This is a genomic window from Frondihabitans sucicola (genome assembly GCF_030296615.1).
In the GTDB taxonomy this organism is placed as follows: Bacteria; Actinomycetota; Actinomycetes; order Actinomycetales; family Microbacteriaceae; genus Frondihabitans; species Frondihabitans sucicola.
The window spans coordinates 48,959-102,031 of record NZ_AP027733.1; the positions used below are offsets into that span (position 1 = coordinate 48,959).

At 67.7% G+C, this 53,073-nt stretch carries 68 protein-coding genes and 1 pseudogene (2 of these 69 only partly in view); 28 read left to right on the plus strand and 41 right to left on the minus strand.

Annotated features, from left to right (window positions below; translation table 11 throughout):
- Both QUE79_RS25975 and QUE79_RS22130 read right to left on the minus strand, forming a co-directional pair.
- Window positions 1-61 (minus strand): annotated as a pseudogene (locus QUE79_RS25975) (RNase H family protein); its annotated part reaches 356 nt to the left of the window's first position; the annotation flags it as partial.
- Window positions 62-232: 171 nt separating this feature from the next.
- Window positions 233-418 (minus strand): hypothetical protein, encoded by a 186-nt coding sequence (locus tag QUE79_RS22130; RefSeq protein ID WP_286347224.1) that lies wholly within the window; start codon window positions 416-418, stop codon window positions 233-235.
- A 231-nt stretch (window positions 419-649) separates the two neighbouring features.
- Between QUE79_RS22130 and QUE79_RS22135 the strand changes: the two genes are divergently transcribed.
- Both QUE79_RS22135 and QUE79_RS22140 read left to right on the plus strand, forming a co-directional pair.
- Window positions 650-841 (plus strand): antitoxin Phd, encoded by a 192-nt coding sequence (locus QUE79_RS22135; RefSeq protein WP_286347225.1) that lies wholly within the window; start codon window positions 650-652, stop codon window positions 839-841.
- A 29-nt stretch (window positions 842-870) separates the two neighbouring features.
- Window positions 871-1,218: a type II toxin-antitoxin system death-on-curing family toxin gene (locus tag QUE79_RS22140; RefSeq protein WP_286347420.1), complete on the plus strand. Its 348-nt coding sequence runs from the start codon at window positions 871-873 to the stop codon at window positions 1,216-1,218.
- A gap of 108 nt (window positions 1,219-1,326) precedes the next feature.
- Here the strand turns inward: QUE79_RS22140 and QUE79_RS22145 are convergent, their stop codons facing one another.
- The 9 genes from QUE79_RS22145 to QUE79_RS22185 form a co-directional block, all read right to left on the minus strand.
- Window positions 1,327-1,869, minus strand: a complete 543-nt coding sequence (locus tag QUE79_RS22145) for a hypothetical protein (protein ID WP_286347226.1) — start codon at window positions 1,867-1,869, stop codon at window positions 1,327-1,329.
- Window positions 1,866-2,153, minus strand: coding sequence for a hypothetical protein (locus tag QUE79_RS22150; protein WP_286347227.1), 288 nt, complete (start codon window positions 2,151-2,153; stop codon window positions 1,866-1,868). The genes QUE79_RS22145 and QUE79_RS22150 overlap by 4 nt, the downstream gene beginning before the upstream one ends.
- Window positions 2,150-2,527, minus strand: coding sequence for a hypothetical protein (locus tag QUE79_RS22155; protein WP_286347228.1), 378 nt, complete (start codon window positions 2,525-2,527; stop codon window positions 2,150-2,152). The genes QUE79_RS22150 and QUE79_RS22155 overlap by 4 nt, the downstream gene beginning before the upstream one ends.
- 117 nt (window positions 2,528-2,644) lie before the next feature.
- Window positions 2,645-3,463, minus strand: coding sequence for a hypothetical protein (locus tag QUE79_RS22160; protein WP_286347229.1), 819 nt, complete (start codon window positions 3,461-3,463; stop codon window positions 2,645-2,647).
- A gap of 38 nt (window positions 3,464-3,501) precedes the next feature.
- Complete coding sequence (locus QUE79_RS22165) at window positions 3,502-3,648, minus strand: hypothetical protein (RefSeq protein WP_286347230.1); 147 nt, start codon at window positions 3,646-3,648, stop codon at window positions 3,502-3,504.
- Window positions 3,649-3,973: 325 nt separating this feature from the next.
- Complete coding sequence (locus tag QUE79_RS22170) at window positions 3,974-4,705, minus strand: hypothetical protein (protein ID WP_286347231.1); 732 nt, start codon at window positions 4,703-4,705, stop codon at window positions 3,974-3,976.
- Window positions 4,702-5,112: a hypothetical protein gene (locus QUE79_RS22175; RefSeq protein ID WP_286347232.1), complete on the minus strand. Its 411-nt coding sequence runs from the start codon at window positions 5,110-5,112 to the stop codon at window positions 4,702-4,704. Before QUE79_RS22175 ends, QUE79_RS22170 begins: the two co-directional genes overlap by 4 nt.
- Window positions 5,105-5,800: an aminoacyl-tRNA hydrolase gene (locus tag QUE79_RS22180; protein ID WP_286347233.1), complete on the minus strand. Its 696-nt coding sequence runs from the start codon at window positions 5,798-5,800 to the stop codon at window positions 5,105-5,107. Before QUE79_RS22180 ends, QUE79_RS22175 begins: the two co-directional genes overlap by 8 nt.
- Entirely contained in the window at window positions 5,797-6,066 is a 270-nt protein-coding gene (locus QUE79_RS22185; RefSeq protein WP_286347234.1) for a hypothetical protein, read from the minus strand. The genes QUE79_RS22180 and QUE79_RS22185 overlap by 4 nt, the downstream gene beginning before the upstream one ends.
- Before the next feature lie 148 nt (window positions 6,067-6,214).
- On the opposite strand from QUE79_RS22185, the gene QUE79_RS22190 reads away from it, so the two are divergent.
- Together QUE79_RS22190 and QUE79_RS22195 are read left to right on the plus strand one after the other, a co-directional pair.
- Entirely contained in the window at window positions 6,215-6,457 is a 243-nt protein-coding gene (locus QUE79_RS22190) for a hypothetical protein (protein WP_286347235.1), read from the plus strand.
- A gap of 107 nt (window positions 6,458-6,564) precedes the next feature.
- Window positions 6,565-6,966: a helix-turn-helix domain-containing protein gene (locus tag QUE79_RS22195; RefSeq protein ID WP_286347236.1), complete on the plus strand. Its 402-nt coding sequence runs from the start codon at window positions 6,565-6,567 to the stop codon at window positions 6,964-6,966.
- A gap of 18 nt (window positions 6,967-6,984) precedes the next feature.
- Here QUE79_RS22195 and QUE79_RS22200 read toward each other — a convergent pair whose 3' ends face one another.
- Window positions 6,985-7,191, minus strand: a complete 207-nt coding sequence (locus QUE79_RS22200; RefSeq protein WP_286347237.1) for a hypothetical protein — start codon at window positions 7,189-7,191, stop codon at window positions 6,985-6,987.
- Between the two features lie 189 nt (window positions 7,192-7,380).
- Between QUE79_RS22200 and QUE79_RS22205 the strand changes: the two genes are divergently transcribed.
- On the plus strand, window positions 7,381-8,547 hold the full coding sequence (locus QUE79_RS22205; RefSeq protein WP_286347238.1) for an ATP-binding protein: 1,167 nt from the start codon (window positions 7,381-7,383) through the stop codon (window positions 8,545-8,547).
- 160 nt (window positions 8,548-8,707) lie between these two features.
- Here the strand turns inward: QUE79_RS22205 and QUE79_RS22210 are convergent, their stop codons facing one another.
- From QUE79_RS22210 to QUE79_RS22230, 5 genes are all read right to left on the minus strand, one after another.
- Window positions 8,708-9,001, minus strand: a complete 294-nt coding sequence (locus QUE79_RS22210) for a hypothetical protein (protein ID WP_286347239.1) — start codon at window positions 8,999-9,001, stop codon at window positions 8,708-8,710.
- A 213-nt stretch (window positions 9,002-9,214) separates the two neighbouring features.
- Window positions 9,215-9,532: a hypothetical protein gene (locus QUE79_RS22215; RefSeq protein WP_286347240.1), complete on the minus strand. Its 318-nt coding sequence runs from the start codon at window positions 9,530-9,532 to the stop codon at window positions 9,215-9,217.
- Window positions 9,533-9,655: 123 nt separating this feature from the next.
- On the minus strand, window positions 9,656-10,579 hold the full coding sequence (locus QUE79_RS22220; RefSeq protein ID WP_286347241.1) for a septum formation family protein: 924 nt from the start codon (window positions 10,577-10,579) through the stop codon (window positions 9,656-9,658).
- 267 nt (window positions 10,580-10,846) lie between these two features.
- Window positions 10,847-11,470 carry a hypothetical protein gene (locus tag QUE79_RS22225; RefSeq protein WP_286347242.1) on the minus strand — a complete coding sequence of 208 codons (624 nt, stop codon included), beginning with the start codon at window positions 11,468-11,470 and terminating at the stop codon, window positions 10,847-10,849.
- On the minus strand, window positions 11,467-12,459 hold the full coding sequence (locus tag QUE79_RS22230; protein ID WP_286347243.1) for a hypothetical protein: 993 nt from the start codon (window positions 12,457-12,459) through the stop codon (window positions 11,467-11,469). Before QUE79_RS22230 ends, QUE79_RS22225 begins: the two co-directional genes overlap by 4 nt.
- Before the next feature lie 162 nt (window positions 12,460-12,621).
- On the opposite strand from QUE79_RS22230, the gene QUE79_RS22235 reads away from it, so the two are divergent.
- From QUE79_RS22235 to QUE79_RS22245, 3 genes are read left to right on the plus strand one after another with little or no spacing between them, the layout of a single operon-like run.
- On the plus strand, window positions 12,622-13,047 hold the full coding sequence (locus tag QUE79_RS22235) for a hypothetical protein (RefSeq protein ID WP_286347244.1): 426 nt from the start codon (window positions 12,622-12,624) through the stop codon (window positions 13,045-13,047).
- 3 nt (window positions 13,048-13,050) lie between these two features.
- Window positions 13,051-13,212 (plus strand): hypothetical protein, encoded by a 162-nt coding sequence (locus QUE79_RS22240; protein ID WP_286347245.1) that lies wholly within the window; start codon window positions 13,051-13,053, stop codon window positions 13,210-13,212.
- A complete protein-coding gene (locus QUE79_RS22245) occupies window positions 13,209-13,523 on the plus strand; it encodes a hypothetical protein (protein ID WP_286347246.1) in 315 nt (104 codons plus the stop codon). The genes QUE79_RS22240 and QUE79_RS22245 overlap by 4 nt, the downstream gene beginning before the upstream one ends.
- Window positions 13,524-13,768: 245 nt before the next feature.
- Here the strand turns inward: QUE79_RS22245 and QUE79_RS22250 are convergent, their stop codons facing one another.
- Entirely contained in the window at window positions 13,769-13,966 is a 198-nt protein-coding gene (locus QUE79_RS22250) for a hypothetical protein (protein ID WP_286347247.1), read from the minus strand.
- Between the two features lie 120 nt (window positions 13,967-14,086).
- Window positions 14,087-14,419, minus strand: coding sequence for a hypothetical protein (locus tag QUE79_RS22255; RefSeq protein WP_286347248.1), 333 nt, complete (start codon window positions 14,417-14,419; stop codon window positions 14,087-14,089).
- A 325-nt stretch (window positions 14,420-14,744) separates the two neighbouring features.
- Here QUE79_RS22255 and QUE79_RS22260 point away from each other — a divergent pair, with 325 nt between their 5' ends.
- The 3 genes from QUE79_RS22260 (at window position 14,745) to QUE79_RS22270 (ending at window position 16,862) form a co-directional block, all read left to right on the plus strand.
- Window positions 14,745-15,830 (plus strand): hypothetical protein, encoded by a 1,086-nt coding sequence (locus QUE79_RS22260; protein ID WP_286347249.1) that lies wholly within the window; start codon window positions 14,745-14,747, stop codon window positions 15,828-15,830.
- 82 nt (window positions 15,831-15,912) lie between these two features.
- A complete protein-coding gene (locus tag QUE79_RS22265) occupies window positions 15,913-16,494 on the plus strand; it encodes a hypothetical protein (RefSeq protein WP_286347250.1) in 582 nt (193 codons plus the stop codon).
- Between the two features lie 68 nt (window positions 16,495-16,562).
- Entirely contained in the window at window positions 16,563-16,862 is a 300-nt protein-coding gene (locus QUE79_RS22270; RefSeq protein WP_286347251.1) for a hypothetical protein, read from the plus strand.
- Between the two features lie 121 nt (window positions 16,863-16,983).
- Here QUE79_RS22270 and QUE79_RS22275 read toward each other — a convergent pair whose 3' ends face one another.
- Window positions 16,984-17,202, minus strand: coding sequence for a hypothetical protein (locus QUE79_RS22275; protein ID WP_286347252.1), 219 nt, complete (start codon window positions 17,200-17,202; stop codon window positions 16,984-16,986).
- Between the two features lie 175 nt (window positions 17,203-17,377).
- Between QUE79_RS22275 and QUE79_RS22280 the strand changes: the two genes are divergently transcribed.
- Window positions 17,378-17,974, plus strand: a complete 597-nt coding sequence (locus tag QUE79_RS22280; RefSeq protein ID WP_286347253.1) for a hypothetical protein — start codon at window positions 17,378-17,380, stop codon at window positions 17,972-17,974.
- 150 nt (window positions 17,975-18,124) lie between these two features.
- Here QUE79_RS22280 and QUE79_RS22285 read toward each other — a convergent pair whose 3' ends face one another.
- The 9 genes from QUE79_RS22285 to QUE79_RS22325 all read right to left on the minus strand — a co-directional run bounded on the left by QUE79_RS22285 (window position 18,125) and on the right by QUE79_RS22325 (window position 22,317).
- Window positions 18,125-18,460 (minus strand): hypothetical protein, encoded by a 336-nt coding sequence (locus QUE79_RS22285; protein ID WP_286347254.1) that lies wholly within the window; start codon window positions 18,458-18,460, stop codon window positions 18,125-18,127.
- Window positions 18,461-18,622: 162 nt separating this feature from the next.
- Window positions 18,623-19,090: a hypothetical protein gene (locus tag QUE79_RS22290; protein ID WP_286347255.1), complete on the minus strand. Its 468-nt coding sequence runs from the start codon at window positions 19,088-19,090 to the stop codon at window positions 18,623-18,625.
- A 107-nt stretch (window positions 19,091-19,197) separates the two neighbouring features.
- Window positions 19,198-19,665 (minus strand): hypothetical protein, encoded by a 468-nt coding sequence (locus tag QUE79_RS22295; RefSeq protein ID WP_286347256.1) that lies wholly within the window; start codon window positions 19,663-19,665, stop codon window positions 19,198-19,200.
- Between the two features lie 174 nt (window positions 19,666-19,839).
- Window positions 19,840-20,055 (minus strand): hypothetical protein, encoded by a 216-nt coding sequence (locus tag QUE79_RS22300; protein WP_286347257.1) that lies wholly within the window; start codon window positions 20,053-20,055, stop codon window positions 19,840-19,842.
- Between the two features lie 104 nt (window positions 20,056-20,159).
- Window positions 20,160-20,498 carry a hypothetical protein gene (locus tag QUE79_RS22305; protein ID WP_286347258.1) on the minus strand — a complete coding sequence of 113 codons (339 nt, stop codon included), beginning with the start codon at window positions 20,496-20,498 and terminating at the stop codon, window positions 20,160-20,162.
- The gene (locus QUE79_RS22310; protein WP_286347259.1) at window positions 20,495-20,890 is read right to left on the minus strand and encodes a hypothetical protein; all 396 of its coding nucleotides are present in this window, start codon (window positions 20,888-20,890) and stop codon (window positions 20,495-20,497) included. Before QUE79_RS22310 ends, QUE79_RS22305 begins: the two co-directional genes overlap by 4 nt.
- The gene (locus QUE79_RS22315; protein WP_286347260.1) at window positions 20,860-21,372 is read right to left on the minus strand and encodes a hypothetical protein; all 513 of its coding nucleotides are present in this window, start codon (window positions 21,370-21,372) and stop codon (window positions 20,860-20,862) included. The genes QUE79_RS22310 and QUE79_RS22315 overlap by 31 nt, the downstream gene beginning before the upstream one ends.
- Complete coding sequence (locus tag QUE79_RS22320; protein ID WP_286347261.1) at window positions 21,369-21,575, minus strand: hypothetical protein; 207 nt, start codon at window positions 21,573-21,575, stop codon at window positions 21,369-21,371. The genes QUE79_RS22315 and QUE79_RS22320 overlap by 4 nt, the downstream gene beginning before the upstream one ends.
- A 61-nt stretch (window positions 21,576-21,636) precedes the next feature.
- Window positions 21,637-22,317, minus strand: a complete 681-nt coding sequence (locus QUE79_RS22325) for a hypothetical protein (protein WP_286347262.1) — start codon at window positions 22,315-22,317, stop codon at window positions 21,637-21,639.
- Window positions 22,318-22,557: 240 nt separating this feature from the next.
- On the opposite strand from QUE79_RS22325, the gene QUE79_RS22330 reads away from it, so the two are divergent.
- Complete coding sequence (locus QUE79_RS22330) at window positions 22,558-23,607, plus strand: hypothetical protein (protein ID WP_286347263.1); 1,050 nt, start codon at window positions 22,558-22,560, stop codon at window positions 23,605-23,607.
- Window positions 23,608-23,802: 195 nt separating this feature from the next.
- Here the strand turns inward: QUE79_RS22330 and QUE79_RS22335 are convergent, their stop codons facing one another.
- The 3 genes from QUE79_RS22335 to QUE79_RS22345 form a co-directional block, all read right to left on the minus strand.
- Window positions 23,803-24,006 carry a hypothetical protein gene (locus QUE79_RS22335; protein ID WP_286347264.1) on the minus strand — a complete coding sequence of 68 codons (204 nt, stop codon included), beginning with the start codon at window positions 24,004-24,006 and terminating at the stop codon, window positions 23,803-23,805.
- A gap of 402 nt (window positions 24,007-24,408) precedes the next feature.
- Entirely contained in the window at window positions 24,409-24,810 is a 402-nt protein-coding gene (locus QUE79_RS22340; RefSeq protein ID WP_286347265.1) for a hypothetical protein, read from the minus strand.
- A gap of 145 nt (window positions 24,811-24,955) precedes the next feature.
- Complete coding sequence (locus tag QUE79_RS22345) at window positions 24,956-25,657, minus strand: helix-turn-helix domain-containing protein (RefSeq protein WP_286347266.1); 702 nt, start codon at window positions 25,655-25,657, stop codon at window positions 24,956-24,958.
- Window positions 25,658-25,817: 160 nt separating this feature from the next.
- On the opposite strand from QUE79_RS22345, the gene QUE79_RS22350 reads away from it, so the two are divergent.
- Window positions 25,818-26,393 (plus strand): hypothetical protein, encoded by a 576-nt coding sequence (locus QUE79_RS22350; RefSeq protein WP_286347267.1) that lies wholly within the window; start codon window positions 25,818-25,820, stop codon window positions 26,391-26,393.
- A gap of 57 nt (window positions 26,394-26,450) precedes the next feature.
- Here QUE79_RS22350 and QUE79_RS22355 read toward each other — a convergent pair whose 3' ends face one another.
- The 9 genes from QUE79_RS22355 to QUE79_RS22395 form a co-directional block, all read right to left on the minus strand.
- Complete coding sequence (locus tag QUE79_RS22355; RefSeq protein ID WP_286347268.1) at window positions 26,451-27,002, minus strand: hypothetical protein; 552 nt, start codon at window positions 27,000-27,002, stop codon at window positions 26,451-26,453.
- 4 nt (window positions 27,003-27,006) lie between these two features.
- A complete protein-coding gene (locus QUE79_RS22360; RefSeq protein ID WP_286347269.1) occupies window positions 27,007-27,513 on the minus strand; it encodes a hypothetical protein in 507 nt (168 codons plus the stop codon).
- 474 nt (window positions 27,514-27,987) lie between these two features.
- The gene (locus QUE79_RS22365) at window positions 27,988-28,563 is read right to left on the minus strand and encodes a hypothetical protein (protein ID WP_286347270.1); all 576 of its coding nucleotides are present in this window, start codon (window positions 28,561-28,563) and stop codon (window positions 27,988-27,990) included.
- Between the two features lie 217 nt (window positions 28,564-28,780).
- Window positions 28,781-29,035, minus strand: coding sequence for a hypothetical protein (locus tag QUE79_RS22370; protein WP_286347271.1), 255 nt, complete (start codon window positions 29,033-29,035; stop codon window positions 28,781-28,783).
- Between the two features lie 44 nt (window positions 29,036-29,079).
- On the minus strand, window positions 29,080-30,159 hold the full coding sequence (locus tag QUE79_RS22375) for a hypothetical protein (protein WP_286347272.1): 1,080 nt from the start codon (window positions 30,157-30,159) through the stop codon (window positions 29,080-29,082).
- Window positions 30,120-30,734 carry a hypothetical protein gene (locus QUE79_RS22380; protein WP_286347273.1) on the minus strand — a complete coding sequence of 205 codons (615 nt, stop codon included), beginning with the start codon at window positions 30,732-30,734 and terminating at the stop codon, window positions 30,120-30,122. Before QUE79_RS22380 ends, QUE79_RS22375 begins: the two co-directional genes overlap by 40 nt.
- A gap of 325 nt (window positions 30,735-31,059) precedes the next feature.
- Window positions 31,060-31,419 (minus strand): hypothetical protein, encoded by a 360-nt coding sequence (locus QUE79_RS22385; protein WP_286347274.1) that lies wholly within the window; start codon window positions 31,417-31,419, stop codon window positions 31,060-31,062.
- Window positions 31,416-31,709: a hypothetical protein gene (locus QUE79_RS22390; protein ID WP_286347275.1), complete on the minus strand. Its 294-nt coding sequence runs from the start codon at window positions 31,707-31,709 to the stop codon at window positions 31,416-31,418. Before QUE79_RS22390 ends, QUE79_RS22385 begins: the two co-directional genes overlap by 4 nt.
- 459 nt (window positions 31,710-32,168) lie before the next feature.
- Entirely contained in the window at window positions 32,169-32,966 is a 798-nt protein-coding gene (locus tag QUE79_RS22395; protein WP_286347276.1) for a hypothetical protein, read from the minus strand.
- Window positions 32,967-34,080: 1,114 nt separating this feature from the next.
- Here QUE79_RS22395 and QUE79_RS22400 point away from each other — a divergent pair.
- From QUE79_RS22400 to QUE79_RS22465, 14 genes are all read left to right on the plus strand, one after another.
- Window positions 34,081-35,943: a hypothetical protein gene (locus QUE79_RS22400; RefSeq protein ID WP_286347277.1), complete on the plus strand. Its 1,863-nt coding sequence runs from the start codon at window positions 34,081-34,083 to the stop codon at window positions 35,941-35,943.
- Between the two features lie 3,055 nt (window positions 35,944-38,998).
- Window positions 38,999-39,946: a hypothetical protein gene (locus QUE79_RS22405; protein WP_286347278.1), complete on the plus strand. Its 948-nt coding sequence runs from the start codon at window positions 38,999-39,001 to the stop codon at window positions 39,944-39,946.
- Complete coding sequence (locus tag QUE79_RS22410; protein ID WP_286347279.1) at window positions 39,946-41,241, plus strand: type IV secretory system conjugative DNA transfer family protein; 1,296 nt, start codon at window positions 39,946-39,948, stop codon at window positions 41,239-41,241. The genes QUE79_RS22405 and QUE79_RS22410 overlap by 1 nt, the downstream gene beginning before the upstream one ends.
- A complete protein-coding gene (locus QUE79_RS22415) occupies window positions 41,157-42,641 on the plus strand; it encodes a type IV secretory system conjugative DNA transfer family protein (RefSeq protein ID WP_286347280.1) in 1,485 nt (494 codons plus the stop codon). The genes QUE79_RS22410 and QUE79_RS22415 overlap by 85 nt, the downstream gene beginning before the upstream one ends.
- A 112-nt stretch (window positions 42,642-42,753) precedes the next feature.
- Window positions 42,754-44,169 carry a conjugal transfer protein gene (locus QUE79_RS22420; RefSeq protein WP_286347281.1) on the plus strand — a complete coding sequence of 472 codons (1,416 nt, stop codon included), beginning with the start codon at window positions 42,754-42,756 and terminating at the stop codon, window positions 44,167-44,169.
- 194 nt (window positions 44,170-44,363) lie between these two features.
- Window positions 44,364-44,582, plus strand: a complete 219-nt coding sequence (locus QUE79_RS22425) for a hypothetical protein (RefSeq protein ID WP_286347282.1) — start codon at window positions 44,364-44,366, stop codon at window positions 44,580-44,582.
- A 79-nt stretch (window positions 44,583-44,661) separates the two neighbouring features.
- On the plus strand, window positions 44,662-45,315 hold the full coding sequence (locus tag QUE79_RS22430; RefSeq protein WP_286347283.1) for a hypothetical protein: 654 nt from the start codon (window positions 44,662-44,664) through the stop codon (window positions 45,313-45,315).
- A gap of 14 nt (window positions 45,316-45,329) precedes the next feature.
- Window positions 45,330-46,205 carry a hypothetical protein gene (locus QUE79_RS22435; RefSeq protein WP_286347284.1) on the plus strand — a complete coding sequence of 292 codons (876 nt, stop codon included), beginning with the start codon at window positions 45,330-45,332 and terminating at the stop codon, window positions 46,203-46,205.
- 451 nt (window positions 46,206-46,656) lie between these two features.
- Window positions 46,657-46,926 carry a hypothetical protein gene (locus tag QUE79_RS22440; RefSeq protein ID WP_286347285.1) on the plus strand — a complete coding sequence of 90 codons (270 nt, stop codon included), beginning with the start codon at window positions 46,657-46,659 and terminating at the stop codon, window positions 46,924-46,926.
- A gap of 17 nt (window positions 46,927-46,943) precedes the next feature.
- Window positions 46,944-47,993: an ATP-binding protein gene (locus QUE79_RS22445; protein ID WP_286347286.1), complete on the plus strand. Its 1,050-nt coding sequence runs from the start codon at window positions 46,944-46,946 to the stop codon at window positions 47,991-47,993.
- Window positions 47,994-48,016: 23 nt separating this feature from the next.
- Window positions 48,017-51,991: a type IV secretion system protein gene (locus tag QUE79_RS22450; RefSeq protein ID WP_286347287.1), complete on the plus strand. Its 3,975-nt coding sequence runs from the start codon at window positions 48,017-48,019 to the stop codon at window positions 51,989-51,991.
- Window positions 51,991-52,269 (plus strand): hypothetical protein, encoded by a 279-nt coding sequence (locus QUE79_RS22455; RefSeq protein WP_286347288.1) that lies wholly within the window; start codon window positions 51,991-51,993, stop codon window positions 52,267-52,269. The genes QUE79_RS22450 and QUE79_RS22455 overlap by 1 nt, the downstream gene beginning before the upstream one ends.
- Complete coding sequence (locus QUE79_RS22460) at window positions 52,266-52,751, plus strand: hypothetical protein (RefSeq protein ID WP_286347289.1); 486 nt, start codon at window positions 52,266-52,268, stop codon at window positions 52,749-52,751. The genes QUE79_RS22455 and QUE79_RS22460 overlap by 4 nt, the downstream gene beginning before the upstream one ends.
- 23 nt (window positions 52,752-52,774) lie before the next feature.
- On the plus strand, window positions 52,775-53,073 hold the 5' portion of the coding sequence (locus QUE79_RS22465; RefSeq protein ID WP_286347290.1) for a hypothetical protein. The gene runs 142 nt beyond the window's last position; only the first 299 of its 441 coding nucleotides appear in the window; its start codon is at window positions 52,775-52,777; its stop codon lies off the right edge, out of view.

Here is a 53,073-nt window from a genome sequence, read left to right on the forward strand (position 1 = left end):
TGCTGGGAGGTGAGCTGATGGATCGCGGCTTCGGCGCGTCGACGCTCGGCGGAAGTGCCATGAGCGGATGGAGTGGGCGCGGGGAGCTGCTAGCGGCACCCTGGAGTGCGGCCGCGGCTTGACGGTTCCACTCGCTCACTCCCTTAGGGTAGCAGGTTGCGGCTTTGCGGCGCCACGAGCCAGCGGGTCAGGAATGGGAGAACCTGCGGAGCGACGACGGGCCCGCCCCGCCCTAGGCGGCCCAGGCGGTGAGTTCGGGCTCGTAGGCCTGGATGACCACGCGCGACCCGAGCGGGGCCTGCGGGATCGACCAGGGCGACGAGAACGGAGCCCGGGGAGCCGGAGTACTGAGGGCCTGAACTTCCGCGAGAAGGGCACTGGCGGCCGCGTCGAACCGGGACTTCATGAGAGACGTCACGTTGTGACGGTCCCCCTCTGAGTCTCCGTGAGACGTAACCACGCGAGCCCCCAAAAGCCGTGCTGGTCGATGACTTCAGCCCGGCGTCCGTCGAACTCGGAAGTGGGCTGGAACCTTCCGGATCGGAAGGTGATTGCTACAGTACACGTGACTACCGACACTGTCTACAAATGCATCCGGGAATGCGAAAAACAGCACCAGAATGGGTGCCGGAATTGGTACCGTGAATGCATGCCCTCACTGAATGTGACCTTCACCGACGACGAACTCGAAGAGATTCGCCAGGCCGCCACGGACACCTCGCTCAAGACGTACGTGCACGACAGCGCCCTCAACGCCGCCCGCACCCGCAAAGCCCTCGTCGCCCAGCTCGCACGGCAGGTCGCCGAGAAGTCCGCTGTGCTCAACGAGCGCCTCGCGTGAGCGTCTACTTCCTCGACCGCGACGACGTCATGACCGCAGGCTCCATCGCCTACGGACAACCCGTCGCGGTCCGCGACTTCGGCCTCCTCGATGCCGCCGTCGCGCGCCCGCAAAGCGTCGTGTTCGGCTACGACGCCTACCCGGACCTCTGGCAGAAGGCGGCAGCCCTCCTGCATTCCGTCGCGCGGAACCATTCCCTCGTGGACGGCAACAAGCGCACGGCATGGGCGGCCGCGTGGGTGTTCCTCGGGTGCAATGGCGTCACCCTCGCCGCCGAATTCGACGTGGATGCCGCCTATGACTTCATGATCGCGGCCGCCACCGGTGACCTCGACGTTCCGGAGATCGCGACAGCCCTTGAGGCGTTCGCGGAGTAGGGGTGGGTCGGGGATGGGAGTGCCAACGCTCGCTGGCGCCGAGCGCAGCTCTTCATTCAGAAATGAAGCGACACTCGTTCATCAGTGACGTGGCATTCACGCCCGGCCTCAGACCGCGCTTTCTCGCAGCCGCACGATGAACTCGGCCAGTTCCTGCTCCATGGTCGCGTGCCGCCGCTCGGTGTAGCGAGAGAAGCCACCGAAGAGGGTCAGGGTTCCGTTCCACAGGTGGAAGTTGGGGTCTCTGCGGTCGTCCACGTCCTCCCAGGCGCTCAGCCCCTGGTCCTCGTAGGACTCGATGGCGGCGCGGTTCCGCCCGAACAGCTCATCGCCGGAAGCGCGTGGGTGGGCGTTGACGAGCGCGCCCGCCTCCGTCAGAACGAGCCACCGAACGACGTGCCATCCACGCTCGATCGGCTGGGGCGCGCGCCAAGGGGTTAGTAGGCCGGGCTTGGATCGACAGAGGACGACATTCGGAGACGCCACGTCCGACGCGAGCCGTGCTGCGTCGACGAGCAGCGCTGCGCCCCTGTCCATCTCGACACCCTCGATCCGGGCCGCCTCGGCCTTCTCGGCCTCGGCCTGCCTCTCCGTCTCGATCGCCTTCAGTCGCTCGGCCTCGGCTTCTTCGATGGCCCTCTCCAGGCTCATGTGGTCTCCCCTCGTGGGCGGATCGTGATCTGCGTGCCGTCGTCGAGGTCGCGGAGCGACATCAGGACCTCGCGGGCGAGCGGGATGGACACGCCCCCTCGAAGAACGGCTTCGTCGACGATGAGGTACCAGTGCAGGACGTCCCGCTCGACGGTGTTCGCGCGCCACTGGAGAACACCTCGGCGGCGGCGGCCGTCAGGCTCGGTGAAGGTGACGTAGGCGCCGTCCGCCTCGGGCGTGAGGTCCCGGAATGAGTGAGTCGTGGCGGCGGCCGTCAGACTCACGAAGCACCCTCGACGGTGGCCTCACGCAGCTCGCGCCGGTATCGCGCAGCCTGGCGGGCCATCGAGGCCCGCTGGGACCAGTAGGCGCCGTGGAAGCTGACCACCAGGACGCCGAAGAAAGCGCCGACGCCGCCGCCCAGGGTGATGTAGGCGAGGGACATGACGCTCGCGGAGCCGAGCGCGCCGCCGATCGCGAGGATCGCGATGGTGCTGTGGCACATCAGGGCGATCGTGCCGCGCAGCAGCGCGTCCATCTCGCGGGCGACCTTGCCGCCAGAGCGATGCCCCGCGGCGCGGAGGTCGAGCAGGGTGAAGGGCGTGGTCGCGATGGCCACGAGGGCGATGACGATGCAGGCGGTGATCGTGGGGTGCATGGGAGTGCTCCGATCGGGAGGGGCGGACCGAGACCTCGGCCACGCTATCTGGGTAGCGTTAGTGTAGCAGGTTGCTGTCTTGCGCTCCACGCTCGCCCATGCCGGTCCCCGGACTGCTCAGGCTCGCTCCAGCCGCTCCGCTTCCCGCCGCACGGCATCCACCAGCTTCAGGGGCGCGCCGTACCCGTCGGAGAGGGCTCGGAGGACGTTGGTCACGACCTCGGTCCGGGCGGGCTTGGTGTACGCGTCGATCCAGTGCTCGTCGGTCCGCACGGCAGCCACGGTGGCGGCGAGGTCACCCTCCAGGTCGGCGAACGCGTTGAACGAGTTCTCGCGAACCATCGCCACCGCGCCGCGCACGGCATAGAAGAGCACGTGCGGCTCGTCGGAGTCTCGCTTGAGGCCGTCGACCAGGCGCTCCGCGAGCATCTTGCGCCCCTGGAGGGAGGAGGCGCGAAGCTCCGGCAGGGCTTCGAGTTCGAGGGCGAGTTCGCGGATGCGGGCCAGCTCGATCTGACGCTTCTCCTCGTACGCGACCTCGACGCCCGAGCGCCAGGCGGCGGCTCGCCGATTGAGGTCCGTCCGCCAATCGGGCGTCGCGACGAAGGCGTACTTGATCGATCCGCCGATCCAGTGGGCGAAGAGCGTGTCGGGCTGTCCCGCGTGGGCCTCAGCGTCACGGCGGATGTCGATGGGCAGCTTCTCGTCGTCGTCCTCCTCTTCGAGGGAGTTGGGGTCGAACCGCTGCTCCTGGAGGATCGCGAAGGGTGCCGCAGTGGCCTTGGCGAGATCGAAGGCCTCCTCGACGCTGACCTGTGGGTAGGGGACGAACACGTCGGTGTCGTAGTCCATGACGACGTCGAGGTCCGGGATGCCACGGGCCGCGAGGGCCGCGCGTACCTCGGCAGCGAGTGCGGTGATGTCGATGTCGGTCATGCTTCCCCCATGTCGTGGTGTTTCCGTGTCCCCTGCCATCAGAGGAGGGTGACGTGCAGCTCCTGGCCGTCGAGTCGCCGCGCTTCCGCATGGCCGCCCATCTCCTGGTTCCGGGCGACTTCAACGTAGAGCGCGAGGGCGCGGCGGAGCGTCTCGCCGAGCGGCGTGCCGTCGTCCTGGTGCATCTGTTCCAGGGTCTCGGCGGTCTCGGTGTTGAGGTTGCAGGAGATGCGTCCGGTCTGTTCGTCGACCTCCGGGCTGACGTTGGGAGTCCGCAGCTCGCGCCGCTCCCCGTCGCCTCCCAGAGACTGAGGCGGGCTCCTTCTCGGGCGAAGCCGTCGACAGCGTGACGGACGCTGATGGTGCGCCGAACGATCTCGGTGAGGCTGGTGCCCTGCGTCTCCATGACAGCCTTGTAGGCGGGGAGCATGCTGGCGAGCACCTCGGCGTCGAGCCGGTGCAGCCCGCGCTCGTCCGCGGGTCCGATGGTGCCTTCGCGCATATGTCGTCCTACTCGTAGCCGGGGCTGGGGGCGAGGTCGGCGGATTCGGCCGATCGCACGGCTGCGGCGTCGCCGCTGGTGCAGGTGAACTTCTCCGTGAGCGGCTCGCCATAGGCCAGGTGGCCCTTCGGCATGGCGCAGGTCAGGGAGTCGCCGTCAGCGAGAGAGATGGTCGCGGTCATGTTCGGGGTGCGGTCCCCCGTGGCCGTGAAGCGGACGTCGAGGTAGGTCTCGTCGTACGGGGCGTCGTAGATGAGCTGCCCAGCCACGCCCACCTCGGTTTCCGTGTCCCCCTGGGGGAACGTGGCGCCGGAGATGGGAATCATTCGAGACTCGGAGGTCGAGGCCACCCGGTCGACATGCGCAGCGTGCAGCAGGCCGGACCCAACGAGCACGACCGCCAACGAGAGGGTGATGGCGACAGCCGCGTGCCACGGACTCGCGTGGGCGCCGCGGCGGCGGAGGATCGCCCAGACGGTCCCCGGCGCGCCGAAGAGCAGCAGGAGCGTGCCGATGGCGAGCAGCGCCGTTCCGGCAGGGGTCGTGGGGATCAGGCTGAGCAGCGCCAGGAGGACTCCCGCTGCCGCGCACGTGATGGGCGCGGCGTAGAGCAGCCAGCCGAAGCTCCGGATCGGCACGACGATCGGCGTGCCGTCCTCGTCGCGCTCGGTCGGCCAGCCCTTGCGGCGCGCTTCCCTCTTGCGACTCGCCAGGGACTTCTCGCGGTACGTGGGGCTCACTGACTTCCCGCCGTCTCGGCGGCAGCGGTTTCCGTGTCCCCGAATCGCTCCCACCAGGCCTGCCAGTCCCACGGCTCCCATCGGTCGAGGTCACCGTGGAAGGCTCCACAGAAGCAGAAGCCGGTGGACTCGTGGCTCATGATCGTCAGCTCGCCCGTGGGTGTCACGCGCGGCGGCGGCGAGGTCAAAGTCCGAGCCCAGCGGACGATCGCGGCGTGGAGCGGGTTCGAGCAGGGCTCCGTGGTCTCCCGGCCGTCGAAGTACATGGTGCTGATGTGGCCGATCCCACCGCAGTCGTCGCAGCGGGAGTGCGCGTCGATGGCTCGCTGCTCATCGGGGGTCGGTGGCGCCGGTTCGTGCCGGTCCCCGGCTGGCTCGATGTCGAAGTCCATGCTCGGCTCAGCCATCAGCGTCCGTGCTTCCGCAGAAGAAGCAGGCCATCCCGTTGTTGTTCGAGCTGCCGCACGTGCCGCAGGGCTCCGTGGCGACGAGATCGCTGGTGGGGACGTCGCGTGCGTCCATCCCGTGGTTGAAGTTGACCAGGGTGAAGCGGTCGTTGCCGGGGCATGCGGCCGCGAGCTTGAAGCCCTGGAAGGTCTGGCGCATGGAGGGGTCGGTGCCCACGTAGCGGACGGGCTGCCCCTCGGTGAAGGGCGACGGGCCGACCTCGTACTCGCTCGACAGAAGCGGGCTGGCGGTCATGGAGGGAGGCGTCGCGGCGCCGAGTGCCTTGAGGGCGTCGAGGATGACGCCGCGGGTCACAGGAGACCCCGTGGCGGCGGCCCACTGCTCCAGCTCCGTGAGCGCGGCGATGACGTTCGACGGCGTCGCTTGCGGGACCTCGGGGGCCCAGTTGGTCCCCGCCGTGAGGGTGCCGGGCTCGACCTCGGTGCGTCCGGCGTCGCGGACCTGCGTCGGGAGTGCCTCGATCTGCTCGCGACTACCACCCAGGACGACGACGGGCGTCCCTGGGTGCGCGCCGACGGCGATGAGGGCAGCGTGGACGGCCTGCGCGGCGTACTTGCCGCGGCTCATCTTGGCGCCGGTGTTGACGAGGATGCGCATCTTCAGCTCGTCGGTGGGGGCGTCCGTCATCGGCGGACCTCCTTCAGTGGCTTCTTGGCGGACACGGCCATCAGCAGGGCCGCGGAGGCGCCGAACGCGGGGACAACGGGGCCGAGGAGCAGGAGCACCTGCGCAGCGGCGTCGCTGACGTATTCGGAGAGCGCGATCAGGCTCAGGGCGAGCGGGATGCTGGCCAGGAACGTGACGACGGCGGCGAGGAGGAGACGTGTTGCGCGGCGCGTGTGCGCCAACTCGGCAGCGCGTCGTTCGTAGTACCTCGGAGCCATCTTGATCACGGCGTCACCTCTCTTCCATGCTTCACTCTACAGTACACGCATATGCACGTCTTGTCTAAGACGGGTGGGTCGCGGCTCCTTGGGGGTTCCCGTGTCCCTAAACTCGACGCATGCCCCTGGCCGCCCCACTCGCTTCCGGCGACCGCTGATGCCTCGCGGAACCCCGAAGCGCTCCCCCAGCGACCAGGCGGCAGCCGACAGCGCCGGGCTCCGACGATATCGCCTCGCGCTCCGGCAGAACGACGCCGCCCAATCCCTCCGCCGCGCCGCCGAGCAGCTCTCCCGCGAGACCGCCGCCGACGTCCGACGAGCAGCCGCAGGCGCCGGACTGACGGTGGATGATTCCGCGCGAGCGATCGCCGAGGCCGGGCAGCGGAGTGACGGCCCCTAGCGGCCGCGGCTCTTCGCGCAGCAACGACCTTCACTCGCCAGCAGCGCCACAATCTCAAGGCCACCCGCTCCGACGAGCGAAGCCTTCCCGCAGACGACATCCAGCGCTTGGTCGAGACTCTCGATGACGCCACGGATGCCCACGACATCACGGAGCACCTGCGCGAGCAGCTCGCCCGCCGCCTGGCAGACCAGGGTCAATCCGCCCGAATGATCTCGCGCCACGTCAAGGCCAGCTACAACACGGTCGGCATCTGGATCGAGCGGCAGCGCGCAGCGGGGCCTGACGAGATCGGGACTGGCGACATCCCCACGCTCCTCGCCCAGATCGCCCAGGTGGATGCCGACGCGCAGGGGCAGCAGCGAGCCCGGCGGTCCCTCGTGCTCCAGCTCCTCGAAGCGGGCGTCACGGGGAAGCAACTGGCAGCCCAGCTCGCCGTGTCGAATCACACCGTCGCGAAGTGGGCCGACAAGGCGAGGGCCGAGCGGTTCGAGATGGACGACCTGTAGTTTCCGTGTCCCCAGGGGTCAGTCTTCGTCCGAGAGGCCCATCTCATCGGCCAGCGCCTGGAGCCGGTCCGACTCGATGCTCATGAGGCGCATCTTCTCGCGGTAGGCCTCGGCCTCTTCGCGGGTGCCCCTCATGTGGCCATGCCAGGCGTAGACGGTCTTGCCATCCAGGACGTGCTCGGTGATGGCGTCGCGATCCTCGACAGCGTCTTCTTCGGCGGCCATGGACTTCTCCCCTCGGCCCCCGTCCCTCGAAGGCGATTCACTACAGTACACCCGCAGGTGTCACGCCAGAGGTGCTGACGCTGACACTCCCATCCCCGACCCTCCGGCAGCGCGGGAGGCTGGCGCCCGACTTTATAGATCGCGGCGTATTATAGAGATTATAGATTTGCCGGTATCCAGGAGGCCGCCATGCCCGACAACCCATTCATCCCGAGCTTCGGAGTCTCCCCGCTCTATCTCGCCGGGCGCGACGCGGCGCTCGACGAGGTGCGGCAAGTGTCCCTCAATCTGGCGCGCGTCGACTACTCCCGTGCGAGCCTCATCATCGGCCAGCGCGGCATCGGCAAGACTGTCCTCTTGAATGCCGTCGAGGACGCCGCCCGCGAGGACGACTGGCTCATGGTCCAGGCGACCGCCGCCAAGGGATTCCTGGGGCGTCTAGTCGTGGAGCAGCTCCTGCCGCTCCTCGCGGAGCTGAAGCCTGACCACGCGAAGGTCACCGGGGAGCTGTCCGTCGGCATCGGCGTCGCCACGGCGGGCATCACCATCGAGGGCGCCGAGCAGTCCCCCACCGTGGCGAGTTTCCGCAACACCGTCTTCGCCATCTGCGAGGCGGCGCCGGAGCGGGGCCTGCTGTTCACCATCGACGAGATCAACACCCGCGCCCGCGACGAGCTGGAGGAGTTCGCGACGGTCTACCAGCACGCCATCCGCGAGGGACTGAACGTCGCCCTGGTCATGTGCGGCATCCCGGCATCCCTGAGCCCCATGCTGTCGAAGGACGCCGCCGCCCTGACGTTCCTCAACCGGGCGAACAGGGTCGACATCGACCTGCTGCCGCTCCACGTCGCCAAGACCGCGTTCCGGGAGACGATCGCCATCCGGGGAACCCGCACGGCCACCGAGGAGACCATCGACTTCATGGCCCGCACCGCGAAGGGCTACCCGTTCGCGATCCAGGAGGTCGGGAACCGCGCGTGGGACGTGAACCCGGAAGCCAGAGAGATCACGCTGGCGGACGCCGAGGCGGTCCGTGACGCGGCGATCCAGGCCATGTACGACTCCGTGCTGCGTCCCATCTGGCGGGCGCTGCCGGACCGCATGCGCGACATCCTCCGCGTGCTGGCCCGAGACCCGGAGATCAGGACGAGCGCTATGGCGAAGGAGATCGGCGCGACGGCGACGGCGATGGGCGGCCTCTACCAGCGCCTCATCGAGACGGGCGTGGCTGTCCGTGCCGAGCGCGGCCGCGTCGCCATCACGATCCCCTACCTCGCCGCCTACGTGCGGAGCCTCGACGTCGCCGACGACGAGGGCCGTGACCGCCTGGCGATCCTTGACGAGTACGACGACTGACGGTCCCCCTCCGGCATAGAGGAGAGCCCCGCGCCGGGGGATGGCGCGGGGCTCTCGATGGCGACCGAATGGGGGGACGGTCGCCCGGACGCCGACTCGGGGGAATCGGCGTGACGTCACCGTATACCGCGACCGGTTCGAACGGTCGCGCGGTGACGAGCTAGGTGGTCGCCGGGACACCCTCCCGTGCGACGGCGAGGCAGGCATCGCCCCACTCGCGGATGCGCTCGATGTTGGCGGGAAGCCAGGCGTCGTGAGCGTCGCCCTGGCCGAAGTCATCGGCGGCAATGAAGCCGAAGGTGATGCCGCCCGTGCTCTCGCGGAAGGTGGCAGTGCCCATCTCGAAGTAGATCGAGAGGACGAAGGTGTCGGCAGGCATGGTGAGGCTGGCGCTCTGGAAGCCCAGGCCCGTGAATGCGGTCTCGGGGTGCTCGATCGTTGCCGTCGTGACCACTGGTCCCTCTCTCGGCGCTGTCCCTCAGCGCCTCACTGAGGCTTACAGTACACGGTCTGTCGGGTGTGTCAACTCCGCGTCGGCACCGTGCCATGGGAACTCCCATCCCCGACCCCCGCGCACGCGAAGAGGGCGACCGCCCCGAAGCGATCGCCCTCTCCATGACCACCCCGAAGTGGTCAGAGGCCGCCCCGAAGCGGCCTGGTCTGCGGGTCAGCCGATGGCGACTTCGCCCGAGGTCAGCTCGAAGACACCCTTGGCCTCGAACCAGCGATCCAGGCGCATCGAGCCGACGAGTACGCGGGGCTCGGCCGAGGCGAAGTCGGGGGCCATCTGGCCGAGGCGGAGGAGTGAGACGACGTTGATCCACCTGCCGTCGAGGCGCTGCGCCTGGAACTCCATCTCGGCGATGACGAAGTTGCCCTCGTGCTCGACGAGGGTGGACTGGGTGATGACGGCGTTGCGGAGGGCGCCGACGATGACGGTGGTGTCCGTGGAGGTGAGGCTGACTGCGGTGGTGGTAGCGCTCATGATCTGGTGTCCTCTCGGCTCCGTCCCTCGAAGCCTTACGAGTCCTACAGTACACGCAAAACGCCTCCCGTCAAGTCGACCTGCAAAGTCGGCTTGAGAGAGGCGTTCCGCGAGAGCGTTCGGCTAGGAGTTGAAGACCCAGCAGGCGCCGTACTTGTACGACGGGTAGGTCGACTCCGCGACCCCGTACTCCCACCAGGCCTCGCCCGATGTCGCGACGCTCGGGCAGATGGTCTTCATCTTCGCGTCGAGGGCGGCCTCGCCGGGGTAGGTGGCGAACGTCTTGCCCAGGTCCACGAGGAGCGCGTCCCGCCAGTAGGCGGCGCTCGTGCCGGTGCAGGGCACGATCTTCGCGGCAGTCGGGTCGGCCAGCGGGCCAGTGGTGGACGGGTCACCCGTGGCGACGACGCAGAGCGCGTACTTCTTGGGGTCCGCCTTGGCCGCCGTCTTGATGGCCGCGAGCGAGGCGGGCATGCTCCCGAGGACAGGGGCAGCGAGAGTCCCTTCGGCGATGAGGCCGAGGTCACAGCGGAGGATACGATGCCCCGCCTTCCACATGGCCTCCGAGGGCGCCGACGCGTACGCGGTCAGGAGGGCCATCGACGCGACCTGCGAGCCGCCCTGTGCCGCCACGTTCGGAGCGACGCAGGTGGCGTTGGCCCAGGTGGCGAGAGCGGCACTCCACTTCGACGTGCGAGGGCCCGGATAGGTCGACGCGAGCGAGGTGGGAATGGTGGCGACCGCCGTGGTCACGAGCTGATGAGTGCCGGAGCAGGACACGGGCGCGGTCCCCTCCCATCCGTCCCATGTCGTCCAGACGGCCTGGTCGGCCTTCGACAGCGACCAGCAGTCGCCCGTCTTCGGCACCACCTTGTCGCCGGAGACGGTGACAGTGGGCGCGGCAGATGGCGTCGACACAGTGCCGGGGCCGGGAGTGGCCGACACGGTGGGCGATGAACACCCGGCCAGCGCGGCCGTCAGAGCGAGAGTCGCCGCAAGCGCAGCGACGATGGACTTCTTCATGAATCCCCCGGATTGCAGCAGCATGCTGCGTCATGCGCACGGTGATCGCGTGCGACTGGCTCCCTCAAGGGTAGAGGCCGGGGCCTTGCCGCCGCGCGTCCCAGAAGGGGGCCGACGGCCCGAGGGTCGGGGATGGGAGGCTCGCGGGACGCGGCTACGGCGAGGTCACGTACTCCCGCACGAGGGCGGTGAAGGTCGACGGCGGGACCTCAGCCTCCGTGAAGAGACGGTTGCGCCTCGCCCCGTCCGCGAGCCCGTGGAGCGTGCGGGCGGCATCCAGTCGGCTGCCGATCAGCGGTGTCTTGTCGAGCTGCCAGCCGCCCGTTTCCGTGTCCCCGTGCGCGTTGCGGATCGAGAGCAGGTGATAGAGGTCCGTGATGTCCTTCGCCGCCGACCGCGTGCTGGATGCGCTCGCCTTGAGGACCAGGGCGACCTCGACCGGGGGACGGGAACGTCGAACCGATCCTCGCTGCCGTCGAGGGACGCCACGGTGAGGTCGATCACGATCGGCTCGCTCGTCAGCGCGAGGGCGAGCCCCGGCGTCGCGTCGTAGGCGCGCCCCTCGATGATGAGCGGGCGGAAGCGCCCGTCGAGGCTTGGCACCAGGAGGTCGATGGCGCGGTCCCCTCGCGTCAGCCGGTTGCCCCCTTCGGGCTCGTAGTCGGCCGCGATCAGCCGGTCATGGATGATCTGCGTCCCCGCAACCTCGGTGCTAATGCCCGCGTCCGCATCGTTCGTGCGGCGCGGCGCGAGGTCGGCCACCGGGAAGGCGGCCAGGAGCAGCCCGACCATGTGGCCGCCGACGATCCGCACCTCGGCCAAGTCGGCCATGGCCCGGACCACGTCTGCCAGGGACTCGAACGCGGCGTCGTCAGCGGCCGAGACGCTCGGGATGACGCACTCGCGGCGGATCACGCCTCCACCCGGCGCTTCAGGACAGCCTCCTTGAGGTGCTGCGCGGCATCCCTGGAGTCAGGGCCGGGCGAGCGGAGCACCTCCCAGGCGGTAATGAGTGGGTCGGTCATGGGTTCGCCGCCCTGCGGGTAGGCGCTGGCGGTGGCGAAGATCGTGAGGTCCCTCGGGACGACGATCTCCAGGGTCGCCTCGTCCCCATCGTCGGCGGGTGCGAAGCGCTCCGACAGCTCGATGTCGCGGCTGGCGTAGAAGACGGCGCGACGGCCGCGCCGCCACGGCGCCAACCGGTCTGCGGCCTCGTCCCCGGAGAGCAGTTTCCGTGCCCCCGAGTCCAGCGCGAGCACGCGCTCCACCTGGTCTCGGAGCGGGGCCACGCTCACCCATCCGCGCCGGGAGCCCTGCGGTCCCGGGTATGCGGTGAGGGCGTAGTCCCAAAGCGCGGCGGGGTCGGTCGTGAACCAGCCGCGCGACGATCGAACACCGTAGTCGGCGAGAGCATGGAGGGCGGCATGCGTGGACTGCTGCGTGATGCCCGCCTCCGCGGCCAGCTCGATTTGCGGGCGCGGCTTGGTGGTCCTCAGGAGCGCACGGGCGACGGCGAGCTTGCCCCAGGGAAGGCGGCCGCGCGCGCGCGGCTTCAGGGCGTCATTGCTGGGCTCGCCGGGGAGGATGTGATCAATGCCATCGAGGATCACGAGGCGGTCGGCGATGGAGGCGACGATGACCCTATGATCGGCCCTCGCTCGGCTGAGGAGGGAGGAGGTCGCCTGTGGCACGAGGTAGAGCAGGCTGTCCCTTTTGCCATCGTGCGCGAGCGCTTCGAGGTGCAGATCGACGCGGCTGGGCGTGGGGCCGGTGCTCGGGACGAAGGGGCGCGCTCGACGCCTACCTGTCGGCGTGTGAATGTCGACGGTCTCGTCGGCCGTGATGGTCGGCGGAAGGTCGAGGCGCGCCAGGAGGTCCAGGCCGCTGTTCAGGGTGGTTGTCACTCGTTCAGAATACAGTTTTTGTTGTTGTGGAGCGCATAAAACTGTTGGGAACGGTTGTGAGATGCGGATTCGTGTTGACGACCTGCATATGCACGTGTACTGTAGCAATCACAACGACGGCGCTAGCCGAATAGCACCCCACCGACACTCCAGGAGCACGACATGCCTCAGTTCGACCTCTTCATCGAGAACGACGCGATCCGCTCCCACTTCGCGAACATCGGCGCGGGTGACGCCTCCCCCAAGGTCATCGGTCGATTCGCCACCGTCGAAGAATTTGCTGCCGCCGTCCAGAAACTCCACGTCACTAAGGGCACCAAGAAGCAGATCGCCGAAGAAGCTGCCCGCCGCGAGTCACCCGACCGCATGAAGAGCCCCACAGAAGACACTGACGAAGCCGTCCGCGCTTTCTACATCAACCTCCAGATGCAGCCCAAGCGCCACCAGGCCGCCCCCGAGGCGGGCGTCCTGTATGTCGTCAACGGCCAGGGGAAGAGGTTCTACCCCCTCGTTCCGGGCGAGAAGCCCCGCATGCTCCACCCCGTCGTCCTCACCGAACTCCTCGACACCCTCGCCCAGAAAGCCTGACCTGTGAAGATCAAGATCGAACTCACCATCAACGTCGACCCCGAGGACTGGAGCCGGTCCTACGGCACCGGCACCGACGCCAAGGCCGTCCGCAACGACGTCAAGTCCTGGGTGCGCGGCTGGGTAAGCGAACACCCCGAGAACCTCATCGAGGTCGTCGCGTGAGCGCCGCCAATGCCGAGGCGCTCACCGACCACGCCTCCCTCGACCTCCTCGAACGCGGCTACAAGCCCATCGATGAGTTCGGCGGCATCACCGTCGGCACCCGCGTTCGCAACACGGGCCACCAGTACCCCGCCGCTTACCAGCACGGCACCGCGACCGTGGTTGCCGTCATGGAAAAGTCGCCATCCTCGTGGTCGCAGTACTACGGCGCCCGCGACATTGAGATCGTCGTGGACGTCGACGACAAGACCTGGGGCACCAAGACCCACGCGTGGGCCAGCTACGGCACCGCCCTCGTGACCCCGATCTGACCCATCGCTTGCGCGGCCCTCACCCGTCGCTTGGGTGGGGGCTTCGCCGTCCCCGAGGGGCGACGGGCGCCCGCGCGGCGGCATCCCGTCGCTTGTGTGACGGGGACCCATTGCCTGCGTAGCGGACTATGCAATCTCTGGTGATCTCCGTGACACTGCACCACGACGCGGAGCGCGGGGGTCGGGGATGGGAGAAACCGCGGGGCGGCTTGCCGGACGGCATCACCCGGCAAGCCAACGGCGCGCTACACCCGCCCGTGCCGGATGAGCGCCAGGCGCATCGCCTTGTCGTCGTCCTGCATGGCCTCCCACTCCATGGCCAGCCGCTCCCGCTCCAGCGCCTTGTCAGCCCGGTCCTTCAGGAGGAGCCGGACCTCCCTCACAATGACCCCGATGCCCGCGCTGCCGATAAGCCCGCCGAGGGTGGTCCAGATGGCGTCCATGTGTTGCTCCGCTCTGGAGCCGCACCCAGTGCGCGGCCTCCAGCACGTGGACATGCGGCGGAAATGACGAACGCCCCGCCACTCAGAGGTGACGGGGCGTCTCGACGACGATCGGGGCGATCAGGCGACAGCGATGCTCTCCCCGGTGAGCGCCGCGCGGTTCGCCGTGGCTGCCCACTCCAGGGCGGCGAAGACCTCTTCGCGAGAAGGGATGCCGGAGACGTAGCTGGTCTCCGCCAGGAGAATCTGCCACAGGGTCGAGTTGATGCCGGGAACCGTGGCGTCGGCGACGATGATGCTGCGAGCGTCGGCCCACGTCTGCTCCGTGGGCGTCTCGGCCAGGGCGCGGAGGCGGACGGCGACATCGACGCCGATCCACTGTCCGATCGCGTTGCGGCACTCGGAGAGCAGGGGGAAGAGGTGGCGCTTCTCGATCTCGGTCAGGTTGCTCATGATGGTCCTCTCGTGGTCGCCGTCCCTCGGCTCGCACTTGCTACAGTACACGCTATGCCAAGGATGTCAACACCCCATTGAGAAGCATTGGAGCCCGGCGTTCGAGCGGCATTCGACGGTCTGATGTGACACCGCATATGTACTGTAGACAGCCGCTCCTCGCGCCGCTATCCTGGTAGCGGGCAGCACAAGCCCCGCTTTCCTAGACCCAGCCCCGCGCGGCACACGGTCGAAGACGGACAAGTCCCCAGGGGGCAGTGCACGAGACACCCCACTTCATGTCGAGCTACCCGCTCGGCTGCGCGGAGCCCAGCAGGAGAACTCCATGTCCAAGAACACCGCCCGCACCCGCCGCGCCCGCGCCATCATGGCCGCCCACCCCGGCATGCGCCTCGCCGAAGCCACCCGCCTCGCCGATCAGGAGCATGGGGCCACCCGAGGTGGGTCCTTCACACTCCGAGTCGGCGGCATCGACGGCCGCCCCAGCCTGGCGCCGATCGCCCACCTCCTCGACAAGCCGAGCCTCACGTCGATCTCCGGGGATCGCTGGAGCTTCACGCCGTCAAACGAGTGGCCCGTGATCTACGACCACACCGGGACGGCGGTAGAAGGCGACTACCCACCGGTCATGTTCTCCGCGAAGCTCGGTCACTCCCAGGCGGAGATGAACATGGAAGGGCACCTGGCCCTCGTGCGCTGGTTCGCCGACACGGTCGCGTGGGCCATGAAGTCTGACCTCGCGGCCACGGAGTCGGACATCCTCATCGCCGTCGCCGACGCCCTCATGGCGGGCAGCACCCGCGCCGACGTTGCTCCGTCACTGACGGGAGGCGGGTTCGAGATCACCCTGCCACTCCCCGAGGGCACCGAGCCCCCACCGATGCCCGAGGGGTTCACGATCTTCTTCTCCGGGCCGGGATGGACCTGGTCTCGTGCGGATGGCACTTCAGGGCTCTCGTCCTACATGGCCGGGGATGCTGGCGACGACTTCCCCGACACGCCCGACGAGGTGAGTCAGTACGTCGACGACGGATGGGCGCGCGCCTCCCGAGTCAAGGACTTCACCGCGCGCTTGCTCACCTCTTGGCGTCAGCACGCATTCGGACTAAACGAGGCCGCCAGGACGGAAATCCAGGCGTCGACCCGGCCAACCCGACTGTCGGCGGAATTGCCGCCCCGCCGCCCCGGCAAGGTCCGCACCCACGAGCTGCGCTCCAAGCTCACCACGGCCGAGATCGAGGGCCGCGAGGATCGCGACGACTACCTCGACTTCCGCACCAACCACCCCGAGAAGTACGAGATTGGCGACGGCATCGTCTTCCAGTCGGCCGACGGCGACACGTTCCTCGGCGAGATTGGCGACATCACCGACTGGCCGCACCAGCCTGCGATCCACGTCACCGTCACGTGACGGGTCTCATTTCCGTGTCCCCTCAGTGGCGACTCCACGGGCGGCCCCGATACCGTGGCACTACCCGATCCCAGGAGGCTCCATGTCCGCGCTCGACGACGCTCTCCACCTCGCCCGCCAGGTCCCTCCCGCGCCAGCGAAGCCGCAGGTGCGTGAGCAGCACGATCCGCGCAACGAGGCCGCCTTCCAGCAGCTCTTGCGCGAGACGGTGGCGGCCTTGACGTCCATGGGCATCGCGCCGACGCCGACATGGCTCCGGCTGACGGGAGGCTGGGATGAGACGACTGGACTCCAGCCCGTGGCGCCCTCGTGGCCCCTGCGCATCTTCGCGCTCAACACCGATGGCGAAGCATGGCCCTACCTGCACGCGGAGTACCAGCCGGACATGCTCGACAAGCGCGGCGACTACCCAGGATTTGGCCCGGGCAGCAAGGGTCTCTGGGTCGAGCACCCCGGCTACGGCCACCCGCAGGGCATCACCTTCCGAGACTTCTTCTGGTACGCGGAAGACGGCGTCCCCCTGTATCGGCCGCCGACGAGTGGATGGGAATCGTACGGCCTGTCCGATGGGTTCCTGGAGCGCCTGAAGAGCCATCCGCACTGGGATGGTCAGCGCCTACCCCTGGTGGACGCGATCGCGCTCGGCATCTCCGAACTGGCGTAATTTGACACTCGACTGTACGGGTGTACTGTAGAGCCAGGCGTGAGGGACGCGCCTTCGAGAGGAACCCCATGGCGAAGCCGATGCTCGCATTCACCGCGCCCGTACTGAGCACCAAGCTCTCCGCAGCTCTCGGGCAGCGAAGCCACGTCCAGCAGGTCTACCTGACGGGTATCTTCCCGTCGCGGACGGCCTACATCCGTGCCATCCGCGAGACCCTCGCTGGGATCGTCGAGCCTCCCCTTCGCGACCGCGTCGACGACGGCTGCGACTCCGACGAGCCCGAGGGCACCTTCTACGTCACGGCGAAGGATGTCGTCACTGTCGGCGGCGCTCGGGTGGAGCTGGTGGAACTGCTCGCGAAGCTCTGAGGTTCGGGGGCGGCGCCTGCCGCTCCGCTCGCCCTCCCATCCTCGACCCTCAGGCACTTCGTGCGCGCATGCAGCAGAGCCCCCACCGAATGATCGGCGGGGGCTCTGTCGCACTGACGAGTCAGGCGTCGAAGACGGGGTTGAAGATCAAGCGCTCCTTGCGGTCGCCCTTGAACTTGCCGCAGATCATCTCGCCGTCGACGAAGGTGACGCGGAGCGGCTGGAGAACGCTGACTGTCTCGCCGTTGACGATGGTGAGGCAGCGCTCGTGGATAGTGTCGCCGGGGGCGACGTTGTCGCGGGTGATGACCTTGGTCGCGGGGGTGGTGGCGGCAGGCATGTGGACCTCTCTCGACCGTGTCCCTCACGGCCTCAAGCCTTACAGTACATGCACGGCGCAAATGTGTCTACATCTGCTAGCCGACTAGCGCCGTCCCTCTCTGACGAATGTCGGTGGCCTCATGTACTGTAAGACCAGAAGGCATCGAGGGACGGTGCCGAGAGGACACAAGACCATGACCGACATCAAGGCCACCATCGCCACCATCACCGCGATCACCGAGCTGCGCGGGCAGCTCGCCGACGTCAAAGCCGCCGCCGAGGGCGACAGCAACGACGCCCACATCAGCAGCCTCCGCGACGCGTGCGAGACCGCCCTCTCGCTCCAGGGCCTCAGCTTCGACGACGAGAGCACCGACATCGGGAGCTTCATCACCGCCGCGAAGGAGGCCGCCGAGGGCGACAGCAACGACGACGAGATTGACGCCTACCAGGACCTCCTGTCCGAGGCGCTCGACGTCCTCGACCTCGATGACGACGGCAACGTCATCCCCGCAGCGCCCGAGACCGAGAGCGCGCCCACCCCGCGACTCGGTGACTTCACCGTCCTCGGCGTCTGGGACGAGAGCGAACCCATCGCCGTCGGCGTCGTCCCCGGCGACCTCCCCGTCACCGGCGGCGACGAAGACCACTTCAACGGCATCTGGGCGATCAGCGTCCAGGCTGAGAACGCCGAGGACGCCGAGATCATCGCCATCAACGAGATGAGCGCCGAGGGTGACGATCCCCAGGAGGAGCCCGAAGAAGAGGAGGAGGAAGAGGAGGAGAACTAGCCCCCTTCCGCCACGCTCGAACCGCCCTGTCACTTCGGTGGCGGGGCGGCTTCTTGTTCGCGGGGCGAGAGGGTCCGGGATGGGAGAACCGCGCGAAGCGGCGAAACGACCCGGCCCCCTCCGGCGCCGGGCCGCCTCGCCGAAGCGGGGCTAGCGGGCGATGGCCCAGATGTCGTCGACGGACAGCCCGGTGATCTCGGCGGCCGTGCGCGGGTGCAGCGCGCCGGTCTGGATCGCGCGGCGCAGCAGGTGCTCCTCCGCCTCGGCGGCGGCCTTGCGGATGGCGACCATGTCGCGGAGCATCTCGATGGTCCAGGCGGCCTCGTCGCCGTCGAGCTGAGCGTCCATGCGCTTCGCGCGGCGCTGCGCCTTGCCCATGGCCTCGATCGCCTCGCGGGCGACGCGGTGCGCCTCGGTCTCGGCGGCCTTCACGGACGCGTACAGCTCTTCGATGGTGGGCAGGTTCTCGGCGATGTCGATGCGCATGGTGTGTGTCCTCTCGTGCTGGCCCTGTCCCTCAAGGCCTTCGATTGCTACAGTACACGCGCATGGCGGGTCTGTCCACTTCTGCTAGCGAGTTGGCACAGTCCCCGCCTCGACCCCAGGCATGACGAAGCCCGCCCCGTGGGGCGGGCTGGTCGCTCGCGGCTACTGGAAGAAGCTGCCGTCGTAGAGGTCGTAGGCGGCCGCGCTCTCCATGCGCGCCTGCGCCTGCGCAAGCGCCCACGCGCGGTCCACGTTGTCGAGAGCCATGTCGAGCGGGTACTCGTACTTGTAGTTGCTGTTGATCTCCGTGCTGCCGGGGTCCTCGCGATCCGTGCACCAGAGGTACTCGGTCATGTTCTCGATGTCGACGAAGCGCTCGGCGCTGTCGAACGACTCGGCGTCGTCGGACTCGCTGCCGGTGCGGTTGCCCTCGGCGTCCAGCTCGTAGTACTTCTGCGTCGCGTAGTAGTAGCTCGTGATGACGCAGAACGTCCCGTCGGGGAGCTGGCGCCAGAAGCGGCGGGAGGCGGCAGCGCTCGCCTGGTAGTCACCGCCGACGTCACCGGAGTCGAGGTCCAGGCCGCTCTCGTGCTCGGTCCAGTCGTAGTGCGGAAGGGCGGTGGTGGTCATGATGGTCCTCTCGGGCCGTGTCCCTCACGACCTCTTGGTCTTACAGTACACGCCGCCTCAGACACTCGTCGCATCTGGAGCGATTTCCGTGTCCCCTCAGGGGCTCGTCAGCCGTTCGAAATGGAGTCCCCGCTGAGGTAGGCCGTCACCTCGAACGCGTCGCCATCCTTGACCTTCACCGTGATGCTCGTCGGCTTCTTGGCGGCATCGACCTCCGTGCCGTAGGCGGAGAGGTTCACGCCGGAGCAGTCGCCCCCGCTGCCCTTCTGGACGCTCGTCTTCCCGGAGAAGACCTCGAAGGAGTACGCGCTCGGGAACGCGCACGAGATGAAGTAGCTGATGCTCTTCGTCCCCGTCGCCGGAGTGAAGGCGATCGACTCGGCCCCCGTGCCGTCGCCGATGAACGGCCTCTGCGAGGTGTCGACGTAGGCGGGCACATCGTTCGGATGCGCCTTCAGGTGGGCACTGACACTGGCGGCCCTCGTCGGCGCCGGGTCGCTGATCGAGTGAGTGCAGCCGGTGAGCGCCCCGATCCCCAGGAGCGCGATGGTGGCGACGGTGATGGTCTTGCGCATGATCCCCCCGGATCGGTCTGGCTCCATAGCGTGGAGCGTGCTCGTACGTTACAGGCGGCGGCCCGTCAGGAGCCAGCGGGTCGGGGATGGGAGAACCCGCGGAACGGAGGAGCCCGCGGCGGCCTAGGTCGCGGGCGGCTCACGGCGAGCCCGGCCAAATGCTTGCGCTCGGCCTCAGGCGTCGACCATCTGACGATTGGTGTCGAAGACGAATGCCTTCTCCGCCGTGCCGCGCTCCACCCATGCCATGGCGTCGAGGACACAGGCGCGCCGAGCGCACACCCACGTGCTGCGGTGAGGGCGGTTCGGGTTGTAGTCGCCGGGCTGATTCGTCACCCGCCGCTGCGAGTCACGGTGTTTGCAGATCGGGTCGGGGTCACGGGCGGCCATGGGGTCCTTCTTGTCGATGATCAGCCGAGACGGCTGGCTCCAGGTGGTGCGTCAGCGAGTTTCCGTGTCCCCGTCGTGCGAGCGCTCCGGCACCTCGGTGACCATCACGATCCGATGCGTCGGTTCTCGCGGATGATGAACACGGCACCGGCGGCGATCACGGAGGCCAGCGCCACTGCGAACAGCACGCCCGCGGCCACGGGCGCGTTGACGAACTGCCAGATGCCGGACTCAGCCGCGACGCGCACTGCCGCATGACCCGTCTGGACCGCTGCGAGGTCGGCGCGGTCCTGGGCGATCTCGGCGGCTGCGGCGCTGTGGGTGATGTGGCTCACCATGAGGACGCACCCCACCGCGGCCAGGATCGCGATCGCGCACAGGAGGGCGGGGAGCGTCTTGAGTCGTGACGCTCCATGGCGGGTGATGGGTGCATTGATGGTCACGAGTCGGCCTTTCCGGGTTCTGCGAGCAGGTGGGCGAAGAGGGCCAGGGCCCCCAGGATGCCAGAAAGCGCGGCGACGATCGCAAGGCCCTTCGACCAGGCCGCGCGGGCGAGAAGGTCGCCCGCGGAGGTCATCACGGCCCCGGCGCCGCCCTGACCGCGACTCAGGACGATGCACGCGACGAGCGCGATGGCCGCGAGGGCGAAGAGGGCGATGGCGGTTCCGGACGCCGCCGAGCTTCCGGGAGCCGACTCGGAAGTCTTGCTGTCCGCGTTCAGCTCGGGTGCACTCGGGGCGGAGTCGGGCACCTGGTAGAGGACCAGGGTCGCGGCGGTTGGGGTTTCCGTGTCCCCGTCGAGGATCACGAGAGTGGGCTTCGGGTCACGGGCCATGCATCCTCTGTCGCCGCGGGCTCGAAGGTCGCGTACGACTCGGCCGAGGTCACGGAGGCCCCTGGGATGAGTGCGACGCTGCCCAGTACGTGCAACCGGCCGTCGTCAGCGACGACTCCGAGCAGAAGGCGGCCTGCGGCGGGCTTCCCCGCTCGGATCAGGATGCCGCCTGCGCGGCCTTCGATGACGCTCGCCATCTCCGGGTCGCCGCTGAGGAGTCCGTAGATCGCGTTCTGCGCCTTGGGGACCAGGAGGGCGCCTCGCAGGAAGCTGCCCAGCGCGGCACCGGCGATGGCCGCGAATGCGAGCCCGACGGGCATCACGGGGAAGCCGTCGATCGTGGTCCCGAGCATGACGCACATGAAGCCCAGGTAGAGGGCGAGGATGACGGCCAGGAAGTAGAGCACCTGGAACCTCTGGTGGTGGGAGGCCGCTCGGGCCTGCGTAGTCGAGAGCTGCGTCAGCGTTTCCGTGTCCCTCATGCGGGCTCCTTCTCGGCGTCGTTGGTCATGGCTACGTGGACTGCGGCGATCATCAGTCCTAGGGCGAGCGCAGAGGCGAGGAGTCCGCCGATCGCGAAGACCGACACGTCCCGCATGTAGCCCTGCACGGCAGTGGTCGACAGGGTGCGCGCCGTGACGTCCGGCGCCGTGGCGCTCAGATGGCTGACGCCGACGAAGCACACGGCAGCAGCACCCGCGAGGATGAGCCCCCGCCGAGCAGCAGTCGGACCAGCGCCGCGGGAGTCACGACTCGACGGAGCCTGCGGCGGGAGCGGTCTTGGCGTCCCGGTAGGCGAGGATGCCGTGGCGGATCGCGTGGCAGCACCAGGTGAAGGCGGCCGAGAAGTCGTCGAACTTCCAGTCGACGTCGCGCTCGAACTGGAAGCCGTTGAGGCCGGGGTAGTCGAGGATCGCCTCGCGGGCGCCCTCCTCGCACTGGGTGGCGTAGTCCTCGGTGAGGATGACGCGGGCGAGCACATCGTCGATCACCGACTGACGGTCCCCCTGGGGCATCTCCTGGGTGTGCTCGACGACGTAGTCGAGGACGCGCGAGGCGAAGATCGTCATGTCGTACTCGCGAAGCCCCATGCGGGCGTCGACTGCGACGACCTTCTGCGAGAGGTACGGGTACTCGATGAAGCTGCCGGTCCCGAACCACTCGAACATGTCGGGCTCGCGCCGGAACGTGAAGGAGCCCATGTCGGCGGCGATGACGAGGGAGCCGGGCCAGGTGAGGATGTCGAACCAGTAGCCCCCGTTGTCCGGGTTCCGGAAGCTGAGGTGCCGGTAGAGGCCGTCGTCTTTGAGGATGGTCATCTGGTGCGCCTTGACCTCGCTCTCGAAGCGCGGCTTCATGGTGCCGTAGCCGAAGGGGTTCGACGGAACGATCAGCTCGGGTTCGATCTCTGAGTCGAGGATGGACATGCAGGAGCCTTTCGTGCCAGGGAGTGTGCGCTACCGCGCTAGCAGACCTTTAGTGTAGCAGGTTGTTGCAATCGTTCCGCGAGTGCTATCTTGGTAGCAGGGCGGCAAGCGCCCCCACTTCCGAGGCCTGTCCCGCGCGACAACGGCTGACGAGGAACAAGCCACCAGGTGGCCTTGCGAGCACCACCCACTTCACGTCGAGCCCCGCTCGACTGCGCGGAGTCAGAGCTGGAGAGCACCGTGAACACCAACTACCGCCGCACCCGCCACGCCCGCGAGATCATGGCCACCCACCCCGGGATGAAGTACACCGAGGCGCTCCGCGCCGCCGACGCCGCCCACGAGCGCGAGCACGTCGACGCCACCCTCGCCACACACGTCGAGCGCTGGAACGGGCAGGTCCACCAGGACCACTTCACCTTCCTCCTCGGCCCCCTGCTGGACGACCCCTCGACCCTCGCCGAGATCGCCATCGGCCGCGGCTGGGGGAGCGCCCTCATCGCCGGGGTCACCGACACCGGGAGGAACCACGCCGCCGACGTCATCATCGCCCAGGCCGCCGCGATGACCTTGATCTCCTTCGGGGCCCAGCCCGCCACCGTCCACATCCTCGACCTTCACGGCACCGTCGCCAGGCGCTGGCGCGACCGCCCATCCATCACCGTCTCCGACGGCACCCGTCCCGAGATGATCGACGGCACGCTGACAAGCGGCCCCCGCGTCCTCGCCGAGCACATGGAGCACATCCACGACGAGTTCTCCCGTCGCCGGGCGATCCTGTCCGAGCTTCCGGACGTGCCCAGCGTGGAGGCCCTCCCCGACGAGACCCGGGCCCGCTTGAAGCTCGCTCCCATGTTCATCGTCGTGCCCGACCTCCACGAGCACTTCGTCGCCCAGAACCTCACGACCGAGCAGGTCATCGCAACCTCCGCCGACTCCCGCAACTACATCGCCGAGAACACCTGGCTCCTCGCCCGGATGGGCCGCGCGTACGGCATCCACCTCATCGTCACCGACGACCGCATGGTCCGCGGCCACGTGTGGGCCCAGACCATGTCGAACCTCTCCACGCGCATCCTCATGGGCAAGACCCCTGGCGCCCTCACCGAGAACGTCATCGGCCTCCCCATGAACACCCCGATCGCCGACGAGGAGGCGCAGCTCGCGCCCGGCATCGCCCGAGTCATCGACGGCAACGACTCAAAGGTCCGCCTGGTCCGCGTCTTCGACGTCACCGACGAGGCGCTCGACCGAATCCTGCCACGGCGCGGAACAGCCCAGCAGCGCTGACGCGAACGCCCATGCCCGCCCCTCGGCCGAGACGTAGGGGAGCCCTTGGTCAGAAGGACTCCCCCAGGCGCCACTTCCCCAAGCGGCGCCACATGCCCTCCCGAGGAGGCGGGCACGGGCATCGACGCTACCGGAGGCGACACCCGTCGCCGGGACCCGCGCAGCTCGCGGCGTTGCGGGACGTTTCCGTGTCCCCTATGCGCTCCGGCCCTCAGCGGCGAGCACGCGCAGGCAGTTCCCGCACTCGGTCAGCTCGACGCGGTCGGTCACGCTGATGAAGTCGCGGTTGCCACACACCGGGGCCAGGTCGGTGCCCATGCCGATCCAGACGATGCCCTCCTTGGTGGCCGTGGGGTCGTAGTGCAGCAGGGAACGGTACGGGGGCTCGTGGGCGCTCATGGGGCAGGGCCTTTCTGGTCGGGTGGCACCACGTTACGGCCGCGGCCCCCGGCGCCGGAATAGCCCTCGGGGTGGTTTCCGTGTCCCCATTAGCCCGACAAGCGCGGCCGCCCCGGCACTCCCCGACGACGGCGCCAACCGCTCTACCGTCTCAGGCGTCACCATCGGCTTCGCCCGCCCCGCGCAGACGCGATCCAGACCCAAGCGGCGATCTAGAAATCGCGCTACGGTCAGCGCAGCCACCCCGACGAGAGGACCCGACATGACCGCGACCTGCCAGGACTGCAAGTGGGACGACAACGCCATCTACTCCCGGCCCGCCGCCGAGCAGCACGCCGACGAGACCGGGCACAGCGTCCTCGACGAGTAGACCAACGCCTGGGGGTCGGGGATGGGAGAACCTCAGGGGCGGTACTCGGCCATGAACTTCACGACGCTTCGCCGCAAGCTGCCCACATCACTCTCGTTCGTGCGGAAGCGCTCGATCCGGTAGACCCCCAGGCGCTGGGACGGCCCAGTGTCGACTGCGATGAACTTCCCTTCGGTCGTCACCGCCACCCACTCGCTGCCGTTCAGCCAGAACCCCCACGCCTGACCGATCGGGCTGCGGGAGTAGTCCATCGACGTGAACTCGGGATCGTCGTTGCTCGTGATCGTGAACAGCTCCGCCGGGGGCACGTCGTTCGCGACCAGCCACTCGACAAACTCTGCTCCGAGCGCATCCTGCTGCACTCGCTCGGCATCCCATGCGGCCTTGTCTGCCAGCGCCTCGGCGGCTCGGCGATCTGCGGCGGCCGTCCTCAAGCGATCGGCTTCATCCTGTAGCGACACGAGCGCCTTCCCTTCGTCGACCCCCGCATCGTACGAGAGCGCTCGGGCTGGGACTAGAGACCTGACGGGTGAACGCCGTCGACACCATGGGCGGTTTCCGTGTCCCCTCGCGCCGGGTCTAGTCGGTGGGGACGCCCGACAGCGACTGAGGAGTGCCGGGGACGGCGACGGCATCCACCCACTCCCGCGCCGCGGCCCACGAGTCGACCTCGATCGTCAAGGTCACTTCGATGCGCGTGCGATCGCCCGGCAGCTCCGGCGCGGGCCCGCCCGCCTCGTGCGCGCGCTTCGCGCGGTCGTACTCCGGGTCGCCCTCGTGGATGCCGTACCACCAGGAGGTGCCGCAGGAGCACTCCACCTGAGTCCGGTAGTAGCCGAGGTTCAGGGTGTTGACGGCGACGTGCTCCGGGTTACCGACGAGCACCTGGTCGACGCGGGCCTGGAGGTCGGCGGACAACTCGCGGTCGACGACCGCGTCGGCGAGCCGCGCACGGAGGTCGGCTTGGGAGGCGAGGTTCTCGCGGGCGTTCTGATGCAGGGTGCGGGCATCGGAGGCGAGGGCGTCATGCCAGTCGACAAGCCCGACGATGTCGGCGTCCTGGCCGAGGTCGAAGAGCGCGGTCACGGAGACGCCGAGGACTTCGGCGAGCACAGGGGCCTCGCTGGCCTGGAGGCCGCGGTTCCCGGTCTCGATCCGGCTGAGTGTGGCGCCGACCCAGTCGATGCCCTTCTCCGCGAGGAGATCGCACAGCGCCTGCTGGCTGAGTTTGCCTCGGAGGCTGCGGACGTTCATGCCGATCTGCTCATTCGTGATGCTCATGGTTCTACAGTACACGTTGCTTGCGGTTTCGTCACGTACGGCATGCGGATCGCTCAAGTCGAGCGGCCCCCTCAACTCATGCCGGTCCCCTCTGGCGGAAGCGGCACGACCGCCGATACCGTGACGTGACGGCCCCGACTGCCGCCGACAGGAGACCATCATGAGCGCCCTCGACGGCTTCATCGGCGACGGGCTGGCCACACCGCAGCAGCCCACCCGGCACCAGCGCATCGCCGCCGCGGCAGCCCCACTCGCAAAGCTCCTCGCCGACGTCGACGGAGCCCTCCGCGCCCGCGGTATCCCCGTGACGCCGAGCTACGAGATCGAGGACAGGTATCACGGGGACTTCACTCCCACCGAGTACATCCGACACCCGAAGCCGGGCGTCTGGCCCCTCCAGGTCTTCGCCCTCGCCGAGGAGGGTGGCTTGGTCCACTATGAGCTTCCCCTCGCCGCCACGGTCGGCGACTACCGCGCCGAGGTGCAGCGCAGGACGCCGGTGACGGTCGGCATCATCGAGGACGGCCCGGCAGGCTCCGACACCATCGTCGCCACGCTCGACGGGCAGCTCAGGCTCCTGCCCACCCACCGTCGCCTTCCCGGCTTCCAGGGGCGCACCATCTCCCCGGGACTCGCCGCGAAGTTCCCGCCCGGCACCGAGCAGCAGCCCACCAGCTATCCGCTTGACGAGGTGCTCGGGCACGCGATCGCCGACCTCGTTCGCTTCTACGCCTGACGTTTTTCGTGTCCCCTCAGGCGCTACCGGGATAGCAGTTCCAGGGGTGCGCGACGGTCAGCTCGCGTCGACTCCCGAGACCAGCACGCTCGCGAAGAGCTGCGACCAGAACGCCTCGAATGCATTCCCGGTCATCGGTTGTCGCGGGAGCGTGGCCGCAGTGACCTCCAGGCGCTCACCGCTGAGACTCGCCGTCAGGGTGCCGTCGTACGAGTCGACGAAGATGTTGGCTGCGATGCTGCGCGTGGGTCCCTTCCGGAAGCGCTCCTTCCCTCGCCAAGACGAGGTGTCCACCAGGCGCGCATCCACCACGCGGCCATCATCGAGCAGCGCCGCCTCCCGCGTCAGCATCCACCCCGTCAGCCCGAGCGGCACCCACGCGTGCAGGGTCCTGTCCGTAGACACGAACCCCGGCTTCCATTTCCAGAAGCCCACCGGCAACGTCTCCACCTGGATGCGAGCGCGCTGCATGAAGTCGTCACGGAGGCGACGGAAGACCACCGCATCTCGGGCCGCCTGCGCCGAGCGCGCGTCGGCGGCCGTCGCGGCGCCCTCCTGCTCACGGGCAAGGCGAGCGCGCTCCGCGGCGATGGCGTCATCGAGGCTCATGAGGTCAGGCTCCGAGGAGAGCGCGGATGCGGCGCGCGACCGCCTGCTCCAGGGTCGTGTCAATGCCTTCGTCGTAGTCGACGGTGCGCTGAGTGGGCACCTTGTGGTCGTTGAACTCAAAGAAGTCGAACAGACGACGCTCGCCCTGATCGTCGATGGTCAGGTACGCCCAGACTCTGCGGTAGCCGGGACTTCCGTTGCCCGTCATCGAGCCGGTAGCAACCTGGCGGGTGCCCATGATGCGGCCGTCGACGTCAACCCAGAATGCGCCGAGGTCAAAACCCACAAACTGACAGTCCCCCCAGCCATCCGGCTTCGCGTATCCGGGCTCCGTCGGGATGGCGCCCTCGCGGTGCAGGACAGCAGCGGCGTCGCGGCCCATCTGCTCCGCCTGCGCCCACACCTCCTCCAGCCGAGCACGGCGGGCAGCAGCCTTGGCAGCCTTGGTCTCCTCCTCGCGGGCATGCGTCTCCTCGACGTCGGAGCGGCGGATGTCGTCGAACATGCCCATGGCGGGACTCCTTCAGGTCAGGGTGAGATCAGCGTAGGGCCGCCACGCGGGCGATGGACAGGCGTTTCCGTGTCCCCGTTGAGCGGGTCGTTCGGCGACAACGCACTCATCGGGGGGCGGCGTGGGCGTGGAGCACTGATAGAGCGCCGACACCCGGCGTGCGCCTAGATGTCCCGGCAGAGCATCCGCCCGTCGTTCGCCAGGACCCGCGTCGCGTATGGAAGCTCATCGTCTTCGTCGAGAAGCTCCTTCACGATGTACCGCGTTGCTGGTGCCTTCCCAGAGGCGATCGCCTCCGCGACATCCAGGCGACTCAGGGCCGCCGAGTTCGCGTCCGGTTCGCTGTCGAAGCGCCCACAGCTACGTGCGCGCTCGGCGATGAATCGTCTCCGGCGCCGATGACGTCGAACTTGCTGACGGGACCATCTTGTCGCGAGGGGCCCGATCGAGGCCTGCGCCCCCATAGAATCGACGCTACCGCGCGGCCCGGTGACGAGCCACACGGTCCGCCACTGCTTCCGTCAGGTACGCGGACGTGGGGATGTACTCGGCACTTTCGTCCATCCACACCACGTTCACCTGGATGCGGCGCGGCATCCGGGGAGGGTCTTGGAGACCGACCACTTCGATGTACTGATCCGAGCGTTCTAGGTGTTGGCGTTCGATGGCAGAGAGCCCAGCGCCTGCCGCCGAAGCGATGGCCCCTGACCTCGCCAAGGACTCGCTACCGAAGGGCTTGATCTGGGGCAGCTCCGACGCGCGGCCGTCGCTGGATACGCACACGCGCCCGAGGGCCCAGCCGAACCCGAGGAAGCGCCACGCGGACTCTCCTGCGCGCGGGTAGCGAGAGTAGCTGACGATCGGCAGCGTGGGCACATCTTCGGCGCCCAAGAACGCCGCGGCTCCTTCGAAGAGGTCCGTGGCTTCACGGGCGACGCGTACATCGTGGGCGTCTTTCTCTCGCGCGGCCTGGCGCTGTCGCTCGGTTTCCGCATCGATCGCGGGCTGCTGCTCAAGGCGCTTGCGCAATGCCTCATCGAAGACTCCCATTGCCCCTCCTCCACCTCTCCAGATGCTAGCGAGTTAGCAAGGTCCTCGACTAGCGATTGCCGGGTGGCCGGACCACTCCGAGTCGCGGAGGGCCAGGGCTGGTAGAGAACGTCGTCTCTGCGGACGGTCATCTGCCACTTCGCGACCTCTCCGCCGAAGCGCCGCCAAAGTGAGTCGGAGCCGTGCGGATTGACCGGGACCCACAACGACCATTCGGCTAGATGTCGCGCCGGAGCATCCGCCCATCGTTTGCCAGCACCCATGTCGCGTACGGCAGCTCATCGTCCTCGTCGAGGAACTCCATCACGATGTACCGCGTCGACGGAGCCCGCCCCGCAGCGATCGCCTCCGCGACACCCGGGCGGCCCAGGATCGCCGAGTACGCATCCGGCTCACTGTCGAAGCGGCCCACCGCCACCTGCGCGCTCGGCGACGACTCATCCCCCACACCGATGACGTCGAACTTGCTCACGGGACCATCCTCTCGCGAGACCGCGATGATCGTTTCCGTGTCCCCTACTGGTTCTCCGGTTTCGGGTTCTCGCGATACACATTCACGACCGGACGGGGTCCCCGGACTGGCGCATTCGCTGGGCCAGCGGTGTGCTCTTGGATGAAGATCATGCGGTGCGCTTTGAGCGACGGGTACCACTGGTTTCGCCAGAACCCTCGCACTGGCCAGCGGTACAGGTGGAGCTTCCCTCCGCCGGGGGCTCGTGCGCCGACAGAAGACGCGCCTCGGGCATACATGAGCCTGACTGGCGGCGTGGCCCGAGTGGTCCGCGCCCGTTTTTCGCGCTTGCGCTCTTTGGAGTTGTCGGCGTTTTCGGAAGAGGCATCCGCGTCGCCACGACGCTCCATGACGTCGACGAATGCCATGAGGGTTGCCAGGACCTCGGCCTCGCCCTGGTTCCGCGGGTTGAACTCCGCCCCCATGGCAAAGTTGCCCACGAGCATGCGGTACCCCGTGGGCGTCCGATATCGCTCTTCGCCCGTGGCATCGACCCAGTCGGCAACATCGATGAGCGTGGCGATGAACACGCCGTCTTGATCGCGACCCCAGCCCAATAGCCGTGCGGGTGTTTCCGTGTCCCCCGCGAGCCACCCGAACCCCGTCTCGCTCGGAAGCCGAGAGAGGTCGAAGACAGCGGGAAGCTGCTGCATCTCGGCGGCCATGGAGAGCGCGCGATGGTGGTCCACGTTGGAGTGGAAGAAGAACCGTCCAGGGTCCGGTAGGAACAGGGGAAGAATGACTCGGGCCGCCATGGCCACATCCGGGTCACGAGGGATCGCGAGGGCCAGCCGACGGAGGTTCGGGGCGTCATCCAGTGCGATACCGTGCGCTGCCGCCAGGGTCTTGAACGCCACGATGGCATCGTCCCGGCCCTCAAGGCCGCGACCCTCTAGTGCTATCTCGTTAGCGAGGTCCTGGACCAGCGCGAGAGCCATGAGCCGCACGCCATCGTTGGCACTGAAGGCCGAGAATCGCTCGTGAGCTTCGATGACGCGTGACGGGTGAGTGTCGGTGCCCCGGAGACGCTTGACGTCCAGGAACTTCAGACGTACCGGATTCGGACCGGGTATGAGGAGCTGCATCCAGGCGCTCTCCCCTGGGCTGAGGGGGATGCCAGTGAGGGTCTCCAAGCGCTGCTGAATGTAGGCGGAGTTGTGACCCGCCAGAAGGAGGTCGAGTGCAGTCTCGCCCTTGGAGTCGAGCGGCACTCGGAGCAGGGCTGGGGTGAGCACGAGCTGGCCCTCTTTCCCGATGTGGCGGGCGACGGCCGCGAGGGGGCCTGGTTCGGTGGGATGCCAGCCAGAATCCACTGCATGCGCTCGTCGTTCGTGAAGCCGTAGCGCGCCCAGTTCGGGTCTCGTCGCCGAACAATCGCCATCCGCTCGGCGATCAACTCCTCCTGCGAGATGACGGCGGGCGCAGGCGCACCCTCGGGGAAGGGTGGCTCCTCCTCGGGACTCTCCACGGTCTCGCCGAGATCGCGGCCGACCTGAGCGCCAGGAACGTCCTCGAAGAACTGCCGCATCACCTCTATGACATCGCGCCCAGTGGCTTCGGCGACACCGTCGAACTGGGCATGAAGCGCCAGGATCGACGCCTCGAATACGAGCGTCTCGGCGTCGTCGTCAGTCTCAGGACCGAGAGTGCGGGCTGCCATGCCGGTCCCCGCGAGCTGGAGGATCGACTCCGCGAGAGCGCGCACGGCGCTGTTGCCATCGCGGACCTTGGATGCGCGCACATCCGCATGCGCCGCCGCGATCTCGTCGACAAAGCCGAGGGCAATAGCCTTGCCCTCCCCCGCGTCGGGTCATCAGCGGTCGCCACCTCCGACGTGAAGGCGTCCAGGGTCCCAAGCCCAACATCTGAGCCTTGCGTTTCCAGCCTCTCGACCGCCTGCGAGATCAGCTCCACTGCTACGCGGAAGGCAGCAGGGGTCATGCCGCCGATCGGATCGGGCCGGGCGTTCGCGTCTGACATGGGAGTCAGGCTTGAGCGGCGAAGAAGTCGTCGATGACCTTGTCGACATTCGCGTCAGTCGCCCGCGCCAGCTTCACGAGCTGGGCATGGAGGGCGTAGACACCAGCCTCGAAGACGATGAAGCCGCCATACCGAGAGACGATCTCGCCAGCATCGGCAGAGGCGCTTCCGGACAGCGTCCGGCTGAGGATGTCGTCACCCACCCTCCGGACATCTCGTTCACCGATTCGCACCCGCGAGTGCGCCACCGCCGCCTTGGTCTTAGGGTCGCCAGCGAGTTGATCCACAAAGCCGAGTGTCGTGCCGAGGCCCTGGCCAAAGGTCGGGTCATCCGCACTGTCGGTCACCGGCTGGAAGACGTTCACAGCGCCACGAGCCACGTCAGCACCCTCGTTCTCCAGGGCCGAAACGGCAACGTGAATCCGCTCGACGGCAATTGGGCGCGCCGCCGCCGAGGGGTGAACGCCGACAGATTCGCGCGGCTGACCGCGGAGTCGTACGCCGCCGTCAGCTCTTCCATCGTGTGGGGAGCGCTGAAATCGAAGCCGTCGGCCTCCATGTAGGGACGGAGGTATTCGGCAGTCTCCGCCGCCACGCCTGCCACCCGCTGCACCTCGGGCGCGGACACTTCGTAGTCGTCGTCTTCCTCAGCCATGCTCATTCCTCCGGTTGCAGCGTCCGACCATCCTGGCCGAGAGGCAGGCACGTGTCCACATTTCCGTGTCCCCTCAGGTGAACTAGTCCTCGCGATCAAGCTCCGTGCCACTCAGGGTCTCGGCGATCTGCCGGAGCTGGTTGATCAACCGGGCACTCGGCGTCGTACCCATGCGCTCCTTCAAGAGCGTCTTGGCTGCACTTCGTCGCTCGTACAAGTAGAGGCTCAACTGCCACCGCGTGGTTGAGATCAGCTCGTCGGCCAGCGCCCCCAATGCAATCTCGGGCGTCTTAGGTTTCTCATGCCGGTCTTGGGTGTCGACCGTTGGGGATGTCTGTTGACGGCTGGCCGGAGCGGGGCCGGGGCCAGGCTGTGTCTCTGGCGGGCCCTCAGGATCGCGCCACCCGGGAACGCTGTTGTCGAAGCTATTCACAGTCGGCTGTAGAAGCCTCCCGGCCTTCAGCCGAAGTCGTTGCAACTCCGCCCATTCGGCAACGAGGGGAGACTGAAGAGCCATCCGCCCCGGGAGGCTGACAAGTACTTGCCATTGGCGGCCAATGGGAGGGCGGCCAATACGTCCATACGGGCCTGCTCCTCAGTGGTCAGGCGGGCGTTCGCCCTGCGGTTCCGAGCTGAGCGCGGGAGGCCATGACGCACCCGCCACTCGCCGTCGAGCCCGGCCGGAAACAAGTTGCGCCACCTCGGCATGATCGCGCCATAGGCGGCAATCCGCTCAGGGTCCAACCGGGCCGCGGCTTCCAACCTCCGAGCAGCTCGAAGCCACCGCACTGCACCATTCTCCTTCGACAGCAGCCCTTCGCGCGCAGCCGCCAGGAACCGGGCATCGAGGTCAGCCGTCCCCGCCAGGGCAGGCATCTCGCGACGAGGGCGCTGGGCCCGCGCCGCGCGACGCTCTGCCTTGCGAGAGGCATCGAGCGTCTCGGGGTCATCGGTGCGCCATGCGGGCATTGCGGAGTCGAAGCGATCCCGCACACTTGTCGGCATCTCGCCCGCCGCCTCACGGCGGCGTTGATGTTCCAGCCACCGCCCCGAATCGGGAACCTCCGCGAGGACGCCCCTTCTCGCGGCCGACACGAACGGCCCCTTCGGGGTCGACGAGGCCTCGGGCCTGGTCTTCGACGCTGGCGCGGTCCCCTTCTTCAGTTGCGCTCGGCGAACCGCATCAAGGGCCTCTGGCCAGAGCGTCTCCCACCCAGGCATGGACGCGTCGAGCCAGGCCCGGCGCTCTTCGGGCATCTTGCCCGAATCCCCCGCTCACGCTCACTGTCGAGCCACTCGGCAGCGCCTGCCATCTCGGAAAGTCGCCCGTGCTCGGCGGCTCGCAAAAGACCTTGGTGCCGTACGGCACCCGGCCCGCCGGGCGGCCATCATCGATCGCCACCAGCTCCCGCGATCGAGCGGCGGCCTCCGGCCTCGGCCGTTGACCATCGTGCGTGAGCCAGTACTGCACCGTCCCCTGAGCAATGCCAGAGGCGTCGGCAATCACGCGTATCGAGTAGCCCTGACCCTGGAGGGTCACGACGAGTCGCTGCCTCCACGCCCCTGCTCGATCGGTCTCTAGCAGTACGCGCTCTAGCGAAGCCGCGACAGCCTCCGTCGAGGCGCCGGGCATCACATGCCCCCAGTCCGAAGTCGGGACAGCGGAGGCCCGACTCCACGTGACCACGGTTGGGGTCGGGACAGCGATGCGCTTGCCGATGCGATTCATCGACCACCCGTCATGGCGGAGCCGGTTCACCAATCCGGGGCGACTCTCCACCAGCTCTTCACGTCGCCTGATGACGCTCAGCAGCTCGGCGAGAAGTGGCTCCTGCCGCAAGCGACCCACTTTTTCTTGATGCTGCTCGCTTCCCGACGGGGACTTTGTCGGCTCGGCTCGCGTCGCGCTCATGGTGGGGTCCTCTGGTTCATCACGGTGTTCAAGTCGAGGCCTGCGCCCGCTCTGCCCCAGCGGTGATCTTTGCGCAGCTCCTCGGCCAGCCCATCCCTCCCGGCGCGACCCAGGGAAGAGGTAGACCACTGTCGCCATCGTGGCCACAGCAGGTCTGATCCTAGGAGCCCTCGTGCGTCGCTGTCACGCTGCCCTAACCGACAGGGCGACAGCGCGAGGCGACCTTGGCGCATTTCCGTGTCCCCTCGACAGGTTCTTCGCAAGGCTCTAACCTGTTAGCGCGGATCACCACAGCCGCCTCCCCAGCCGTGCGCTATCACGCAAGCATTCACGGTCTCGCGGGGTGAAGGTCGTCGCCCACAACGGAGCGCACCACGGTGACAGAGTCAAAGCCAGGCAGTGCTTCCCCCTACCCGCTTTCGACCTTGAACCTGATGCGTGGTCAGGCGAGAGGACCCCATGCCCAAGAACCGCCGCGCCAAAGATCGCGCCCGCGCCCGCCAGGAGAAAGCCGCAGCCGAGGGGCGCCCGGACGGGTACCAGCGCCACACCCGCAACCCCGGAGGGGTCGACCCCCTCGAAGCGTTCACCGTCAAAGTCCGCTACGACACGGACGCCCTCGCAGGCGCAGCGAGCGTCCGCCACCTACTCGTGGACCCCTCCATCGGCAGCAGGTTCGACGACGAGATCGACGAGGACCAGTACGCCCTCCGCATCGACAGCGACGCGGGATACGTCTTCGTGTTCTGGAACGACTCGATCGGGGACTACTACTCCTACGAGATCGGCGAGCCGCCCATCTGGTGGACACCAGAAGACCACGAGGCCATGGATGCCTGGAAGTCGAAGGTCATGGGTCTCCTCTGCTTCTCCGACCTCATCTCAGCCTCCTGGGACGACGGGCACAGCAACATCGAAAGCGGACGCGGCGACGCCTTCATCGGCTACGACGAGTACGACGACATAACGGACGAAGACTTCGAGGAGCTGGCAGAGGAGGAATTCGAGGAGACGGGCGAACGCCCCGAGCGCGACACCCGCCCCGTCCGGACCGCCGTCATCCGACACCCCCACTTCGACCAGGTGGCATGGCACTCGAAAGACGTCCAGTGGATGACCCCGAGCGACGGCGCCGAGGATGTCTACGACGGCTGGCTGATGGTCGACGATGCGCAGGTCAAGGTCCTCGGACAGATCGCTCCCGACGGAGACTGGCGCACGACGAACGCCCGCGAGACCCTCACGCTCATGCCAGACCTCAGCGATGAAGAGGCCGCCCTCGTGACGGCGTCGGCCCAAGCGCGCAGCATCATCCGGTCCGTCGCCGACGACACGATGCGCGTCACCGCCGAGGTACTGCTGGGCCTGCCGATCGCCGCAGCCAAGGAGGTGAAGCCCACGCTCCCATGGCGCAAGCCCTGGCAAGCTGAGCCCCCGACCGACTTCAAGCCTGCACCGATCTTCACCGAGGACTACCTCGACGAGAGCCCACTAGCAGGTCTCGTGCCGGTCCCCCGCCAGTCGCATTCGCTCCGAATCGACGTTCGCATTCCCGGCACTGCACGTGCGCGCCGTCAAAGTGACGAGCCACCGACGGACCGGCTCATCGCCTACTGGGACGGTCAAGACGACGCCCTTGAGGTGCTGGATCGATCGACTGGAGACCACGTCTTCTCCCGGCGGAATGGGAAGCCCGCGTTCCAAGACGGCCTGGAGGCCATCGAGCATCGCAGCCCCTGGGAGCAAGAGATGTTCGACTCCGTCTCGCAGTGGATGGCGTCCGCGGGCTGGAGACTCAGAGACGGCCGGGGGCTCTGGTCGACGACTCGCAAAGCCGTGAAGGAGGCCGTTCGGCGTGGGGCCACCGAAGTGACGGTCCCCTGGGATTCCTATGGGGTGCCTGACGCCACGACGAGCCTGGTTATCGACTACCCCGCGCTCCACGAGGTGCCCGACTGGGGTGGTCGCACCCTCCGCGCCACGGCATCGACATGTGATGAGTGCGAGTGGGAGATCGTCGCCAAGGGGCCCGGCGCCTCGAACAGCACCATCGTCGCTCACCGCATCGATGGCTACTTCGTCGGCCCGCCAGACGCGGACGTGTGGGAGCTTGGTCACGCGGCACTGAATCACGACGTGGCCCTGAGTGACGAGGCGCTTCGAGCGATCCTCATCGTCGACGCCAATGAGGAGATTGTGCGGACGGCCATCCTCCATGCCCGCGCCCAGTACACCCACGCCGTGCTGAACTTCGCCCCGTTCGACCTGCCCGGCGACGCCGCGAAGCTCGACGAGTACGTCGAGTACTGGGGACTCGCCTAGCCAGCGGGCGAGCGCCCCGAGCAGCACGCGCAGCGGTTACCGATGACGAGGGGAAGCAGCCGCGGCGAGGTGTCCGAGCCCCCGGCGGGGAAGCGCCGCGCAGCGGTTCCCGTCCCCGCCCGATCGAGGAGGCAACGCGCCGAGCGGGACAGCCGAGCGCAGCGGGACGAGGTTCGGGTGGGCGAGGTCGGCCGCCGGAGGCCAGAGGGTCGGGGATGGGAGGACGGCAGCGACGAAGCGAGCGCGGGCGGCGGCGAAAAGGTGAGGAGCCGCGAGGGCGCCAAAGCCCTCGCGCGGAGTCCGGGGCCGCTCCCGGTGCAGAGGTGTCGCAGGGCATCCGGCGACCGCCGCGCGAGCGGCATGGAGGTGATCTCCGCCAGCGCAGCGCCCTCCACCTTCCCGCCTGACTCTCCCGTCCACCTATCCCCGCCCCAGCCCTTCCGCAGTTCCTGGCTCTTGGCACTTCCCGCTCTTCGCCGTTCCGCCCTTCCGCTCTTGGCCCTGTCGCCGCACCCGCTCCTTCCACGCCTGTCCGCTCCTCCCGCTCCCCCACGCGCTGTCTCACTTCCGCCCTTCCCCCGTACCCGCCCTGCCGCTGTCTCATGCACCTGCTCGCCCCGCCCGCTCCCGCGCATCGCCTCCACTTCCGCTGCCGCCACCGGGGCTTCATAGCGTCCCCATTCCGGGTCGCCACCCCCTGCCGCTGCCGCTCCTCCCCATGCGCGTCCCGCCGCCCGGTCTCCGATTCCCCCTGTCCCGACACCTCCCCGTCCCGGTGGTCACCTTCCTGGCGTATGCCGAGTTGCCGTAGGCCTGGGTGTCGTGCGCTCACCTGTCAGGGGGATGCGAGCGCCGCCTGCCCGACGGCTTGGTCTCCTCTGTGCTCGTGGCGCCCTACCGGGTGGTCACCTTCCTGGGGTGCCGCCTCCCGCACTCCTGCACGCACGGGCAGTCCCGTAGGGGATGGGGCGACGTGGTGCTCTCCTGGGACGGGTATCCGTGAGGCGCCTCTGTCGTCACCTTCATGCCGGTACGTACGTACGTAGACCCAGGGTCTTCACGCCTACGCGAGCGCCACGGGGATGAGGTCTCGTTCCTGGGATGACGCCGCTGCGCGGACCAGTGCCGCCGGGACCCGTGGGTCACCTGTGGTGACTCGCTCCGACAAGCTCCGCGAGTGCACTCCCATCCCTGACCCTCCGGCTGGGCGGTCCAAGGCAACCCCGCGCTCACCTCTCACGTGTCGGGCGTCAGCCGATCTCGTGGGGGCTTCCGCGGACACCTCCGTTCCTGGTGCAGCTCACGCGAGCGCATGGGGGACTCCCGGGCACCTTCGTTCTCCGAGGTCTCCGTGACGGGGGTCCAGTACCAGGTGTCGTGCTCCTGCTGGTGGTCCACGGGCACCGCTGTCTGGCTCCGCTGGAACCTGTCACGTTGTCGTCTTCCCGGGAGCGCTGCACCTGCTTTCTTTCTATGGGAGCACGCCTCGTAGAGGGGGTTTCCAGCGCGAGCGCTGTCTCCCATCCCTGACCCCCTGCTCTGCCGCGCTCCCTGCCGTCGACTCCTCCAGAGCGGCGCCCTCCCGCAGCCGCGTGCACCACCTCACGGTCTACGCGAGCGCGCACCCACGGGTCACCTACATGGCGCACGCACACCTTCTGCGGACCCCCACCCCGTGGACTCGGCACCCACGCATCAGGAACCGGACGCCAGCGCGGCAGGCACCTCTGACCACAGGGGACCCTGGGACACCTTCGAGTTGGAACGCGGGGCGTTTGCGAGAGACGACTGGACGATCGCGAGTGGGCGCACGGGTGCCACCAGCACCTGGGAGACGACCCGGGCCGGACCACCTCCACGGGTGTCGCCCGCGCCTGGGACTCGCACCGCGCTGCATGGGCATGGACCGCTGGTCGAGAGACGATGCACCTGCCAGGGAGCGCCCCGCCGTCGGGGCGATCCCGGGATTCGGGAACGCTGGCAGCACCTCACCGCAGGACGCTCCTCGCTGCTGGACAACAGAGCAGGTCACCTGCGCCCGGGCCGTCGTCCAGGAGAAGGAGCGAAGCGACTGAACCGACGGCACCGACCTTCTGAGCGGGCGGCCACGCCCCGAAGACGGTCCGCGGAGGGCGCTCGCGCCCGAGGCCGGGGGCCGCCTGCGGCACCCCGCACCTCCGGTAACGGAGAGACCCTGGGGACCACACAGCCTCATGGCTCGACCTTGCAGACCACGTCTTGGTGGGCGCCGCTTCCGACCCAGAGACCGAGCGGATAGGAACGACGCCACCTACCTTTAGACCCCCTGGTCGGGCTCGCCGCAGACACCACCCACTCGTGACGATGGCGGCTCCGTGTAGCCAGACCAGCCACCCCTGGAACGAGACCGCCCCGTTCACTCAGCGCGGGATGCCCTGGCTCATCTCAGCCAGACCTCCACCACACCCTCCATACCGATCACCACCACCAACCCCTCCAGCGCCCCCTACCTTCAATGCCCCCAGCCATCCTCTGGCCGACACCCGCGCTCACTCGCCACCACCCCACCGCTTCCCGGAGCCCCACGACGGCAAGCCAGGGCCCGCCCCGAACACCCACCTTTGGGAAGGCCTGACCCGGCGACGGGGCAGCAAGCGAGGGCCACTCGCGAAAAGCCGGGAGCAGCCAAACCAGAGAGCAAACCGAAACCGGGATCAGAGAAACCGAAACCGTACTGGCCCTAGGGGTAACCGGTACACGGATAGGGGAGCTATTGGGACTGATCGAAACGTTAGTTACGGGCAGTGGGAGAAAGGGGAGCAACGAAAGCCGTCTCACCACCCAATGTGACTTCCCTTTGGGGCCGGGGCCTGGCCGTCTAACCCGCGTTATTCCGGGGCTCTCGCAACGCTCGTTACGAAATAGCCCTGTCGGTGCCAACAGAGCAAAGACAGGGCAAAACGCGCGCCGAAAGACGGGGTTTGAAAAGGGGTAGAAGTCTGCGCAAAAGCGGGGCATCGAGGGGTATTAATCCGAGGCCGTTCCCGATTGGCTGGAGGGAGCACGAAGGAGACACATGGGACGCCTACCCGCCACCAGCCGCATCGGGGTGATCGACCGCCGGACGAACGAGCGACGCTCCGAGGGCATCGACATCGACGCCACTGACCTCGCCCGGGTCCGCGCACTCGCCCGCTGGTACTGCCTCACGCCGCGGCACCTCATCGCTCTCGAAGAGCCGTACCACTCGTGGCACCCGGATGCCGCGACGGCGGGAACGCTCAGCGTCGAGGAGCGCTCCCGGCTCATCGGCCGCCGGGCAGAAGCCGCCCGTCGCCGCCTCGGCAAGATGGCTCGCGTCGAGGCAGTCGGAGGTGACGGCCCGCTCGTCGTCGGCAACCTCACCCTCGACCGTCAGCTCATCTACTCGGCCACCCGATTCGGTGGTCGCGCCGCCGACACCTCGTGGGACAACCTCGGTCCGATCAACCTCTACTCGATCGAGCACGCCCTTCTCGGAGCAGAGGTCGGCATCCAGCTTCAGGGCCTGATGGGGACCACCGGAGCCCGGGTCTTCTCCCAGCGAGAACTCGACACGGGTCACGACGCTTCCGGCGAAGACCTCCCCCAGAAATACCGCTCGGGGTTCCTTCGCCGCGGTGGAGAGGTCACCGAGAAAGCACCCGACCTCGTGCTCTCCACCTCGTCGGGCGACAAGTACATCGCCGTCGAGGTCGAGCGGGACACGAACCGGCCCATGGACGTCTACAAGGCCAAGCTGTCCGCCTACGAAGGCAACCTCGACATCGCCGCCACCTGGTACGTGTGCGAGCACCCCGCGACCGCGAAGCGAGTCCTTCGAGCAGCCGAGGAGTTCCCCGGCGCCAATGTCAGGGTCATGCTCCTGCGCGACCTGGGCAACGGTCTCCGCGAGGCCGACATCCAGTACCTGCACCTGCCCGAACACGAACGTGCATCCCAGCTTCAACTCATCGCCGAAGACCTACAGAAGGTGGCTCGCTAATGTCCAACGCCTACCCCTGGTTCGACCAGCAGCGCGACTTCGCCGGACGCAAGTGGATCGGTGAGCGCATCCATGCGTTCGGCATGGTCCTCCTGGCCATCGCTGCCGTGCTGTCGCTGCCCGCCCTCGTGGGCAAGCTGTACTCGTACTACGGCTTCGAGCGCTCGAACGACTCCTGGCACAAGCGCGGTTTGGTGCTCATGCTCCTGGGTCTTCCGGTCACCGTGTTCCTGGTGCTCACCGACCCCACGATCATCTTCCGGGTCGGCTACGAAACGGTGCTCACCGCGATCGACAACAAGCCCTTTGTCGGCGGCATCATCCAGTGGCAGCTTCTCGGCCTTTCCCCCTCGCTCATGCTCGTCGGCTTCTCCTCGATCCTCTCCAGCTACCACTACGAGTTCGCGTCGGAGAAGTACCTGCGGCACGTGAAGAAGTTCGGGCTTCTCTACCGCCTCCGCGAGGGACGAAACATCAAGGCCCTGGCCGAGGGCAAGGCCCCCGACCTCGGACACATCGCCTTCGGCATCCACGACGAAGACACCCTCCCCTGGCGCAGCCGCCGCCACGGAATGATCATCGGACGCAAGGCCGACAAGGACTTCGGCCACGGCGTCATCCTGGGAGCCGCGGGCTCCGGCAAGTCCGTGCAGGCGCTCAACATCTTCGACCAGTGCATGGAGCGAAACTTCGCAGGCATCTACGCCGACTTCAAGGGCTCCAAGGGTGTCGAACGAGCACTGCGTGACATGGCCCGCCGCCTAAACCTGCCCTTTTACTCGTTCAGCCTCTACGGCAGCACAGACGGGGAGGGCGTCTACTACGACCCGCTCGCCTGGCCCGGACTCGCGACAGACAAGGCCTCCGTCATCGTCAGCGCCATGCCCTTCGCGGAGGGAGGCGGAAGCCAGTTCTACAAGAACGCCATCGAGGCCTACCTCCCGGTGCAGATCGAGATCATGGAGAAGGTCGGCACCCTCCCCGGCGAGGGCACCTTCGACTTCCTCGCCAACACCTGCACCCCTTCCCTCCTGCTCGACCGGGCCAAAGAGTTCGCGGCCCACGACTCGACGAAGGCGCAGTACAACGAGTGGAAGCGTCGCCTCGCTGGCATCAACCCGGAGACCCTCGAAGGCCTGCGGGGCAACCTCAACAAGATCATCAACTCGGGCGGCAAGTACCTCCGCCCCCGACCGACCCGCATGCCACGGTGCTCGACCTCCGCGACGCCGTCGACGAGGGTGCGATCATCTACTTCTCGTTCGCCACGAGCCTCGACGCCGTGTCCGTCGTGACCATCGGCTCCCTGCTCATCCAGGACATCACCGCGATGATCGGCGCCCGAATGAACGGGCCCGTCGCCAACATCCGCCCCGTGCTCTTCATGCCCGACGAGACCTCCGTCCTCGAAGAGCGTGCCGAGCTGCTCGACAACATGCTGCGCCAGGCCCGAGAGGCAAAGGTGTGGGTGTGGCCCGTCGCCCAGTCGCTGGTCTCCTGGCCCGAGTCGACCCGCAACGAGGTCCTCTCCAACGCCCGCACCAAGATCGCCTACAACGTCCCCGACAAGTTCACCCAGGACTACCTGGTCGGCGGTCTCAGCAAGGTGCCGTGGCTCACCTTCCAGACGGGCACAGAGTCTGACGCTCGTGCTGGCGGTCGCCGCGAGGTCACCGTCGGCGGCCGCGGCTTCGCCAAGGTCGACCGTGGCGACCAGCTCACTCCGGGTGACCTCAACCTCCGCGACCGCGAGGCCTACATCTGGTTCACCGGCGGCACGGACACCTGGCTGACGATCAAGCCGTTCCGACGCCACCGCGTCCGCAACGAGGAGATCGAGCAGGACATTGTGCAGATCAAGACCATCGCCCGCGCCTCCATCCTCGCCTCGCTCAACAGCGCAGGCCCGGAGGATGCTGCCCTCTCGGAGGCGGCACGACTTCGAGTCGAGCATGCCAAGGCTCGCGGCCTCGCTCGCCTGAACGGTGACCCCGCTCCGACCAGCCTCGTCGAGGAGGAGGCGATGGACGGCAACTGGGGCGACGACCTCAGTTACTCAGCCCCGGCCATCTCGTCCGATGTCGACCCGGACCTCCTGGCCGACTACCGCGATCGCCGAGCTGCTCAGTCGCAGGCCCTGCCCATGCAGGCTCCCGCGCTTCCGGCGTCGACACCCGCGCTGCCGCTGCCTGGGGCATCGAACGCACCGGCGTTCCCCTTCCACGCCTCGCCTGCGAGCATGCCCGAGAGTGGGGCGACGGTCGCGCACGAGCCCGCCACCCAGGACCCTGCACCGACGGTCGCGTTCCCCTTCGCGCCCCTGCCGACCGCACCGGTCAATGCTCCGGCACCCGGGTTCCCTGTGGCGCCGTTCATCGCGCGCGACCCGGCGCCCGCCGCCCCCGCCGATGCTCCTCTGGTGCAGCCGACCATCCCCGCCACCAGCGAGGTCGAGGAGCCTGGAGAGGAGGGGGCACCCGGCAGCGTCAGCCTCTTGGATTCCCTGAAGTCGATCAAGGCTCAGACCGGCGCGCCGGAGGGCTTCGCGCCCGCTCGTCGCACGCCGCCCGTCGCGACCCCCCGACCGGACTGGCTGCCCGCACGTCGCACCCCGACCCCGCCGGTCGACGAGGCCGCCCCCACTCCACGGCGAGGGCCCTCCTGGGGAACCAAGGACGACGAGGCTTCCGCCTAACCTCCCCCACCCCCCGGTTCAGCAGCGACACAGCCGCCTCACGGTTTCCGTGGGGCGGTTCTGCGTCTGCAAGTTGCTATACTAAAGACACGACTTCTAGGAGACACCACCAATGGTTGACAACCACAGCGACGCCTTCGACTCGGCTTTCACACCGGGACCTCGCCCTGAGGTCCCCGCGGCAACTAGCGATCCCCGCACCTGGGACGCCCCGCCGGTCGAGCCGACCGTCGCGGCAGCCGCCCCGTCGTTCAACCCGAGCGAGCCCGCACCTGAGTCCCGTCGTCGTGGTCGCGGCTCGAAGGCGCCCGCCGCGGCGAAGCCCTCCAAGGCAGAGCTGAAGGCCGCCAAGCAGGAGGCGTCGAAGACGAAGGCGCCGAAGCAGTCCCGCAAGGAGCGTCAGGCTGCGGAGGTCCGAGCGAAGGCTGTCGACAAGAAGTCCAGCATCTCCCTCGGCCAGCGTTACGGCGGCAACCGCAAGTACTGGCTGCTCCTGAGCGCCGCCCTCGTCCTCTCCCCCGTCCTCTCGCTCACGTCGCTCGCCGTCGGCGGGGCGAAGGCGAACAAGTCCGACATCGCCGCCGCCGTCGACCAGGCCCTCAAGGACCGCGGTTCCAACTTCCCCACCGGGCAGGCCGTCATGTGGTCCGGCCAGGTCGTGCGCACCTGGGGCACCTGGGACTCCAGCGACCAGACCGACCAGCGCTCCGTCCTCCTCAGCCAGTACCTCAGCCGCGGCCTCGACCCCTCGGCCGGATGGAACGGTGCAGGCAAGCAGGAGGTCCTGTACTCCACCGTCAACCCGGTTCCGACCATCGTCGACGCCAACCACGCCTGGGTCGACGCGAGCTACCAGATTCAGGACGGCACCTGGCGCTGCGTCTCGCTGCCGATCTACGCGTACCACCCCAAGGGCTTCACCTCGGCGACCTCCTACGCGTTCGCCCTGACCGCCAACCCGGTGCCCGTCGCATGTGCACCCCGCACCGGAGCGCCCACCATCTCCTCGAACCAGGTCGACGCCGCTGGCAAGCCGACCAGCGACGACCAGGTCTCGGGCCAGAAGCTCCAGACCGAATACTTCCCGGGCTTCTTCGCCGCATGGGCTGCCAGCGACCAGGCAACCCTGAAGCAGTACGCGACCAACGACGCCGAACTCGTCGGCCTCGGCGGGGCCTTCGACTCGACCCCCGCGCCGACGATCAACGAGGTGCACCTGCCCCTCTCCAACGGAGCCAAGATCACGTCGGGCCAGACTTACACGGCCACCGTGTCCGTCACCTGGACCGTCGCAGGCTCCACGGCTCAGCTCACCTCGTGGTACGACGTCAAGCTCCGCAATGGCGGCAACCAGTGGTTCGTCACCGGTGAGCCCACTCCCGTCGAACAGCAGACCAACGTCGGCGGCAGCCAGGCGGGCGACATCAGCACGCCGCAGACCGGCGACAAGGCCAATCTCTGGACGACTCCGAAGCCCACGGCACCCACGGCGGAGAAGACCACCTCTCCCACCGCCGATGGCCAGTGAAAACGGGCATAAACGTGTCAATGATCGGGGGAAATCGCCCCATTTCAAGGTCGATTTCGACTTGACTCTTTGTAGGGGAACAACCCGTTCCCCGCAGCTCTTGCAGAGAGTCGCGCAAGCACTATCCCGCAAGGCTGCATCCCACCTCATGGGCGCAACGGCTCCGGCCAACGCCTCTGAACCTTGGAGTGCAAATGCCTTTCTCCCCCGGACTTCTGACCGGAATCGGTGTGATCGCGAGCGTCCTGGCTCTCGTGACCTGGATTCGCACCGGCGGCAAGCTGATGAAGGCCCTGCTGGTCTTCGTCGGCGCGGCGCTGATCTGCGCGTTCATCTCGAACCCCGGTCTCATGACCTCCACCCTCGCGGGTCTCTTCGGAAAGATCGTCACCACGGTCGTCGGTTGGTTCTGACCCGTCCCGCATCAATCGCGTCGAGGGGGTCAGCATCTGCTGTCCCCCTCGCCGCACTTAACCGAGGAGGTGTTCTCTGATGGCCGATGAATCAGCACAGGCTGCCACGCAGATCACCGTCGAGAACTACACCGCGGTGTCGAAGATCAGGAAGCGCATCCGCTCCATCGGCGACATGGCAGTCCCCCTCAAGCGTGGACTCGGAGAGGACCAGCTCGTAGCGATCCTCGGCACCCTCGCTCTGCTGGGCATCATCTACGGTCTCGTGCTCGCACCGATCGTGCACCTGCTCCACATCACGCTCACGTGGGCGGCCTTCGCGGTCTACCTGATCGTCCCCACCTTCTTGGCTGCGCAGAAGATCGGCACTCCCATGAAGAGTGCCAAGACCGTCAGCGGGACCGTGTCGTCCCTCCTGCGCAGCCTCCTGGATGACCCGGTCCACCGCCGCGGCGTTCCCCAGGCCAGAAAGACCGTCACGGGTCGCCGCCTCCACTACCAGCGCCAGTGGGTGTCGGCCGACATCACCGAGCCCGTCGACTCCCTCGCCACCGGTGCGGGCGACGAGAACTACCACTACGAGAACGTGTCGTTCCTCGATCGCTGGATGGCCGAGCACTCGGTCCAGCACGAGGAGCAGCGCGCCGCCGAAGTCGAGGAGAAGAAGCTGGACCGCGCTGCGCGCCAGACGATGCTTCACAACTCCACCGACCAAACAGTCACCTTCGACTAGGAAGACCGAATCACATGGGTCTCATCGACAACATGCGCAAGGCCGAGCAGATCAAGAAGCTCTCGCGTCTCTCCGTAGAGGACCGCGACGCCAACCGCCTCCCGATCGTCTACGGCAACAACGACTTCTTCCTCAGCCGCGAGGCAGCATGGTCGCTGCACTCCATCCCCACCAAGCCCTGGGGCTACCTCAAGGACAGCGACAAGGTCGGCTACTTCCTCGGCGGCATCGGCTTCTTCAACCGGTCCTTCCCCTCCGAGCAGGGCAACGCTGGTCACCTCCTCGTCACCAACCACACCTACAGCTCCGAGGCATGGCAAGACGCCCTCCTCGCGCACAACGCCGAGCGCGCCCTCCCGGGCTTCGGCCTCTACCTCGACGCGACGCGCGAGAACATCGACGTGTCGGAGTTCTTCAGCCGCGACATCTACCTGGCGACCCGCCTCGGAGAGCGCTTCGACTACAGCGGCGTCATGGGCACCATCCGCCAGGTCACCGACTTCTTCACCAGCGGCTTCGGCCTCGACGACAGCCAGCCCCTCCCCGAGGAGATCGCCCACTGGCAGGCCCAGGCCGACCAGGTCGACCAGACCTTCGGTGGATCGTTCTTCAAGGCCGACGCCCAGAGCCGCCGCCGCCTGGAGTGGCTCGTGCGCCACCTCGACACCCCAGCCCAGCCGACCCCGGACGTCACCCCCGCCGACCGCCTCCAGTGGGGCATCGGCGAATGGCAGACCACCCTGGCCGCCTACACCGAGGTCGTCGACCTCGGCGTCAACGGCAAGGACAAGTACAAGTGCGTGCAGTTCGAGACGCCCACGGGCACCGGAACCTCCTACGCCGCGTACCTCCCCTCGCCCACACGCCCGACTCGGTGTCGTACTCGCTGAAGTGGATGCAGCACGCCTCCACGCTCCCGTTCCCCGTCGACATCTCGGTGCACTTCGAGGTCGTCGACTCCACCCGCGCCAGCAAGGACCTCGACCGAGCCATCAACGCCGCCGAGAACCAGGTCTCCGATGACGCCGAGGTCGGACACAACACCGACCAGCGCACCCTCCGCCAGCAGTCGGAGCTGCGCAAGCTCGCCGAGGACCTCGCGGCGGGCCGCCTGCCGATGATGTACTGGCAGGCCGTCTTCATGGTCACCGACACCACCAAGGAGGGGCTCCTCCAGAAGGTGATCGCGCTCAAGCGCCACTACAGCGACATCGAGTTCGAACTCGTCGTTCCGGCCCGAGACCAGCGCGAACTCTTCTACCAGTCCTTCCCCGGCTCCGAGGTCACGATCAAGGACTGGATGCAGAAGTCCAAGGCCGACTTCTTCGTCTCCGGTCAGCCGTGGGTGTCGACCGAGGTCGGCGACGGCAAGGGGCTCTACCAGGGCTTCACCGTCGTCGCAGACTCCCAGGGGCAGCCCAGCGCGGCGTCCCGGTCTTCTACGACCTCCAGAACATCGGTGACGACGCCCACCAGGCCCCCACCGAGATCGTCTTCGGCGACCCGGGCTCCGGGAAGACCGTGTCCCGCGGCCTCAAGTGCGCCCTCGAAGACGGCTACAAGGGCATCACCCAGTTCATCTGGGACCCCAAGGAGACTTCCTGCCCCTGAAGCTCTACGCGAAGCAGATGATGCTCAACCCCGACAAGGTCCGCCTCATCGACCTCTACGACCCCGAGGCCTCGATCTCGCTCGACGCCTTCGGCATCGCCGAGGTCGACGCCGAGAAGAAGATCGACGAGCGCGCGTCCATGGCGATCGAGATTCTCGAAGCCCTCTGCCGCCGCTTCGTCTCCCCCAACAACCCCTCGAATACCGCCTACGCGCGCATCATCCAGCGTGCTGTCAACGCGGAGCTGGAGTCGCAGCGCACCGCAGGCACCACCCCGAGCATGCGAGGGGTCCTCGTGCGCCTCGACCGCTGGGGCACCGGCGACCTCCGCGACGTCGTCAACGTCCAGGACGAGGTCCGCGGCAAGTGGATCGACATGGCCCAGACCCTGAGCGAGCACCTCGACACCCAGTCGAAGGACACCCTCGGCCGCCTCCTCTTCGCAGAGCCCGGCATCGGTCGCTCCATGACCGTCGAGGCCGGGTCCATGACCATCTTCGTCGCGCTGAACCTCCAGCCCACCGAAGAGGGCACCGAGCCCACGAGCACCTCGACGATCCACGACGTCATCTCCGGCCTCATGACCGACTACATCCGCTCGCTCCTCTACCGCCTGCCGGACGAAGAGCCGAAGGTTCTGGTCTTCGACGAGTGGCACGTCATCAAGCGCACCAAGCGCGCCGAGGCCCTCGTCAACTGGCTCCGCCGCATGGGCCGCTCCAAGCGTGCTCAGGTCCGCCAGCTCTCGCAGGCCGCCGTCGACTTCGACACCAACTCCCTGTCCGCCGTCTGGGCCGGGAAGTGCCAGACCAAGGACTCGGCCATCGCCTCCTGCACGATGCTGGAGATCGAGCCGAACGAGGTCAACATCGGCACCCTCATGCGTCTCGGCGCTGGCGAGTTCCTCTTCCGGGACCAGAAGGGCCGCATCGCCCGCGTCTTCGTCGACATCTGGGACAAGTGGCTCCTCGACCGGTTCAACACCCAGCCGGACGCCAAGGCCCGCCTCCTCGAAGAGCTGCGTCAGCAGCAGCCCAACCTCCTCTCCTCGGCCGTCGCCGCCTGATCCCCCCTCACCACGGAGCAACCATGACGATCCTGGCCCTGAACCGGCGCATGACGCCGAAGCCGATCATGCCGACCCCGGCGCTCGTCGACACCGCCCGCAAGGCGTTCGACGCCAAGCAGGCCGAGAGGCGCGACGTCCGAGCGAAGAGCCCCGTGCGCCGCCTGGTCCGGCGCCTCATGATGGCGCTCTCCGGGCTGTTCCTGATCGTCGCCTTCGTCGGCGGCGCGGGCGTCGGGTCCGCCCAGGCATTCCAGATGCCCTGGGACACCGGCGCCAACATTGCCGCGGGCGTGCTGAACTTCTGCAACCCGGAAGCAGTCCCGGACCCCTCCGGCATCCAGGGCTTCGACAGCGTGTGGCTCGGGCTCAACAAGCAGGACTCCTCGAAGGTTGCCAACGCGGTGAAGGCCTCGGACCCTGACACTGGGTCGGGCAAGAGCGGCCTCGCGCGGCTCCAGACCATGTTCAAGGACTCCAGCAACAAGAGCCAGCTCACCAACATCCTGAACACCGGGTACTCCGACTACGGCATGTCGACCCTGCGCTGGACCAACTACGGCGCCTCGTGCATGTCGGAGGGCAGCCTGCTCACGGGGGTCTCGAACCTCCTCCTCACCGCGCTCGTTGTCTTCCCCAGCTCCTTCGCCATGGCGGTCGTCAGCTTCGCCATGAACAACATCCTGTACACGGTCTTCTCCGCGATGGTCTCGCCCGTCATTGGTCTCTTCGCGGGCATCTTCAAGCCGTGGCTCGTCGTCATCGCCGTCATGATCGGCCTGCCGTTCGCGTGGATCAAGTCCCGCGGGTCGCTCGGCAAGCTGCTTTCGGCGACCGCCTGGGTGGCATTCATCCTCTCGATCTTCTTCTACGTTCAGAACAACTCCGCGGGCGTCTTCAACTTCGCCAACAACGCCGTCACCAACCTGACTTCGTTCGCATCATGCATGATGCTCAATTCGAGCAACGGAACGAGCGCGACCGGGACCGACTTCAGCTCGATCGGCACGGCGTCGGGCGGCGGCTGCAACACGGACATCGTGAGCCAAGTGCTTCATGGCACGCAGGCAAGCGGTGCCACCTTCACGGAAGCCACCGGCGTATCCCAGGCCATCTGGTACTCCCTTCCCTACACCGTTTGGTCCATGGGCGAGGTCGGGCCGGACCAGGCCGCGCAGGACCGCCTCATCGAATCGAACAACGGACCGGAAGGAACGACCATCTCGTGGTCGGCCGCCATCCTGAATGGCCAGTACGCGGGCCCCGGCGACGCGCGCATCGTGCAAGCCGTCAACCTCTGGAACAACGGCAACTACAACCCCAGCAAGGCTCCCGATGCTGGATCGAAAATCTCCTACTGGACGAACTCGCAGAACGCAAACGACTGGAAGGACGCTGCTTCCCCCGCTCTGGCGGCACCGTCTCACGAGGTTCCGTTCCTGTCGGTCGTTCGGGCGCTCTGCAATGACACGTACACCGGCACTACGGGTGGCGACTACTCGTTGGGTGATTCAGACCCCACGCACAGCGACGCGAACAAGTGGGGATACGGCAGTAGCTGCGACACCGCTACCGCGAAAACGTCGCACGTCTGGACCACTGTCCAGGGCAACGCCTTCGAGCAGCGCATCAGCGCCGCCGTCGCCGGTGGCCTCGTTGCCCTCATCATCCTGGCCGTGCTCGGCTTCGTGTCGATGTACCTGATCTTCCAGAAGCTCTCGTTCTACTTCCTCATGATGTTCGCTCCGCTCTTCCTTGCAATCGGCGCCTTCCCGGACGAGAAGCGTTCGGCGTTCGCGAAGAAGTACGGCGAGGTCTTGCTGGCGAACGTCATCAAGCAGGTCGTCGCTGTGATCATGGTGATCTTCATCGCGAAGTCCCTCAGCACGGTCCTCAGCAACGCATCCATCCCGTGGCTGCTGAAGCCGCTCTCCGTCCTGGCGTTCTACTTCGCTCTGCTCTTCTTCGCCATCCCGCTGACTCGCATCCTCAAGGCGGCAGCCAAGGGCGACACGAAGGTCATCGACAAGGTCGCCAACGCCCCGAAGACCGCGCTCAAGGTCGCCGCTGTCGCCGGTGCCGTCGCCGCTACCGCGGGTATCGCCGCGCCGGTGCTCGCCGGTTCCGGCGCCCTGGCTGGCGTCGGGGGCCTCGGCGGTCTCGCCAAGGGCGGTCTCACTGCCCTCAAGGCTCCCGGAGCGGCACAGCGCCTCCTGGGTACCGCTACTCGTGGCCTCTCGCGTCGGGGCGGCGTCCTCGGGGCATCGGCTCGCGCTATGAGCATGGGTACCCAGCTCGTCGGCGGCGCCTTTGCGAGTGCCAGTGCTGAGGTGAACAACAACGGCATCGGCGTCAAGGCCATGGATGCCGCCGATCTCGCGCGCCGGAAGCTCCTCACCTCACGGGGCGCTAGTGACGAAGAGCTGGCCGCAGCGGGTCTCTATGGGCGCAACGCTGATGGCAGCCTCACCGAGGGTGGCAAGCAGCAGGCTCTCGCCGACTGGATGCGCTACAAGGGCTCGAACACGTACGACGAGAACAAGGCCGTCACGGAAGAAAAGCGGAAGTTCTTCAAGGACTACCGCCAGCGCGTGGGCAAGTACCACGAGGGCGACCCCGACCACCCCTCCAATGCGGAGCAGGCATCCGAGGAGTGGAAGGCTGAGCGCGAGGAGGAGCGCCGGAAGGACCGCGAGGCGGACGAGAAGCGCAAGGCCGAGCGCGGCGAAGACCGCGATAAGGACCGCGAGGCCGCGGGCGGCCCGTCGTTTGGCGGTGGCGGAGACCGTTCTAACCGCCCGTCGTCCGATGCGCCCTTCTCTGACAACAACACCGAGACGGCTGAGCGCGCCGCCGCACGAGCTGTTGGCGATGTCTCGAACCGCCCTGGCTTCGCGTCGACCGACAACGACTGGACGTTCCGCACGGCCAGCGAAGTCGAGCGTCAGTTCGGTGGCCGCTCGCAGGCCGCCGACGCGATCATCGAGGACTCCGGTGCCCGAATCGTGGAGACCTACGGCGCCAACGCCGCTCGGATCGACGTCACGCACCCGGCGGGTGCCGCTGTCGCTCAGCAGATTTGGGCGAACGCGAGCGGCGACGAGGAGATCATGGTGGTCGCCGCGTCCGAACTGGCGGACCACGTCCGCGCGTACGGAACCCCCGCGGTGGTCGTGTCCCCGTCGTCGGTTCTGCCCGTTGCGGACTTCGACAGGGAAGGCCTGGGCAACCTGGTCGCCGCCCTGCCGTCGGTCCGCGAGTCGGACAGCATGGACGAGCGCTTCCGCACCGCACTGGCGTTCTCGCAGGTCGCATCCACGGTCCCGTCCGACCACCCGATGTTCGGGGTCGTCGACAAGGCCCGCGACGCAGTCCTGAACCCGTTTGCGAGCCCCGCGGACGTCAACCACATCTCGGGCATCGTCGGCTCCGGCATCAATGACTACCAGGCCATGATCGCCGACATTGCGCGTCAGGCTGCGGCAGAAGCGGCCGCTTCGACCGCCGCCTCCATGGCGACCGCCGCGGCATCTGTCGCGGGGTCTGCGGCGGCAGTCAGCGCCGCCGCCGCCGGAGCCGCCGCGGCGGACACCGCGTCGGCCGCCTGGGCACGCGATGCCGAGCGCACCCGGCCGAGCTGGGCCGACGAGCAGCCCTCCGAACGCCACCGCGGTGACTTTGAACTCCCGGCACCGCGAACGGTCGCACCCTCACCCGCTCCTGCGCCCGCTCCCAGCCCGTCGGGCACGGGCGGCCTGTGGGGCGTCGGGGCAAACAAGTCCGGCGCTGACACCGAGAAGATCGTTGACGCCGTCAAGGAGGCCATGCGCGACCAGAAGCAGGAGTCGGTCGAGGCCGTGGCGGACTCCGCCTCGCGCGCCATCGCCGACGCCGGTCCCGATGTCGACGAGGCGGGCGACTTCCGCCCCGGCAAGCGCCGACGTGCACGCCGTGCCGAGCGCAATTCGATCTTCAACCCGGATGGAGGGAACGACTGATGGCAAAAGTAGTCCAGCGGGGGCTGTTCTCCACGCACCGCGGCAAGATCGTCAAGCGCGCGGCTATCGCCGCAGTCGTGGTGATCGTCGGCCTGACCCTCGCGTCCAACGCTTCCAAGGGGTCCTCGGCGTCGAGTTCGGCGTCGAGCCCCTGGCAGCCGCGGCGGCCACCGCAACGACACCAGACGACTCGACGCCAGTTGTCGCCGCCTACGTCGCCGATCCGTTCGCCGCTCAGGACCGAAGCTTCTACGAGATCGGTAGCGGCTCGACCGTGAGCAACACCGACTCGTCGTCGAACTCGACGCCAGACTCCGCCTCGTCTACGCCGGGCGGCCAGCCGACGGCGGTTCCGACCGTCCCGAACGAGGCGAACGCGATCCGACAGGCCGCCCAGCGGTTCGCCCCCCAGTGGGCCACCTACAGCAGCGGGGAGAGTGCCGCCGACTTCGCGAAGCACCTTCCCGTCCTCGCGCCCGGCGCGGAGGCTTCCATCACCAAGGCCGCACAGGACTCTTGGTCGAGCCGATTCACCAAGAACAGCGCGTTCATCGGCACCCTCTCTGGCGCCGTCCCGATCGTTGACAGCTACGACCCGACCAAGGGGACCGCTCGCGTCTCGGTGTCGGTCGACCAGGAGGCCGTCGGCAGCGAGGATGCTCAGAAGATTTCGCCCGTGACCTACCACGTCGACCTCGTGCGCTACACGGATAGCACCGGGGTGCCGCAGTGGGGCGTCACTGGCGCAACCAGTGCTTAGCCGCAACATGCTATACTGAGCCAGTGACATTCCTCGATCGACCTGCGCTCAAGCACTTCGCCGCACGTTCGCGACGCGTCTCCGACTTCATCGGACGCCGCATCTTCCCTCAGGGTGTTCGCACGGCCGCCATCGCGCTCCTCTGGCTTGGCTTCTCGCCCATCTGGATCGCCGCCGTCTCGGGCACCTCGAACGAGAGCGGTGCCCTCATGGCATGCGTCGGCCTGGCGCTATTCGCCTCCATCAGCACGCACGTGTGGGGCACGCGCACGCCGCCGTGGCGGACGGTCTTCTGGACCTTCATGATCAGCATCTTGGTCGG

What these genes read in the sequence shown, in the direction of transcription:
- QUE79_RS22295 (WP_286347256.1), bottom strand. Translation starts at nt 19,665, where the DNA reads ATGCGCAAGACCATCACCGTCGCCACCATCGCGCTCCTGGGGATCGGG.
- QUE79_RS22400 (WP_286347277.1), top strand. Translation starts at nt 34,081, where the DNA reads ATGCCCAAGAACCGCCGCGCCAAAGATCGCGCCCGCGCCCGCCAGGAG.
- QUE79_RS22360 (WP_286347269.1), bottom strand. Translation starts at nt 27,513, where the DNA reads ATGGGCATGTTCGACGACATCCGCCGCTCCGACGTCGAGGAGACGCAT.
- QUE79_RS22365 (WP_286347270.1), bottom strand. Translation starts at nt 28,563, where the DNA reads ATGGGAGTCTTCGATGAGGCATTGCGCAAGCGCCTTGAGCAGCAGCCC.
- QUE79_RS22395 (WP_286347276.1), bottom strand. Translation starts at nt 32,966, where the DNA reads ATGCCCGAAGAGCGCCGGGCCTGGCTCGACGCGTCCATGCCTGGGTGG.
- QUE79_RS22445 (WP_286347286.1), top strand. Translation starts at nt 46,944, where the DNA reads ATGATGCTCAACCCCGACAAGGTCCGCCTCATCGACCTCTACGACCCC.
- QUE79_RS22350 (WP_286347267.1), top strand. Translation starts at nt 25,818, where the DNA reads ATGAGCGCCCTCGACGGCTTCATCGGCGACGGGCTGGCCACACCGCAG.
- QUE79_RS22335 (WP_286347264.1), bottom strand. Translation starts at nt 24,006, where the DNA reads ATGAGCGCCCACGAGCCCCCGTACCGTTCCCTGCTGCACTACGACCCC.
- QUE79_RS22270 (WP_286347251.1), top strand. Translation starts at nt 16,563, where the DNA reads ATGGCGAAGCCGATGCTCGCATTCACCGCGCCCGTACTGAGCACCAAG.
- QUE79_RS22190 (WP_286347235.1), top strand. Translation starts at nt 6,215, where the DNA reads ATGCCTCGCGGAACCCCGAAGCGCTCCCCCAGCGACCAGGCGGCAGCC.
- QUE79_RS22410 (WP_286347279.1), top strand. Translation starts at nt 39,946, where the DNA reads ATGTCCAACGCCTACCCCTGGTTCGACCAGCAGCGCGACTTCGCCGGA.
- QUE79_RS22205 (WP_286347238.1), top strand. Translation starts at nt 7,381, where the DNA reads ATGCCCGACAACCCATTCATCCCGAGCTTCGGAGTCTCCCCGCTCTAT.
- QUE79_RS22310 (WP_286347259.1), bottom strand. Translation starts at nt 20,890, where the DNA reads ATGGCCCGTGACCCGAAGCCCACTCTCGTGATCCTCGACGGGGACACG.
- QUE79_RS22155 (WP_286347228.1), bottom strand. Translation starts at nt 2,527, where the DNA reads ATGCACCCCACGATCACCGCCTGCATCGTCATCGCCCTCGTGGCCATC.
- QUE79_RS22215 (WP_286347240.1), bottom strand. Translation starts at nt 9,532, where the DNA reads ATGAGCGCTACCACCACCGCAGTCAGCCTCACCTCCACGGACACCACC.
- QUE79_RS22345 (WP_286347266.1), bottom strand. Translation starts at nt 25,657, where the DNA reads ATGAGCATCACGAATGAGCAGATCGGCATGAACGTCCGCAGCCTCCGA.
- QUE79_RS22180 (WP_286347233.1), bottom strand. Translation starts at nt 5,800, where the DNA reads ATGACGGACGCCCCCACCGACGAGCTGAAGATGCGCATCCTCGTCAAC.
- QUE79_RS22280 (WP_286347253.1), top strand. Translation starts at nt 17,378, where the DNA reads ATGACCGACATCAAGGCCACCATCGCCACCATCACCGCGATCACCGAG.
- QUE79_RS22175 (WP_286347232.1), bottom strand. Translation starts at nt 5,112, where the DNA reads ATGGCTGAGCCGAGCATGGACTTCGACATCGAGCCAGCCGGGGACCGG.
- QUE79_RS22260 (WP_286347249.1), top strand. Translation starts at nt 14,745, where the DNA reads ATGTCCAAGAACACCGCCCGCACCCGCCGCGCCCGCGCCATCATGGCC.
- QUE79_RS22455 (WP_286347288.1), top strand. Translation starts at nt 51,991, where the DNA reads ATGGCAAAAGTAGTCCAGCGGGGGCTGTTCTCCACGCACCGCGGCAAG.
- QUE79_RS22375 (WP_286347272.1), bottom strand. Translation starts at nt 30,159, where the DNA reads ATGCAGCTCCTCATACCCGGTCCGAATCCGGTACGTCTGAAGTTCCTG.
- QUE79_RS22165 (WP_286347230.1), bottom strand. Translation starts at nt 3,648, where the DNA reads ATGCACCAGGACGACGGCACGCCGCTCGGCGAGACGCTCCGCCGCGCC.
- QUE79_RS22255 (WP_286347248.1), bottom strand. Translation starts at nt 14,419, where the DNA reads ATGAGCAACCTGACCGAGATCGAGAAGCGCCACCTCTTCCCCCTGCTC.
- QUE79_RS22160 (WP_286347229.1), bottom strand. Translation starts at nt 3,463, where the DNA reads ATGACCGACATCGACATCACCGCACTCGCTGCCGAGGTACGCGCGGCC.
- QUE79_RS22325 (WP_286347262.1), bottom strand. Translation starts at nt 22,317, where the DNA reads ATGTCCATCCTCGACTCAGAGATCGAACCCGAGCTGATCGTTCCGTCG.
- QUE79_RS22380 (WP_286347273.1), bottom strand. Translation starts at nt 30,734, where the DNA reads ATGGCAGCCCGCACTCTCGGTCCTGAGACTGACGACGACGCCGAGACG.
- QUE79_RS22290 (WP_286347255.1), bottom strand. Translation starts at nt 19,090, where the DNA reads ATGACCACCACCGCCCTTCCGCACTACGACTGGACCGAGCACGAGAGC.
- QUE79_RS22275 (WP_286347252.1), bottom strand. Translation starts at nt 17,202, where the DNA reads ATGCCTGCCGCCACCACCCCCGCGACCAAGGTCATCACCCGCGACAAC.
- QUE79_RS22450 (WP_286347287.1), top strand. Translation starts at nt 48,017, where the DNA reads ATGACGATCCTGGCCCTGAACCGGCGCATGACGCCGAAGCCGATCATG.
- QUE79_RS22390 (WP_286347275.1), bottom strand. Translation starts at nt 31,709, where the DNA reads ATGGCTGAGGAAGACGACGACTACGAAGTGTCCGCGCCCGAGGTGCAG.
- QUE79_RS22300 (WP_286347257.1), bottom strand. Translation starts at nt 20,055, where the DNA reads ATGGCCGCCCGTGACCCCGACCCGATCTGCAAACACCGTGACTCGCAG.
- QUE79_RS22355 (WP_286347268.1), bottom strand. Translation starts at nt 27,002, where the DNA reads ATGAGCCTCGATGACGCCATCGCCGCGGAGCGCGCTCGCCTTGCCCGT.
- QUE79_RS22430 (WP_286347283.1), top strand. Translation starts at nt 44,662, where the DNA reads ATGGCCGATGAATCAGCACAGGCTGCCACGCAGATCACCGTCGAGAAC.
- QUE79_RS22140 (WP_286347420.1), top strand. Translation starts at nt 871, where the DNA reads ATGACCGCAGGCTCCATCGCCTACGGACAACCCGTCGCGGTCCGCGAC.
- QUE79_RS22265 (WP_286347250.1), top strand. Translation starts at nt 15,913, where the DNA reads ATGTCCGCGCTCGACGACGCTCTCCACCTCGCCCGCCAGGTCCCTCCC.
- QUE79_RS22420 (WP_286347281.1), top strand. Translation starts at nt 42,754, where the DNA reads ATGGTTGACAACCACAGCGACGCCTTCGACTCGGCTTTCACACCGGGA.
- QUE79_RS22200 (WP_286347237.1), bottom strand. Translation starts at nt 7,191, where the DNA reads ATGGCCGCCGAAGAAGACGCTGTCGAGGATCGCGACGCCATCACCGAG.
- QUE79_RS22435 (WP_286347284.1), top strand. Translation starts at nt 45,330, where the DNA reads ATGGGTCTCATCGACAACATGCGCAAGGCCGAGCAGATCAAGAAGCTC.
- QUE79_RS22250 (WP_286347247.1), bottom strand. Translation starts at nt 13,966, where the DNA reads ATGGACGCCATCTGGACCACCCTCGGCGGGCTTATCGGCAGCGCGGGC.
- QUE79_RS22285 (WP_286347254.1), bottom strand. Translation starts at nt 18,460, where the DNA reads ATGCGCATCGACATCGCCGAGAACCTGCCCACCATCGAAGAGCTGTAC.
- QUE79_RS22405 (WP_286347278.1), top strand. Translation starts at nt 38,999, where the DNA reads ATGGGACGCCTACCCGCCACCAGCCGCATCGGGGTGATCGACCGCCGG.
- QUE79_RS22220 (WP_286347241.1), bottom strand. Translation starts at nt 10,579, where the DNA reads ATGCTGCTGCAATCCGGGGGATTCATGAAGAAGTCCATCGTCGCTGCG.
- QUE79_RS22425 (WP_286347282.1), top strand. Translation starts at nt 44,364, where the DNA reads ATGCCTTTCTCCCCCGGACTTCTGACCGGAATCGGTGTGATCGCGAGC.
- QUE79_RS22235 (WP_286347244.1), top strand. Translation starts at nt 12,622, where the DNA reads ATGCCTCAGTTCGACCTCTTCATCGAGAACGACGCGATCCGCTCCCAC.
- QUE79_RS22145 (WP_286347226.1), bottom strand. Translation starts at nt 1,869, where the DNA reads ATGAGCCTGGAGAGGGCCATCGAAGAAGCCGAGGCCGAGCGACTGAAG.
- QUE79_RS22135 (WP_286347225.1), top strand. Translation starts at nt 650, where the DNA reads ATGCCCTCACTGAATGTGACCTTCACCGACGACGAACTCGAAGAGATT.
- QUE79_RS22315 (WP_286347260.1), bottom strand. Translation starts at nt 21,372, where the DNA reads ATGAGGGACACGGAAACGCTGACGCAGCTCTCGACTACGCAGGCCCGA.